38 protein-coding genes and 1 tRNA gene are annotated in these 45,874 nt (G+C 72.2%); 18 read left to right on the plus strand and 21 right to left on the minus strand.

What is annotated here, in order from left to right; translation table 11 throughout:
- Positions 1 to 284: 284 nt before the first annotated feature.
- Positions 285 to 701: an SsgA family sporulation/cell division regulator gene (locus FAF44_RS22785; RefSeq protein WP_020547189.1), complete on the minus strand. Its 417-nt coding sequence runs from the start codon at positions 699 to 701 to the stop codon at positions 285 to 287.
- 465 nt (positions 702 to 1,166) lie between these two features.
- On the opposite strand from FAF44_RS22785, the gene FAF44_RS22790 reads away from it, so the two are divergent.
- A tRNA-Val gene (locus FAF44_RS22790) sits at positions 1,167 to 1,238 on the plus strand.
- A 135-nt stretch (positions 1,239 to 1,373) separates the two neighbouring features.
- On the opposite strand, the gene FAF44_RS22795 is transcribed toward FAF44_RS22790, so the two are convergent.
- Positions 1,374 to 1,799: a DUF6221 family protein gene (locus tag FAF44_RS22795; RefSeq protein WP_237105257.1), complete on the minus strand. Its 426-nt coding sequence runs from the start codon at positions 1,797 to 1,799 to the stop codon at positions 1,374 to 1,376.
- A gap of 309 nt (positions 1,800 to 2,108) precedes the next feature.
- On the opposite strand from FAF44_RS22795, the gene FAF44_RS22800 reads away from it, so the two are divergent.
- The 3 genes from FAF44_RS22800 to FAF44_RS22810 all read left to right on the plus strand — a co-directional run bounded on the left by FAF44_RS22800 (position 2,109) and on the right by FAF44_RS22810 (position 6,107).
- On the plus strand, positions 2,109 to 3,584 hold the full coding sequence (locus tag FAF44_RS22800; protein ID WP_237105258.1) for a glycoside hydrolase family 6 protein: 1,476 nt from the start codon (positions 2,109 to 2,111) through the stop codon (positions 3,582 to 3,584).
- On the plus strand, positions 3,581 to 4,933 hold the full coding sequence (locus tag FAF44_RS22805; RefSeq protein WP_237105259.1) for a hypothetical protein: 1,353 nt from the start codon (positions 3,581 to 3,583) through the stop codon (positions 4,931 to 4,933). The genes FAF44_RS22800 and FAF44_RS22805 overlap by 4 nt, the downstream gene beginning before the upstream one ends.
- 139 nt (positions 4,934 to 5,072) lie before the next feature.
- Positions 5,073 to 6,107, plus strand: coding sequence for a serine protease (locus FAF44_RS22810; RefSeq protein WP_237105260.1), 1,035 nt, complete (start codon positions 5,073 to 5,075; stop codon positions 6,105 to 6,107).
- A 25-nt stretch (positions 6,108 to 6,132) separates the two neighbouring features.
- Here the strand turns inward: FAF44_RS22810 and FAF44_RS22815 are convergent, their stop codons facing one another.
- The gene (locus FAF44_RS22815) at positions 6,133 to 6,888 is read right to left on the minus strand and encodes a DUF4352 domain-containing protein (protein ID WP_237105261.1); all 756 of its coding nucleotides are present in this window, start codon (positions 6,886 to 6,888) and stop codon (positions 6,133 to 6,135) included.
- A gap of 115 nt (positions 6,889 to 7,003) precedes the next feature.
- Between FAF44_RS22815 and FAF44_RS22820 the strand changes: the two genes are divergently transcribed.
- Together FAF44_RS22820 and FAF44_RS22825 are read left to right on the plus strand one after the other, a co-directional pair.
- Complete coding sequence (locus FAF44_RS22820; protein WP_237105262.1) at positions 7,004 to 7,750, plus strand: SDR family NAD(P)-dependent oxidoreductase; 747 nt, start codon at positions 7,004 to 7,006, stop codon at positions 7,748 to 7,750.
- A 105-nt stretch (positions 7,751 to 7,855) separates the two neighbouring features.
- Positions 7,856 to 8,731, plus strand: a complete 876-nt coding sequence (locus FAF44_RS22825; RefSeq protein ID WP_237105263.1) for a hypothetical protein — start codon at positions 7,856 to 7,858, stop codon at positions 8,729 to 8,731.
- A 14-nt stretch (positions 8,732 to 8,745) separates the two neighbouring features.
- Here the strand turns inward: FAF44_RS22825 and FAF44_RS22830 are convergent, their stop codons facing one another.
- The 4 genes from FAF44_RS22830 to FAF44_RS22845 all read right to left on the minus strand — a co-directional run bounded on the left by FAF44_RS22830 (position 8,746) and on the right by FAF44_RS22845 (position 15,880).
- Positions 8,746 to 10,545, minus strand: coding sequence for a glycoside hydrolase family 15 protein (locus tag FAF44_RS22830; RefSeq protein ID WP_237105264.1), 1,800 nt, complete (start codon positions 10,543 to 10,545; stop codon positions 8,746 to 8,748).
- Between the two features lie 81 nt (positions 10,546 to 10,626).
- Complete coding sequence (locus FAF44_RS22835) at positions 10,627 to 13,863, minus strand: AAA family ATPase (RefSeq protein WP_237105265.1); 3,237 nt, start codon at positions 13,861 to 13,863, stop codon at positions 10,627 to 10,629.
- Positions 13,863 to 15,146, minus strand: a complete 1,284-nt coding sequence (locus FAF44_RS22840; RefSeq protein ID WP_237105266.1) for an oxygenase MpaB family protein — start codon at positions 15,144 to 15,146, stop codon at positions 13,863 to 13,865. The genes FAF44_RS22835 and FAF44_RS22840 overlap by 1 nt, the downstream gene beginning before the upstream one ends.
- A 23-nt stretch (positions 15,147 to 15,169) precedes the next feature.
- Positions 15,170 to 15,880: a Crp/Fnr family transcriptional regulator gene (locus FAF44_RS22845; protein ID WP_237105267.1), complete on the minus strand. Its 711-nt coding sequence runs from the start codon at positions 15,878 to 15,880 to the stop codon at positions 15,170 to 15,172.
- Positions 15,881 to 16,059: 179 nt separating this feature from the next.
- Here FAF44_RS22845 and FAF44_RS22850 point away from each other — a divergent pair, with 179 nt between their 5' ends.
- Complete coding sequence (locus tag FAF44_RS22850) at positions 16,060 to 16,632, plus strand: RNA polymerase sigma factor (RefSeq protein WP_237105268.1); 573 nt, start codon at positions 16,060 to 16,062, stop codon at positions 16,630 to 16,632.
- Positions 16,633 to 16,640: 8 nt separating this feature from the next.
- On the opposite strand, the gene FAF44_RS22855 is transcribed toward FAF44_RS22850, so the two are convergent.
- From FAF44_RS22855 to FAF44_RS22880, 6 genes are all read right to left on the minus strand, one after another.
- Positions 16,641 to 17,882, minus strand: a complete 1,242-nt coding sequence (locus FAF44_RS22855) for a hypothetical protein (protein ID WP_237105269.1) — start codon at positions 17,880 to 17,882, stop codon at positions 16,641 to 16,643.
- Between the two features lie 216 nt (positions 17,883 to 18,098).
- Positions 18,099 to 18,518: a hypothetical protein gene (locus FAF44_RS22860; RefSeq protein ID WP_237105270.1), complete on the minus strand. Its 420-nt coding sequence runs from the start codon at positions 18,516 to 18,518 to the stop codon at positions 18,099 to 18,101.
- 103 nt (positions 18,519 to 18,621) lie between these two features.
- A complete protein-coding gene (locus FAF44_RS22865; protein WP_237105271.1) occupies positions 18,622 to 20,598 on the minus strand; it encodes a beta-galactosidase in 1,977 nt (658 codons plus the stop codon).
- 23 nt (positions 20,599 to 20,621) lie between these two features.
- Positions 20,622 to 21,464 carry a carbohydrate ABC transporter permease gene (locus tag FAF44_RS22870; RefSeq protein ID WP_237105272.1) on the minus strand — a complete coding sequence of 281 codons (843 nt, stop codon included), beginning with the start codon at positions 21,462 to 21,464 and terminating at the stop codon, positions 20,622 to 20,624.
- Positions 21,461 to 22,420 carry a carbohydrate ABC transporter permease gene (locus tag FAF44_RS22875; RefSeq protein ID WP_237105273.1) on the minus strand — a complete coding sequence of 320 codons (960 nt, stop codon included), beginning with the start codon at positions 22,418 to 22,420 and terminating at the stop codon, positions 21,461 to 21,463. The genes FAF44_RS22870 and FAF44_RS22875 overlap by 4 nt, the downstream gene beginning before the upstream one ends.
- 1 nt (position 22,421) lies before the next feature.
- Positions 22,422 to 23,651 (minus strand): ABC transporter substrate-binding protein, encoded by a 1,230-nt coding sequence (locus tag FAF44_RS22880; RefSeq protein ID WP_237105274.1) that lies wholly within the window; start codon positions 23,649 to 23,651, stop codon positions 22,422 to 22,424.
- Positions 23,652 to 23,814: 163 nt separating this feature from the next.
- On the opposite strand from FAF44_RS22880, the gene FAF44_RS22885 reads away from it, so the two are divergent.
- Positions 23,815 to 25,005 (plus strand): ROK family protein, encoded by a 1,191-nt coding sequence (locus FAF44_RS22885; RefSeq protein ID WP_237105275.1) that lies wholly within the window; start codon positions 23,815 to 23,817, stop codon positions 25,003 to 25,005.
- Between the two features lie 94 nt (positions 25,006 to 25,099).
- Complete coding sequence (locus tag FAF44_RS54895; RefSeq protein ID WP_308193362.1) at positions 25,100 to 27,235, plus strand: discoidin domain-containing protein; 2,136 nt, start codon at positions 25,100 to 25,102, stop codon at positions 27,233 to 27,235.
- Here FAF44_RS54895 and FAF44_RS22895 read toward each other — a convergent pair.
- A complete protein-coding gene (locus FAF44_RS22895; RefSeq protein WP_237105276.1) occupies positions 27,222 to 28,388 on the minus strand; it encodes an alpha-hydroxy acid oxidase in 1,167 nt (388 codons plus the stop codon). The genes FAF44_RS54895 and FAF44_RS22895 overlap by 14 nt on opposite strands.
- Before the next feature lie 180 nt (positions 28,389 to 28,568).
- On the opposite strand from FAF44_RS22895, the gene FAF44_RS22900 reads away from it, so the two are divergent.
- Positions 28,569 to 29,396: a metal-dependent phosphohydrolase gene (locus FAF44_RS22900; protein WP_237105307.1), complete on the plus strand. Its 828-nt coding sequence runs from the start codon at positions 28,569 to 28,571 to the stop codon at positions 29,394 to 29,396.
- Here the strand turns inward: FAF44_RS22900 and FAF44_RS22905 are convergent.
- The 3 genes from FAF44_RS22905 to FAF44_RS22915 all read right to left on the minus strand — a co-directional run bounded on the left by FAF44_RS22905 (position 29,328) and on the right by FAF44_RS22915 (position 31,624).
- Positions 29,328 to 29,600, minus strand: coding sequence for a DUF4031 domain-containing protein (locus FAF44_RS22905; protein ID WP_237105277.1), 273 nt, complete (start codon positions 29,598 to 29,600; stop codon positions 29,328 to 29,330). The two genes, FAF44_RS22900 and FAF44_RS22905, sit on opposite strands and share 69 nt — an antisense overlap.
- 83 nt (positions 29,601 to 29,683) lie before the next feature.
- Positions 29,684 to 30,421 (minus strand): HAD family phosphatase, encoded by a 738-nt coding sequence (locus tag FAF44_RS22910; RefSeq protein ID WP_237105278.1) that lies wholly within the window; start codon positions 30,419 to 30,421, stop codon positions 29,684 to 29,686.
- A gap of 18 nt (positions 30,422 to 30,439) precedes the next feature.
- Positions 30,440 to 31,624, minus strand: a complete 1,185-nt coding sequence (locus FAF44_RS22915) for a cytochrome P450 (RefSeq protein WP_237105279.1) — start codon at positions 31,622 to 31,624, stop codon at positions 30,440 to 30,442.
- Between the two features lie 706 nt (positions 31,625 to 32,330).
- Here FAF44_RS22915 and FAF44_RS22920 point away from each other — a divergent pair.
- The 3 genes from FAF44_RS22920 (at position 32,331) to FAF44_RS22930 (ending at position 35,318) form a co-directional block, all read left to right on the plus strand.
- Entirely contained in the window at positions 32,331 to 33,566 is a 1,236-nt protein-coding gene (locus FAF44_RS22920) for a hypothetical protein (RefSeq protein WP_237105280.1), read from the plus strand.
- Positions 33,567 to 33,568: 2 nt separating this feature from the next.
- A complete protein-coding gene (locus FAF44_RS22925) occupies positions 33,569 to 34,357 on the plus strand; it encodes a DUF2786 domain-containing protein (RefSeq protein ID WP_237105281.1) in 789 nt (262 codons plus the stop codon).
- 196 nt (positions 34,358 to 34,553) lie between these two features.
- Positions 34,554 to 35,318: an SDR family NAD(P)-dependent oxidoreductase gene (locus FAF44_RS22930; protein ID WP_237105282.1), complete on the plus strand. Its 765-nt coding sequence runs from the start codon at positions 34,554 to 34,556 to the stop codon at positions 35,316 to 35,318.
- Positions 35,319 to 35,325: 7 nt separating this feature from the next.
- Here FAF44_RS22930 and pgm read toward each other — a convergent pair whose 3' ends face one another.
- Positions 35,326 to 36,960: a phosphoglucomutase (alpha-D-glucose-1,6-bisphosphate-dependent) gene (gene pgm / locus FAF44_RS22935; protein ID WP_237105283.1), complete on the minus strand. Its 1,635-nt coding sequence runs from the start codon at positions 36,958 to 36,960 to the stop codon at positions 35,326 to 35,328.
- A 98-nt stretch (positions 36,961 to 37,058) separates the two neighbouring features.
- Between pgm and FAF44_RS22940 the strand changes: the two genes are divergently transcribed.
- Genes FAF44_RS22940 through thrS form a run of 3 tightly spaced genes read left to right on the plus strand, consistent with a single transcriptional unit; the run spans position 37,059 to position 40,624 of the window.
- A complete protein-coding gene (locus tag FAF44_RS22940) occupies positions 37,059 to 37,958 on the plus strand; it encodes a TIGR03564 family F420-dependent LLM class oxidoreductase (RefSeq protein WP_237105284.1) in 900 nt (299 codons plus the stop codon).
- Positions 37,959 to 37,988: 30 nt separating this feature from the next.
- Positions 37,989 to 38,594 carry a glycoside hydrolase family 25 protein gene (locus FAF44_RS22945; RefSeq protein WP_237105285.1) on the plus strand — a complete coding sequence of 202 codons (606 nt, stop codon included), beginning with the start codon at positions 37,989 to 37,991 and terminating at the stop codon, positions 38,592 to 38,594.
- 38 nt (positions 38,595 to 38,632) lie between these two features.
- Positions 38,633 to 40,624 (plus strand): threonine--tRNA ligase, encoded by a 1,992-nt coding sequence (thrS, locus tag FAF44_RS22950; protein WP_237105308.1) that lies wholly within the window; start codon positions 38,633 to 38,635, stop codon positions 40,622 to 40,624.
- Positions 40,625 to 40,694: 70 nt separating this feature from the next.
- Here thrS and FAF44_RS22955 read toward each other — a convergent pair whose 3' ends face one another.
- On the minus strand, positions 40,695 to 41,417 hold the full coding sequence (locus tag FAF44_RS22955; protein ID WP_237105286.1) for a PIG-L deacetylase family protein: 723 nt from the start codon (positions 41,415 to 41,417) through the stop codon (positions 40,695 to 40,697).
- Between the two features lie 70 nt (positions 41,418 to 41,487).
- Between FAF44_RS22955 and FAF44_RS22960 the strand changes: the two genes are divergently transcribed.
- The gene (locus FAF44_RS22960; protein ID WP_237105287.1) at positions 41,488 to 42,018 is read left to right on the plus strand and encodes an HIT domain-containing protein; all 531 of its coding nucleotides are present in this window, start codon (positions 41,488 to 41,490) and stop codon (positions 42,016 to 42,018) included.
- Here FAF44_RS22960 and FAF44_RS22965 read toward each other — a convergent pair.
- Both FAF44_RS22965 and FAF44_RS22970 read right to left on the minus strand, forming a co-directional pair.
- Entirely contained in the window at positions 41,974 to 44,064 is a 2,091-nt protein-coding gene (locus FAF44_RS22965) for a hypothetical protein (RefSeq protein WP_237105288.1), read from the minus strand. The genes FAF44_RS22960 and FAF44_RS22965 overlap by 45 nt on opposite strands.
- Positions 44,065 to 44,237: 173 nt before the next feature.
- The gene (locus FAF44_RS22970; RefSeq protein ID WP_237105289.1) at positions 44,238 to 45,140 is read right to left on the minus strand and encodes a branched-chain amino acid transaminase; all 903 of its coding nucleotides are present in this window, start codon (positions 45,138 to 45,140) and stop codon (positions 44,238 to 44,240) included.
- Positions 45,141 to 45,230: 90 nt separating this feature from the next.
- Between FAF44_RS22970 and FAF44_RS22975 the strand changes: the two genes are divergently transcribed.
- Positions 45,231 to 45,874: aminotransferase class I/II-fold pyridoxal phosphate-dependent enzyme (locus FAF44_RS22975; protein WP_237105290.1), on the plus strand; the 644-nt coding region annotated here is incomplete at its 3' end.

Genomic DNA, 45,874 nt, shown 5'->3' on the forward strand with positions numbered 1-45,874 from the left:
GGGGAGGAACTGGCCGGGGGCCGGGACCAGCGCATGCGGCTGATGGCCAAGGACGTCTACTCGGGGCAGAGCATCGAGATCGCCAGGATGCGCGACGTCATCAAGTCACTGCGGGCCTGAGCGCCCGCGGCGGTTCAGGGGCGGTTCAGGGGCGGTTCGGCGGCGGTTCAGCGGAGCGTGAAATGCCTGGGGGAGGCTCCGCGGACGGAACCTCCCCCAGGCATGATCACGTCCGGCCCCTTCACTTTCAAGATCGCCGGACGGCTGGTGCTCGTGCTACGGGCTCAGGACGGCCAGAGCATGTTGGTCAGCTCGGCGTCGAGGTCCATGAAGTCGGTCTCCCGTCCGGCGGGGACCTTCTCGTAGGTCCGGTGGAGGAACTCGGTGAGGGGGGCCAGCGGCACTTCGAACAGCGCCTGCCCGAACGGGGAGGTGAGACTGATGTGCAGAGTGCGCTCGCCGTCGGCGCGTGCGGGCCAGACCTGCACGTCACCGTCGCCGACACGCCTCACGATGCCCACGGTCAGCAACTCGCGGGCGAAGATCCACTCGACCGGCTCGTCGTTCCCTACGTGGAAGGCCATGCGGATGGCGTATGGATCGTCGGCTGTGTAACTCAGTCCGGCGAGCAGGGGGACGGTAGTACGGTCGGGGACCACTAGCCGAAGGCCAAGCTCGGCAGAGACGGTGGTGCTGTTCATCGTCAGCCAAACCTTTTCGTCGTAGGTCCCCTCTTCGGGGCTTTCACTGCTCTGACGGACTTCGCCCTGAGCTATGACGCGGAACGAAGAAACCTGTAGGAAAGATTCCGCTCCCAAGGCCTTCTGTAACGCACATCACAGCGGGACATTTAGGCATCTACCAGGCTAAACGGCATCAATCGGGTCGTATTTACAAGGGTTTTGCGTGCTGTGGAGCCTGCCCCGGACGCGTCGTCCATGAACGTTTCTCTGGAAGATCGTGTCCGATGTCTTCCGGGACAGGACGATGGTATGCCACCCACCCGCCGTGCCGATGGGCAACCGCCGCGTTTCACCCGAATCCCTCTGACTGGTCACCCTCTGAGAGGCGCGCGGACGCGAGGCCGCCGTCGATCAACCGGTTCGCTGTAGCAGTCGGAGTGCGGTATGGTTTTCCACGTCGGCAGCACGACGGGCCGACGGGGCGGGCGATTAGCTCAGCGGGAGAGCGCTTCGTTCACACCGAAGAGGTCACTGGTTCGATCCCAGTATCGCCCACCGCAGGTGGAGGCCGTTTCCCTGAGGGGAAACGGCCTCTTTTGCTGTTCGGTATCTCTGATCGTTTGGAATGCCGCTAATGATCGTCGGCCTGCTCCGCCGATCATCCCCATCCGGCGAATCAGTTGGGGAGGTTCACGGCTTCCATGCCTGTTTGAAGCCTTTGTGATCGCTCCACCGCTGGGCCATCTCCCACGCCGTCCCGCGGGCGAACCCGACCAGAGGCGGGACACCGGACGACATCTCCTCCTCGCACCGCGCGAGCGTCGCGCGCCGGGCCCGTACGTCGCGGAGCGTGCGGGCGGGGTCGTGGCGTGCGATGTGCTCGGCGTCGGCCATGGACTGCGAGTGGCCGGCGTCGCCGGTGATGCACACGGCCCCGGCGAAGAATGACGGGCCTCCGTAGCCGACGAACTCCTGGCCGTTGGTCATGGTGACGAAGTCCTCCCCGTCGTACCACTCCTTGCTGGGGTCGTAGGACCATGGCCCCGGCGTGGCCGCGGTCGCGCTCGCCTCCTCTTCGTCGAGCCGGGAGCGCACGAACGCGAGCAGTTCATCCATCGGCCGTCTCCTCCCCGACTTCGGCGATCTTCACGTTCGGCTGTCCCGGCGACAAGCCACTCCATGAACGTTTCCGCGTCCTCGGCCCGAGGAAACTCGGCCCACTCGCCGGAACCATTGCGATCATAGGTGACCTCGTGCGGCTGATCCCCGCCCCGGTCAAGGGAGCGGGCTACGCGTGCCTGGACCTTGACGGCCTGTCGCCCGCTGCGAGGCCGGAGTTGGCGGTGGGAGTGTGGTGACATTTCTTGACCTTGTCAGGACGAGTCAGCAATGATCATCGCCGAACCCGCCGAAAGGTGATCAAAAGTGCGACTCTTAAGCACGAAGGCAGCACGGGCCGTGGCCCTGGCCGCCGTCCTGGCCGCCGCGCCCCTCAGCCTCACCCCACCCGCCACCGCGAGCACGACCACCGCGAGCACGACGACCGCCGCGAGCGCCGTCGCCGCAGCGCAGCTCATCGCGAACGGCACCTTCACCGGCTCCACCGCCCCCTGGGCAACCATCGGCCAGACCGCGCTGTCGGCCGAGTCCGACCGCATGCGGGCCGAGGTGACGGCGGTGGTGGCCAACCCGTGGGACGCCATGGTGGCCGCCCCCACCACGGCCGCCCTGATCCCGGGCAGGAGCTACACCCTCTCCTTCGACGCCTACTCCACCGTCGCCTTCACGGCCAGGACCACGGTCCAGTACGCGGCCACCCCGAGCGGCAACCAGTCGCTGGCCGCCGACGTGCCGCTGACCACGGCGAGCAGGCGTCACAGCATCCCGTTCACGGCCGCGGCGGCCTCCGACACGGCGGCCGAGGTGACCTTCCAGCTCGGCGGGTCCGGCGCCCGGCCGGTGGTCCGGTTCGACAACGTCTCGCTGATGGAGACGCAGGCGACCCGCCCGTCCGACCTGTACGTGTCCCCGCTGTCGAACCCCGCCCGGTGGGCCGCGCAGCACTCCGGCACCACCACCGGGCAGGCCATCATGTCGGGCATCGGCAGCAAGCCGATCTTCGAGTGGTTCGGCGGCTGGTTCGGCGACCTGACGCTGGCCGTGGACGCGTACGTCGGCGCCGCCCAGGCCCAGGACCGGCTGCCGATGCTGGTGGCGTACAACATCCCCAACCGTGACGCGTGCGCGGGCCACTCGGGCGGGGGCGCGGGTGACGCGGCCGGGTACCACGCCTGGATCACCGAGTTCGCGCGGGCGATCGGCAACCGGCACGCCGTCGTCGTGCTGGAGCCGGACGGCGTCGCCGCCGCCGGGTGCGTGACGCAGATCGGCAAGGACCCGGAGGATCAGTACCGGATGCTGCTGGACGCCACGCAGGTGCTGCGCGCGCAGGCGCCGAACGCGTGGGTCTACCTCGACGCGGGCAACGCCACCTGGATCCCGGCCGCTCAGATGGCGCCGCTGCTGGTGAAGTCGGGCGTCGCCGGCACGCGCGGCTTCTCGGTGAACGTCTCCAACTACCTCACCACCGCTGACAGCGAGACGTACGCGGCGGCGGTCAAGGGCCTGCTGCAGGGCTCGGTGGGCGCGAAGACGTACGTGATCGACACGAGCCGGAACGGCAACGGCCCCTACACGGACGACACACCCGGCGACAACTGGTGCAACCCGCCCGGACGCAAGCTCGGGACCCCGCCGCAGCGGCAGACGACCGGGGCCGAGTACCTGTTCTGGGTCAAGGTGCCGGGTGACTCCGACGGGCCGTGCGGGATCGCCGGCTCGACCCCGGCGGGCGAGTTCAGCCCCGACCTGGCCATGGCCCTGATCAACGGAAACCCGTGAGGACGCGTGGGTGGTACGCGGCGGGGGTCTGCGCGCTCGTCCTCGTGGTCTCGGGCCTGATCGCCGCCCCGGCCGCCGCCGCGGCCCCCGTCACCTACTACGTCGACAGCGCCGGCGGCCAGGACGCGAACGCGGGCACCTCCGAGACGTCCGCCTGGCGCACGCTGGCCAGGGCGAACGCGGCGACCCTGACCCCCGGCTCCAGGCTGCTGCTGCGCAGGGGCGGCACGTGGGCGGAGCGGCTGGTGGTGGACGAGTCCGGCACACAGGACGCCCCCATCGTCGTGGACGCCTACGGCACCGGGGCCATGCCGGTGCTCAAGGGCAGCGACGAGGAGTCCTGCGTGCTGCTGTCCGGCGACCACATCGACGTCCTCAACCTGCACGTCGGCGTGGAGGGCGCGGAGCGCTGCGAATGGTCCGGGTTCACGGTGGAGGGCAGCCACAACTTCCTGCACCGCAACTACATCACCGGCGCGTCGGCCGGGGTGTACATCGGCGAGCAGGCCGGATACACCTCGGTCAACAGCAACGACTTCGTGAACAACAACGTCATGAGCGTGAACACGGACGCGTCGGAGATGGGCGAGGAGTACGCCAACGACGATTCGGGCGCCTTCGCCATCCTGGTCCACGGCGACGACTCCGAGATCTCGTGGAACGACATCAGGGGCTCGATCGCGCCGAGCTTCGACTACGTGTGGGACGGCGCGGCCGTCGAGATCTTCCGGGGCTCGCGCAACTGGGTGCACCACAACATCTCGGTCGACAACGACACCTTCACCGAACTCGGCACCGAGACCCTGCCGACGGGCGAGTCCAAGGATCCGGACGGCACCGCGGACAACGTGTTCGAGTACAACGCGGTCTACGGTGAGCGCGCCAGGTCGGCGCTGGTCACCAGGGGGCCGTACCGCGAGACGCCCGACAGGCAGATCGAGCCGAACGGTCCCGTGCTGCGCACGGTCTTCCGCAACAACTCGGTCTACCTGCCCAACGAGGACGCCGAGGGCGTCGTCTGCGACGCCACCTGCACCGACGAGCACCTGACCATGACCCAGAACGCCATCCATGCCAGGAAGAAGAGCGCCTACGGGCCGGGCGTGACGGCGGCGCACAACTCCTACAACGTGCTGGACGGAGACCAGTACCAGATGGGCGACGACGGCACCGGCAACGTCTTCGACGACCCGCGCTTCGACCCGGCCGCCCCGCTCCTGCTGCTCGCCGGCAGCAGGGCGATCGGCCTGGGCCGGCAGGCGTACGGCGAGATCGCGCTGAACGGCGTCGCCGTCGGCGCGGACGGCGGCATCGAGGCCGGCGCCTACGAGTACGTGGCCACCCGATGACCCGCCGCTGACCGGCGCGGGCCCATGGCCGGCGAGGCCGGGCACGTCCCCCGGCCTCGCCGGCCGATTCCCATCTTTCCCGGCGCTCCGCCCCGACATATGATCTTGGCCGGTTCACGACTGAACGGGGAGATCGAGCATGAGACGCACCCTGATCGCATTAGGCGTCGGCCTCGGGCTGGCGGGGTCCACCGCCGTCGCGGCGCCGGCCCAGGCCGCCCCGCCGGTGGCCGCCGTCACGCTGAGCACCACGGCCCAGGCGGTGGAGACCGCGCGGTTCTGGCTGGCCGACGGGGGCGCCAACCTCGCCGCCGCGACACCGTACACCGTGCGGACGGCCGCCTCGGCGCAGCGGACGTCCACCACGCCCGAGCCGGACGGCACGCCGGGCCAGGTCGTGCCGCTGAGCCCCGCCACGGAGGGGGAGGCGCCCACGACCTCGGGCAAGGTGTTCTTCGTCGCCGCCGACGGCCTGCCCCACTGGTGCACCGGCAGCGCCGTCCACAACCAGTACCGCAACCTCGTCGCCACCGCCGGTCACTGCGTGTTCGACCTCGCGGGCGAGACCACCGCGCACTCCCGGATCGCCTTCGTGCCCGGCTACTCCGGCGGCGTGGCCCCCAAGGGCCTGTACGCCGGCAAGCAGGCCACCGCGCACCAGGACCTCACCCTGTTCCGCGACCACGACCGTGACTTCGCGTTCGTGAACGTCTTCAGCGGCGTCGTCGCCGATCCTGCGGGCGTGCTGAGCGACCTCGGGCGGCTGGCTGACAACGTGGGCGCGCAGGGCTTCGGCTGGAACCAGCCGCCGGCCCCCGCGTTCGACGTCTTCGGCTACCCGGCCGGCTCCCACCCCGACGGGAGTTCGCCCTACACGGGCCAGAGCCTCGAACGGTCCACGGGCGCGGCGACCGGCGTGGCCGTCTCCGACCCGGTGGCCGAGCGGCTCGTCGGCGTCGGCTCGCCGTTCACGGGTGCGGGCTCGCTCGGCTCGGCCTGGATGTCCGGCTACGACGAAGGTCTCGGGCTCGGCTACCTCACCGGCGTCACGATGAGCGTCTCCGACACCGACGGCGACGAGCGCTACGACACCGGGCTCTCCCCGTACTTCGACCGGGAGGCGGCCCTGATCTTCAAGGCCGCCTCCGTCGTCTGGACGGGCCGCCTCACCTGATCGGCCGCACGCCGCGGGCCGGAGGTCAGGAGAGCGTCCACTCGCCCGTCTGGCCGGCCGGCCCGCCGCTCGGCCCGAACCGGAAGGTGACGGGCTGGGCCGGCTCCGGGAGCTCGAACACGATCACGCCCGTGCGCGAGTCCCCGGCGGCGACGGTCACGCTGCCGCCGAAGCCCTGGCCCTCGCCGACGTCGGCCAGGGCGCTGCGGTACTGCCTGCCTGCGCCGTCGATGAGCACGGCGCCGGCGGCCGGGGCGTCGCCGTAGGCGGTCTGGCCCGTGTTGGCGAGCGTGATCTCCACGGCGACGAGCTTGTTCCCGGCCTGCGGACGGACGAGTTCGGAGGCGGGGGTGGCCGGGTTGACCAGGCGGTTCACGGTCGCGTTCACGCGGAGGGCGGGGTCGGCGCCCTGGAGTGGGAGCGTCCCGCCGACGGCGGCCCGCGCCTGGGCCGGCGGGCCCACGGCATCGTCCGCCGCCGGTGGCTGGGCCGCCGGGTCGCCGGTTCCCGGGCTCGCCAGCGGGTCGCGGGAGGGCATGACCATGTTCGGCGCGTCCGCCTCGACGGCCGGTGTGCTCCGGCCGGTGTCCGTCAGGACCATCACCACGGCGGCGCCGGCGCCCAGGAGCAGCAGCGGGACGCCGACCGCGAGCAGCACGACCAGCGCCACGGCGTCACGCGGCGACCCCGGCGGCTCCTGAGGCGGGACACGGGGAACCTGCGGCGGCCGGTACGGCGGCGGCGGTCCGTACGGGCCTGACGGCAGGGGCGGATATCCCATGGCGCGACTCCTGACAGGGGACGGGAATGTCAGGACGTTCCACACCCGCGGCCGGTTGTCCGCCGGCGGGGACCGGGATGACGACGTGGTCGGTTGATCCCCTAATGTGCGGTAAATGAGTGGACGTGGAGTTCTTGTCACAGGGGCGTCGAGAGGGATCGGGCGGGCCGTCACGGCGGCCTTCGCCGCGCAGGGGGACCGGGTCGCGATCCACCATCGCGACTCCGCCGAGGCGGCCGGGTCCCTGCTCGGCGAGTTGCCGGGGGAGGGGCACGCCGTCGTCCAGGCCGACCTGGCCGACCCCGAGGGCGTCAGGAGCATGGTGGACGCGGCGGCGGCGGAGCTGGGCGGGCGGATCGACGTGGTCGTGAACAACGCGGGCGTGTTCTTCCACCACCCCGTCGCCGAGACGTCGTACGAGGAGTGGCAGGACGCCTGGCGGCGCACGCTGGAGGTGAACCTGTTCGGCGCGGCCAACGTCGTGTGGTGCGCGCTGCGGCACATGTCCGCCGGCGGCCGGATCGTCAACGTCTCCTCGCGCGGCGCGTTCCGCGGCGAGCCCGACGCCCCCGCCTACGGCGCGAGCAAGGCGGGCATGAACGCCCTGGGCCAGTCGCTCGCGATCGCGCTGGCCCCGCGTGGCATCGGGGTGGCGGGCGTGGCCCCCGGCTTCGTCGAGACCGACATGACGAACGAGCACCTCAAGGCCCCGCGCGGTGACGCGATCCGCGCGCAGAGCCCGTTCGGCAGGGTGGCGCGCCCGGAGGAGATCGCCGCGGCGGTCGTCTACCTGGCCTCGCCGGACGCCGAGTGGGCCAGCGGAGCCGTGCTCGACCTGAACGGGGCCTCGTACCTGCGCTGACGCCGGAGCCCGAGCCGACAGATCCGAAATTTCATGATCTTCCCGAAATTGAAGGCTATTGTCGGCTTTCAGGGTGCTTCGGATACTCGCTCAGAGGGGGACGGCGTGGGCAAGGGCTGCTGGTACACGCTGGCGTCGGCCTCGATCGGCGCGTCCGTCCTGGTGGCCTGCGGCGTGCTGTACCTGCTGGCCGGGCCCGTCGCCGCGTTGTCCGCCCCGGTGCTCGGCCTGGTCGGGCTCTGCGCGTTCGTCGTGGCCCACGACGCGGTGCGCCGCCGGTCGGAGCGCGCCGACGAGGAGCGGCGGCTCGCCCGGGAACGCGACCACGTCAGGCGCACGGTCGACTTCGTCGCCGACCCCGGCCTGACCGGCGAGGAACGCCTGGTGATCATCGACTCGTTCGTGCCGCGCCTGCGGGTGTCCCGGGCCGGCTACCGCGACCGGGTGGTCCTCGTCTCCGAGCTGTCGCCGCCCGGACGCGCTCTCCTGGAACGCGCCAGAACCGCCGTCATGACCGTCCACGCCTCGCGGGCCATGCGCGGCCGCCTGCTGGACGGCCTGGCCAACGAGGTGCTGTTACCCCGGCAGATCTGGGAGATCGCGATGCTGCTGCGGGTCCATACGCACCTGGGCAAGGAGCAGGAGCGGGCCGTGCGCGGCGTCGTCACCCCCGAGCTGAAGGCCGTGCTGGAGCCGCAGCAGGAGGCGCTGCGCCGCTCCGTCGCGTCCGTGACGGCCAGGATCGAGCGGTTGGAGCGTTACGCCCATCGCGTCCAGGAGGCCGACGCCGCCCTGCGGGCCCGCGAGGCGCTGGACGCCAACGACAAGTACCGGGCCCTGCTCGCGCACACCGACGACGCCGAGGGGATGCACGCACTGGAGACCCACGGCGCGGCCCTGGAGGAGACGCTGTCCAGAAGCGTCCGCGTGGCCATCGAAGCAGGTCAGACCCTGGATCTGGCCCCGGAGCGGCCCGTCTGACGGGAGCCGTCACGTCAGCCGCCCCGCGCGGCCCAGTCGTGCAGCGCGTCCGTGGTGCCGGAGGAGTCGAGGTTGAGCGCCGCCTCGATCAGCGCCAGGTGGGTGCCCGCCTGCGGATAGTTGCCCAGCATGCTCCCGTCGTCCGTGGCCGTCTGCTCGGCGAACAGGCCCAGCGGCCGCGCCCGCGCGCACAACGTCTCGAACCGGTCGCGGGCCTCGGCCGTCCGCCCGGCCAGCACCAGCGCCGAGACCATCTCGAACGAGCACATCAGGAACGCGCCCTCCGGCCCCGCCACCCCGTCGTGCGTGCTCTCGGGGTCGTAGCGGTGCAGCAGCGCCCCGCCCTCGCCCAGCCGCGACTGCACGTGGTCGAGGGTGCCCAGAACCCGCGGGTCCCGCCCGTCGAGGAAACCCGTCAGCGGCAGCCGCAGCAGCGACGCGTCCGCGCCGGTCGAGCCGTAGCTCTGCACGAAGGAGCCGGCCTCCGCCGAGTAGCCGCGCGCCAGCAGGTCCGCGCGCACCGCCGCCCGCTCGGCCCGCCACTCCTCCAGCGGCAGCCCGTCCTCCCCGGTCAGCTCCGCCAGCCGCAGCGCGCGGTCGAAGCACACCCAGGCGTACAGCTTGGAGTGCGTCCAGGCCCGGGGCGCGCCGCGCGTCTCCCAGACGCCGGCGTCGGGCTCGCGCCACCGCTCGCGCACCAGCCGGACGAGCCGCCAGAGCCGGGACGTCTGGCGCGGCGTCAGCTCACCGGTGACCTCGTGGTAGGCCAGCGCCGCGTCCAGGACGTGGCCGTAGGTGTCGAGCCGGCGCAGGGCGGCGGCGCCGTTGCCGACGCGGACGGGCCGGGAGCCGGCGTACCCCTCCAGGTGGTCGAGCGGGTGCTCCTCGCCGGCGGGCCGGCCGTCGACGGCCGCCAGCGGCGGCACCTCCTCCTCGCCGCTGCCGCACTGCCGCAGCAGGAACCGCAGGTACCCGCCCGCCTCCTCGCGGTGCCCCAGCCGCAGCAGCGCCAGCACGGCCAGGCCGGCGTCGCGGTGCCAGACGTAACGGTAGTCCCAGTTGCGCGGCCCGCCCGGCCACTCCGGCAGCGACGTGGTGGGCGCCGCGAGCAGGCCGCCGCCCTCGTCGTACAGCAGGCCACGCAGCACGATCGCGCTGTGGCGCACCTCCTTGGCCCCCACGCCCGCGTACCCCGAGCGGGCCGACCACGACCGCCAGGACCGCACCGTGTCCTCCAGCAGCCGTCCGGGCTCGCCGCCCGGCCCGGCGCCGGTGTAGTCGAGCATGAGCGCCAGCGACTCGCCCTCACGCAGGACGGTGCGCGACTCGGGCTCCCGCACCCCGGCCAGGATCAGCCCGGAGTCCTCCTCCAGCACCCCGTCACGGAGCGTCCAGCGGGCCTCGCGCGCCCCGTAACCGGGCCTGGCCAGCATCCGCGACCTGACCACCGCCCGGCCGCGCTCGCACCTGGCCCACCGCACCAGCAGCCGCACGGGGGCCAGGCCGTCGCCCGTGGGCGTCGGCGACATGGCGAGGAAGTCGTGCACGACCACCGCACCCGCGGCGTTCTCCCAGCGCGTGCGCAGCACGAGCGTCTCGTCGAGGTAGCCGCGCCCGGCCACGGACGCGTCCTCGACGTGCAGCTCCCACGCCCCGCCGCGCCGCCGGTCGAGGATCCGGGCGAACAGGCTCGGACCGTCGAAGCGCGGCACGCACATCCACTCCACCGCGCCGTCGGGAGCGACCAGCGCCGCCGTGTGGCAGTCGGACAGGAACGCGTACGATCCGATCGGCGGGTAGCCGCTCACTCTCACCCGAACGGGCTGCCCGGCCTCTGACCTGCTTAAACAGTCTCAAACAGCCTTGAACGGCCTTGCACAGCCCGCCTGCCGCCGTCAGGCGCTCCGGTCGAGCCGCCGTTCGAGCAGCAGCGCGCCGCGCCCGGCCAGCAGCGGGCGGCACCACTCGCGCAGGTCGGCCGGTTTGGGCCCGCCCACGCCGCCCGCGCCCAGCAGGTCCGACCAGTCGAGGAGCGACTCGGCCAGCATGAGCGGCACCCCGCGCCGCTCGTGCACCTCCGCTGCGGCCTCGAAGTGCTCGGCGGCCCGGCCCCGGTCGCCCATCGCCAGGCACAGGTGGGCCAGGTAGTGGTGCCCGCAGTGGTGGGCCACCGCGCCGTGCCCGAACGTCTCCCCGCCGGAGGCCAGCGAGTCGTGCAGTCGCCCGGCCAGCTCCGCGCGTCCGAGCCGGGCGGCGGCCACGGCCAGGTTGTCGAGGGCGGGCCGGTGCGCCATGTTGCGCGGCGGCGTGGCGCCCGCGTAGCCGAGGATGCGGTCGAGCAGCGGCCCGGCCTGCTCGTCGCCGAGCTCGCACAGGTACCGCAGCACCGCGTGCACCGGGTCCACGCGCGGGTGCCGGGCGGCGCGGCGCAGCCGGTCGCCCAGCTCCCACAGCCGGCCCTGCAGCCGCCGGATCTCGGCGATCTGCTCGGAGTAGATGGCCACGGCCTCCAGGCGGCGGCCGATCTCCGAGCCCAGCCGCAGCGCCGACTCCGCCGCCGCCTCGGCCTGCGCCAGGTCGCCCTGCATGAGGGTCAGGCCCGCCTTGGAGTAGCCGATCAGCCAGGTGAGGTGCGGCTGCGCGAGCCGGTGGGCCAGTTCGTCGGCCTGGTCGAGCAGCAGGGCGGCCTTGGCGGTGTCGCCGCTGTCGAGCACCGGGGGAGTGCGCTGCATGCACGCGTGGAACAGCACCAGGTCGTCGCCCGTCCGGCGGGCCGCCTCCAGCATCTCGTCGCCGTCGCGGTGGCGCTGGTGCAGCGGGTCGGCCGGGATGATGGTCAGGCTGCGCATCCCCAGCACGCCGGCCAGCGTGCGCGGGTCGCCGGACTTGCGGGCCAGCGCCACGGCCTCGTCGCTCAGCGCGAAGCGCCGCTCGCCGTCGGAGGCCCAGATCAGCTCCGAGGCGAGCTGCGCGGCCAGCAGCGCCCTGGTGCTGACGTCGGTCGAGTCGACCACCTTGCGGGCCTCGGTCAGCAGCGCGATGCGCTCGCGGTCGGGCGTCGCCGAGATGGCCGAACCCGGGTCGCCGCCGAGCGCCGCGGTGACGACCAGGTCGTGCCGCTCGCACTCCCTGGCCAGGTCGGCGGCGTCGAGCAGGGTGCGCCTGGCCTCGGGATGCCCGGCCAGCCACATCGCCCGGCCACACTCGACGAGCAGCTCGGCCCGGCGCTCCGGCGTGGTGCCGGGGGAGTCGTGCAGCAGGCCGAGCACCCGCTGGTACCAGGTGACCGCCTCGCGGTGCGCCAGCCCGGCCAGCGCGTGCTGGGCCGCCCGTACGGCCGCGTCGGCCGCCGCGCTCACCCGTTCGGCGTCGCGGTCGTGCTCGGCGGCGGCCAGCAGGTGGGTGGCCACCACGTACGGCCGCGCCCGCATGGCCGCCGGGTCGGTCTCGCGCAGCGCGTCGGCCACCCGCCCGTGCAGCAGCGCGGCCCGCGGCGGGGAGAGCGTGGCGTAGAGGGCGTCCCTGGTCAGCTCGTGGGAGAACCGGCAGGACCCGTTGTCCAGCATGGTCACCAGGCCGGTGCCCATCGCCTCCTCCACCGCGGCCACGAACCTGGCCTCGTCGAGGTCGAGCCCGCGGCGCAGCTCGGCCGAGGCCATGCGCTCGCCGACGGCCAGCAGCGTGACCAGGTCTCTGGCGTCGGGGTGGAGCTGGGCCAGCCGGGCCATGACCATCCGGGTGACCGAGTCGGGTACGGCCAGCGCATCGAGCTCCTTGCCCGCGGCCAGCTCTCTGATCACCTCGCTGACCAGGAACGCGTTGCCGCCCGTGATGCGGTGCAGCCGCTCGGGGTCGCCGCTGGCGCGCGACTGCGTCAGCGCGGAGGAGACCTCGTCCGGCCCGAACGACGGCACCTGCACGACCCGGGCGGTCACGGTGAGCTTGTGCAGCTCCGGCAGCGCGTGGGAGCCGGCGGACTCGACCGGCACGGGCCGCGACGTGGCCAGCACCAGCATCGGCAGCGCGTCGGCGTCCCACATGAGGGCGCTGAGCATCTGCAGCGACTCCAGGGTGGCCCACTGCAGGTCGTCGATGATCAGCAGCACCGGCCGTACGGTGGCCAGCCGCTCGATCAGCGTGCGGGCCGCGGCCATCAGGTGGTAGCGCTCGGAGACGGGCTCGGTGGCGGGCGGCACCGCCAGCGACAGCGGCGGCGTGGCCAGCGACGGCGCCAGCCGGACGAGCTGGCCGCACTGCTGGTCCACCCCCGCCCGCAGCAGCAGCGCGGGCGAGGTGCGGGCCAGCCGCTCCACCGCGCCGGCGATCGGCTCGTACGCCTTGCGCGCCGGATCCGTGCACCGCCCCGCCAGCACCGTGAACTGCCGTTTGAGCGCCCGCCGGGCCACCTCGGAGGCCAGCCGGGTCTTGCCCGCGCCCGGCTCGCCCTCCAGGATCACCAGCCCGCTGCCGAACTCGGCCGCCGCCAGCTCCCCGTCGAGGGCCCGCAGTTCCTCCCCCCTGCCGACGAAGGGCAGCATGCCGCCGTCGTCCAGCCACGACGCCAGCCCGCCGCCGAGGTGGTGGTCGGCGCTCTGCCAGTGCAGCTCGTAGGTGTGCAGCGGCTCGCGCAGCCCCTTGCCCGGCAGCCGTCCGAGATCCTTGAACTCGTGCCGGCTGCGCCCCTGAGCCAGCCGCCGGACCAGGTCGGTGCAGAGCACCTGCCCGCCCTCGGCCACCGCGACCAGGCGGGCCGCCTCCACGGTCGGCAGGCCGCTCACGTCGTCCTGACCCCAGCACACGTCGCCCGCGGCGAGCGCCGCCCTGACGGAGATCTTCTCCAGCGCGCGCTCGTTCTCGTCGGCCACCGCCTGCTGCACCGCGATGATCGCGTCGAGCCCGGCCGTCGCGGAGTCGAACACGGCCATCAGCCCGTCGCCGAGGCTCTTGGTGAAGGAGGAGCCGCTGGCCGTCACCACCGAGCGCAGCAGCTCGTACAGGCGGCGGAAGACGACGTTGGCCCGCTCCTCGCCGAGCCGGATCCGCAGCGCGGTCGAGCTGACCACGTCGGTGAACAGGATCGTCGACGTGGTCAGCGTGCCCGGCTCACGCCTGGGCTCATGCGCGGCGGTCACTAGCGCGGGCCTTTCCGCCCCTGCGCGGGCACTCGAAGCGTGTTGCGGACGGTGCGGCGGATCCGGCGGGCCCGCACGGCCGGGCTCGACTGCTTGATCCGCCAGGCGCGGGCCAGCTCGTCGGGGATCCTGAACGCCGCCTGCCCGTCGGAGTGGCGGTCGATCAGGGCGACCACGATGTGCCGGCCCGCCTTGTGTACCAGCCAGCGAATCACACCGTCCACCGGCGCGGCCAGCCACTTTCGCCGATGGGCGTTGCGGGCCGCCGCGAACAGGGCCGTGAACCACCAGGCCGGCTTGGGCACGCCGAGCAGTTCGGGCACCTTGTCGGCGTTGTACCTGGCGTCGCGGAAGACCCAGTGCACCAGGCTGCGCGGCAGTTTGCGCCAGCCCAGGTACATGAAGGACTCCATCTCCTCCAGCAGCCGTGCCATCAGCCGGCGGCCCTCGTCGCTGGACTCGTACAGGCGGCCCAGCCGTTCGCTGACCGGCTCGACGTCGGCCAGCGTGAGGGCGCCGTCGCGGCAGGCGTCCACGCCCATGAGGTGGCCGAAGACGCTCCAGGTGTAGAGGTGGGCGGTGCGCTGCTCGTCGGTGAGCACCACGCCCATGGTCTCCAGCGCCTCCCACGTGACGACCGAGAAGTCGAAGATCGTGGCCAGCAGCAGCTCCTGGTTGACCGGCGGGCCGTACCGGTCGGTGTCCCAGTGCTCGGCGTAGCGCTCGTTGACCAGGGCCCGTACGAACGAGTGCAGGATCCGCAGGCCGATCGCCGTGGTGTGGCCGGGCCCGCCGGGCTGGAGGCTGTCGGTGGCCTTCAGCCCCATCACGTCCACCAGCATCTGCCCGGTCTCCGCCACCCGGCGGGTGAGGCTGTGCGTGGCCAGGTTGGAGACGCCGGCCAGCACCTTGGCGCTGGACACCTCGACGTACGCCATCGGCAGGCACTTGCAGAACAGCGCCGCCGCCTGGTAGAGCCCATAGTCGGCGAACACGGCCTGCCCGCGCGCCAGCAGCTCCCGGTCGTCGCCCCACGCGGGCAGTTCCTTGGCGAAGTCGATCGCGTCGAAGATCTCGGAGGCCGGCGGCTCGCCCGAGGGCGCCCTGGCCTCCCGCTTGGCCGCACCGAGCTCCGCGATCACGGCCTTGACCAGCTCCAGCGCGCCCGTCCCCGGGGGCTGCGCCTGGACGTACTCGGCCACCACCTTGTCGATCTCCGGGTCCGCCTGCTGCCTGAGCCTGCGGAACCTCTCCTGTGGCCAGCGCTCCTCATGATCGTTCATCTACCCCGTACTCCCCGTTCCGGTCAGAGGCCGCCCCGTTTCCGCAGGGCGGCGACATTCAGCAGCGTGATGGTCCGCCCTTGGACGGAGATGAGATTCCTCGACACCAGCGACTGCAGCGCCCGGTTGACCGCCGGCCGCGACGCGCCGATCAGCGCGGCGAGGTCGGACTGGGTCAGGCCGGGCAGGTCCACCACGTCGTCGGCCTGGCCGTGCTTGTCGGCCAGCTCCAGCAGCAGCTTCGCCAGGCGTCCCCCGAGGTCGAGGAAGGCCAGGTCGGCGGCCTGCCCGGTGAGCCTGCGCACCATGTGGCCGAGCAGGCGCAGGAACTCGTCGGCCAGGGCCGGGTGCTCGCGCATCAGCTCCAGCAGCCGCGCCCTGGGCAGCGCGAACACCCAGGCGGGCCGCACGGTCACGATCGAGGCCGAGCGCGGCGAGCCGTCCAGCAGCGCCATCTCGCCGAACGTGTCGCCCCGGCTCAGCATGTTGAGCACGATCTCGTCGCCGTGCTCGGTGGTGAAGACCACCTTCACCAGCCCGTCCAGCAGGACGTACAGGGACTCTCCCGGGTCGCCCTGATGGAAGATGATCTGCCCGGAACGGTATCTGCGGGCCACCCCCGCCCGCGCCGTGCTCCGGATGCCGTTCTCCCCCAGCACCTGGAACAACGTGATCTCCGCCAGCACGGCGGCAACCGCTTCGACGTCGTGCGGAAGCCCGCTGCGCCCGTTCATGCAAGAACTCTAGGCCGCATCGCGCGGGCGGACAGCACACGCTCGGGGATCCCCGGAATGTGACGAGGAACACACGCCCGCTGTCTCCTTCGGAACAGAGTTTTCCGATCATCCGGCGCACGGTGAGGTAGCCGGCCGGAATAGGCCCCCCGAGTACCCGGTCCGGCGGGGAGAACGACATGCACGTGGACACCATCGAACGTCTCGACACCGCCGCCCTGGTGGCCGCCGCGCAAGACGGCGACGCCTGGGCGTGGGAGCGGCTGGTCGAGGAGTTCAGCCCGATGCTCAAGGCGCGCATCCGCCGCTTCAGGCTCAGCCACGAGGACGCCCAGGACGTGCTCCAGACGACCTGGATGCTCGCCTGGCAGAACCTCGGCAGCGTCGAGGACGGCCAGCGCATGCCCGGCTGGCTGGCCACGATCGCCTTCCGCGAGTGCCTCAAGCTCTCCAAACGCACGAAGGAGATCTGCACCCCGGATCTCGACTCGCTCGGCAGCACGGACGACGTGGACAGGGAACTGGCCAGGATCTGGCTGGCCGGCACGCTCGAAGAGCTGGTCGAGGAACTGCCGGCAGCGCAGAGGGTGCTTTTCAGAGCGCTCACGGAAACCTCCGAGCCCCACTACGTGGACGTGGCGCGCAGGCTGGGCAGACCGGTCGGAAGCATCGGCCCCACCCGGGCCCGCTGTTTCGCGAGACTCCGCGGGCTCCTCCAGGCCCGCGAGATCACGCGCGACTTCCTGGACTGATGGGCTACTCACTGATCAAGCGGGATCGCCTCCAGGAACGGTTCGAAGTCGAAGTGCGCCATCTCGTGCGCGTCCGGGTCCGTCTCCGACGGGTAGGCGTAGAACTTCCGGCCGCGTAGCGCCGCCATGCCCCCGACGGCCTCGGGGACGAGCCCGCGCCGCATCTCCTCGGCCAGCCCCTCGGCGATCTCCTGCTCGAAGGGCACCCGGTAGAGGGCGTCCACCCGCTGGTAGACGCGGAAGTAGCTGACGATGAAGCGCATGCGGTCGGGATAGGACACCCAGTCGGTGACCCCGGCCGTGGACGCCTCCTGGTCCTCGGTGATGAACTCCTCGGCGAGCTTGCGCACCTTCTCGTTGTGGATGGGGGCCCACGCCTCGGCCAGGTCCACGCCCGCCGGCGCGGTCAGCGGCTTGCCGACCTTGATGTCGCTGAGCGGCGTGCGCACCGCGAACAGGTGGCGGGTGTAGAGCGAGGACCACAGGCCCTCCAGCTTGCGGGTCAGCCAGGGCTGGTCGGCGTGCGCGGCCGCGTACAGGCGGAACCTGGGGAACGGCGTGCGGGTGACCAGGGAGCGCAGCGACCGCCACGACACCCGGGTCAGCCAGCGGACCGGCCGGTAGAGCACCAGTTCGAGCGCCGCCTGCGCGCGGGCCTGCTCGTAGGCCGACAGCGCGATGTTGGCGCCGAGCATCAGCTCCGCCCGCTCCTCCGGGTCCTCGGTCGCGGCCGCCTCCACCATGAACCGCGCGGCGTCCTTGAGGTAGCGCGGGTCGGCCGGCGACAGCAGATCGGTCAGGAACTCGGGCGGCTTCGGCGTCAGGTCGGACTCGGGGCTGACCTTGAGGAAGCGGTCGGGCGTGTCGTTCCACAGGTTGACCGCGACGCTGGCCGTCTCCAGGAAGATGGCCCGGTTGGCGAGCGCCAGGCCGAGCTGGTAGCTGGGCCCGAGCAAGGTGAGCAGGGCGGCCCTGAACAGGCGTTTGAAGCGCTGCGGCACCCCCAGGCGGCGGCCGAAGTCCTCGATGAACGGCGAGTCGGGGCCGAGGTCGAGGCTTTCGCCGATCGCCTTGGAGGTCCAGGTGGCGTAGCAGTACCAGTTGTTCGCCTCCCGGCCCAGGCGCACCGCGAGGTCCGCGGCCACGCGGTGGTAGCTGTAGGCGATGACCATGGCTTCGAGTGCCGCGCTCCGGTCCTTGTAGGCGGCGATGCGCAGCACGTCGTCCGCGGTCATCGGAGTGTCTGACATGCAGTCTCCCGTTTACTGGTCTCCCGTCGCCTGGCGGAGGGCTCCTTGGTTCAGAGCGCCGCCTGCGGCGTCAGATACAGTGCGGCGGCCTGTCTGTCTCCCCGTGGCCGCCGTCGGCAGGAGCCTAGAATGTGTCGCTTGCGGAAGGCTTGCAACCTTCCGTGCGTACGCGCCGGGCGGGTCCGCCCCCGGTGGTCGCGGCCAGGGGCGGACCCGTCAGTCGCGCACCGTGATCCTGCTGATCACCACGAATCCGCCGAGCGCCCCCGCGGTGCCCGCGGCCGTTCTGGTGGTGAGGTTGACCACGAGGTCATAGAGGCCGGCCGTGAGCTGGCCGCGCATCGGGATCGAGGCCGTGTACCGGCCCGAGCCCGGGGTGAAGGTCATCTCCACAGGTGGTGACGGATGCCTGGTCTCGCCACCCCCCACCAGACCGGCGATGATCTCTAACTGCCAGCGTCCCGCCAGCCAGTCGATGAGCTCGCCGGTCACCTCCCAGCTCACGTCCACCGTCCAGCCTTCATCGCGGTGCACGACGTTCGTGGGCTGGGCACCGGGATCGACCACCTGGCCGTGAAGAATGCCGGCCAACTGCTCGGCCGGCACCTTCATGACCTGGAACTCTCCGGATGCCATGGCGATCTCCTCTCAGCGGGGCGAGTCCCCGTGCGAAGGAGCAGAGCGACGACACCCGCGGTGAAATACCCGCGCCTCCTCTCGACGGCCATCGCGATTTCGTCTAGACAAGTCGCCCGTCGATCCGGACGAGATCACCGGGCCCGGAGGCGCCCGAGCGCACGCCGTCCAGGCGCACCCCGGCCTCCACCGCGCAGTCCAGATAGGTGTTGAGCCCGCGCACCACGACATCGCCGACCTGCCCGTCGGCCAGGCGCAGCACCCCGCCGCCGCCCTGGGCGGCGACCACCTCGACCATCCCGTACGGGGTCCGCAACGTGATCGGCCCCTCGTTGCCGGCCTGGACGAGCACCACCAGGTAGTGCACATCCCGGGTGGGATGGCTGCGCAGGAACGCGTCGGCGTCCCCGTGCACGACCAGGCCCTCGTCCATGTCCGGCGGGGGAGCGGACGGGGTGAGCGGCGCGCACGGCCTCATCCGCTCGTCGAGCTCCGGCACGGGGCCGTCCACCAGCACCAGCCCGCCCGCCTCGGCGTAGGCGGCCAGCAGGTCCCGCACCTCGCGGTGCAGGAACGGCCCGCCGGGCACCGTGACCGTCCGGTAGGCGGCCAGCTCCTGCGCCGTCACGCTCTCCAGGTCGACGATCCCGTAGTCCAGGCCCCTGGTCCGCATGCGCTCGTGGAAGGCCCGCAGCGGTCGTCCGCACCCGGGCGCGTCCTCGTCCTGTCCGGACAGCGCGGCGATCCCGGCGTAGGGCAGGTACAGGCCGAACGCGTCCCGCCGCACCGGCGCGCACTCCAGGAACTCGGCCCCGTGGACGGCGAAGAACCGGGCCAGCGCCCGCACCAGCGGCGCCTTGGCGGTGGGGGCGCCGCCGGCGTCCACCGGCGGGCAGTCCGGGTACGGCCCGCTCCGGGCGGCGTCCAGCTCGGGCGTCCAGCCGGAGGTGGCCACCCCGGTGTAGACGTTGAACCCGGTCGCCCCGGCGGCCAGCGCCAGCAGCGACTGGTGGAAGCTGGTGGCCCCGTCGATGTAGGCGGGGTCGTACAGCTCGGAGAAGCCCCAGTTCTCCTCCAGGTTCGGCCCCGGCGCGCGCTTGGCCGCGATCACGTAGCGGGCGTGCGCGTCGCGGTCGGCCGACACGACGCCCATCCAGTTGGTGAACCCGTAGGAGATCTCGCCCCACAGCTCCGGCCGGACCCTGGCCAGCCAGTCGTCCAGCTCGGGGACGGTCGGCGGGTTGAGGTTGACCAGGACCGGCAGGCCGGAGCCGACGGCCTGCGTCCAGACGCGGTAGACCTCGGCCAGGTACTCGGCGTGGAAGCGCCCCCAGTCGGCGCGCGCGAGCGGGCCGTCGGCGGCCGTCGGGGGCCACAGGTCCGCCCATCCGGCGTGGGCGGTGCCGTGGCTCTCGTTGTACGCCGCCGGCGTCCTGTACCAGGCGCGCAGCCGGTCCCGGTAGAACGCCACCCCGGACGCGCTGTAGTCGTAGGCCGTCAGCGGCAGGGAGCCGCTGGTGTAGACGCCCTCGTTCGCGATCTGCAGCGCGATCACGGCCGGCGCCCCGTCCAGCACCTCCTTGCCCACCGCCGACAGCCACTCGCCGGCCCTGGCCAGGAACGCGGGGCCGAGCGGCGCGGGCAGCGGCCGGCCCGCGGGCACGGCGGCGTCCGCCCAGCGCGCGGGCTCGCCGCGGGCGTCGAGCAGCGGCTCGAACGCGGGGTCGGCGTCGGGGCACACCCAGTCGGGCAGCCCGCCGTAGTTCACCTCGGCGTGGATGAACGGGCCCGGCTTGGCGATCACCCGCAGCCCCAGCTCGTGGCAGAGCGCGAGGAAGCCGGTGACGTCCCTGGACGGATGGCTCCGGCCGGTGAAGTCGGGCGCCGTGCCCGCCTGCGGCTGGTGGTGCCGCCACGGCAGGTAGCAGGTGATCACCTCGATCCCGAGCTCGTCCCGTACGGCGCGCAACCGGTCGGCCCACCCGGCCGGGTCGTCGCGGTAGTACGGATAGTCGGCGGTGACGAGCACCCGCGGCACGCCGTCGACGACGGCGACCCCGTCGCGGATCTCGATGGCCACAGTCTGTTCCTCCTGTTTGATGGCTAACCCTTCAGACCGGTGAAGGCGATGCCCTGCAGGATGCGGCGCTGGAAGACCAGCAGCACCGCGATCACGGGCAGGACGGCGAGCGTGGCGCCCGCCATGATGTAGTACGCGCGCCCGCCGTCCGGGCTGGCGACGAGCTGCTGCAGCGCCAGCGGCAGCGTGTACAGCTCGGGGTCGTTGGTGACCAGCAGCGGCCACACCAGGTCGTTCCAGTGGAACAGGAAGCTGGTGATGGTCACGACGGCGAGCACGGGCTTCGACAGCGGCAGCACGACGCGCCAGAAGATCCGCATCCGGCCCGCGCCGTCGATCAGCGCGGCCTCCTCCAGCTCGGCGGGCAGCGACAGGAAGAACTGCCGCAGCAGGAAGATGTCGAGCACGGAGGCGATGTTCGGGACGATCAGCCCCCACCCGGAGTCGAACATGCCCAGCGACTGGGTGACGTGGATGCGCGGCACCAGCAGCGTGATCGCGGGCACCATCATGCCGCCCAGCATGATCACGAACAGCTTGTCGCGGCCGGGGAACGGGATCCGCGCGAACGCGTACGCGGCCAGCGCGTCGATCAGCAGCTTGGCCGGCACCAGCACGGCGCACACCCACACGCTGTTGACGAAGGCGCTCCCGAGCCCGCCGACGCCGAGCACGTATTCGTAGTTGCCGAGGGTGGCCGCCCACTCGCCGGTCTTCTTGTCCAGCGGCAGCAGGGTGGGCACCTTGTTGTAGATGTCCTGCCCGTGCTTGACCGAGGTGGCCAGCATCCACAGGAACGGCACCACCGACACGGCCGCCAGCAGCACCAGCGCGACGTACACCGACGCCTTGCGCGCCCTCGTCATGCCGCCTCCTGCCTGACGAACCGGAACTGCAGCGCGGTGACGATCATGATGAAGACCAGCAGGATGAACGACATCGCGCAGGCCGCGCCCATCGCGTCGTAGCGGAAGGCGAACAGGTACAGGTGCAGCACGTACGTCAGCCCCGACTGCTCGGGCCCGCCGGTGACGCTGCGCCCGTTCCCCGAGAAGATCACGTACACCAGGCCGAACACCTGCAGCGCCGCGATCACGCCCGTCACCAGCAGGTAGAACGTGGTCGGCCGGAGCATCGGGAAGGTCACCCGCCAGAACCGCTGCCACGGACCGGCGCCGTCGATGACCGCCGCCTCCTGGATCGTGGCCGGGACGCCCTTCAGCCCCGCCAGGTAGATGATCATCGAGATGCCGCACTGCCAGGCCGCGATGAACGCCAGCGCCGGGATGACCAGCTCGGGGGTGTTGAGCCAGTTCTGGCCGGGGATGCCGACCAGGCCGAGCAGCGTGTTGATCAGGCCGTACTGCGGGTCGTAGAGCCAGCGCCAGATCGCGCCCACCGCCGCCTCCGCCGTGACGACCGGCAGGAACAGCAGCAGCCGGAACAGGTTCGCCCCGCGCCGGACCGCGTTCAGCAGCAGCGCCTGCACCAGCGCGGAGACCAGGGTCAGCGGCACGGCGATGAGCGTGTACTGCAGGGTGACGCTGACCGACTTCCAGAAGTGCGGGTACTTGACGTCGTCGAAGAGCAGGTCGGCGTAATTGGCCAGGCCCACCCAGTTCGCCTCGGCGCGCAGGTTCCAGTCGGTGAAGCTGTAGTAGAGCGCCGACAGCGCCGGGTACAGCAGGAAGACGAGGAAGTAGGCCAGCGCCGGGGCGATCAGCAGCCAGCCGGTCAGGTGGTCACGGCGGCGCGGCCCCGGGCGGCGCCGGGCGCGCCGGCCGGGCCCCGCCGCCACCCGTTCGAGCACGGGAGCCGTCACCTCAGCCGTTCCAGCCGAGCAGGGAGCGGGTCTTGCCGGCCGCGTCCGTCAGCGCCTGCTGGGCGGTGGCCTTGCCGGTGAGCGCCGACTCGATCGCCGGGGCGATGATCTCGTCGTTGACCTGGATCCACTGCGGCACCGCCGGCCGCGCGTGCGCCACCTTGAGCTGTTCGAGGAAGGCGGCCTGCTCGGGCCCGCCCGCGACCACCTGCGCCTTGAGGTGGACGGGGAACCCGCCGAAGGCGTCGGCGACGGCCCCGTTGTTGGCCGCGTCCGACAGGAAGGCCAGCCACTTCCACGCCAGGTCCTGGTTCTTGCCGGTGGCGAAGACGACGGAGTCCTCGCCGCCGATGTTGCCCGCCGGCTCGCTCTTGTACGGCAGCGGCGCCACGCCGAAGTCCAGATCGGGGAACTGCTCGCGGATGGTCGGCACGTCCCACGGGCCGGAGATCGTCATGGCCGCCAGACCGTTCTCGAAGGGCTTGTCCGAGTCGGTGATCTTGCGAGGCGACGACTGGAGCAGGTCCACCCACAGTTGCAGCGCCTCCACGGCCGGCGGCTGGTCGAACAGCACCTTCTTGCCGGCGTCGTCCACCAGTTGGCCGCCGGCGCCGTGCACGACGCCGGGGAACATCCAGGCGCCGTACCCGTCGCCCTTGGGCACGTTCATGCCGGCCACGTTCGCGTCGGCGGCGTGCACCCGGGCGGCGGCCTGCTGCAGCTCGTCCCAGGTCTTCGGCGGGGTGGGCACCAGCTTGCGGTTGTAGAACAGGGCGACCGTCGTCTGGTCCTGGGGCAGGCCGTACAGCTTGCCGCCGGCGCGGTTGGTGTCGAGGGCGCCCTTGTAGTAGTCGGCCTCGTCGATCAGCCCGGCGGGCACCTCCTTGATCGTGCCGTCGAGGGCGTACTTGGAGACCAGCGGCTGGTCGAGGATGCCCGCGTCGGGCGCGCTCTTGCTGGCCACGGCGCTGCCGAGCTTGGTGTTGTAGTCGTCCTTGGGGATCTTGACGAGTTTCACCGTCACGCCGGGGTTGGCCTTCTCGAAGTCCTGGCGGACCTTCTCCATCACCTGGCCGGCCTGTGGGGTGCGGTCCTGGTACATCCAGAACGTCAGCTCCTTGGAGCCGCCGCCCTGCCCATCACCCTGCCCGCCGCCCTGCCCGCCGCCACATGCGGCCAGCCCGCTCACGAGCACGGCCACGGCGGCGCCTCGCACAAGTCCTCGGCTCATTGTCGTCTCCTCATCGGGGGGATGGCCAGACCATAATCTAAGCCTCGAAGAAAGTCAGGAAACGCTTTGGTAACACCCGGCCGCGCCGTGACGTTCGAGCCGTGAACTAACATGGCGGCGAACTCAGGAAGGGCCGGGTTCGAACGGAACGGGGACGACGACGATGAGCACGTCAGGGCGCAAGACCGTACGAGACCTCCGCCGGGGGAACCGGGCGATGCTGCTGCGCGCGCTCTACTTCGGCGGCCCCGCCAGCCGCAACGAGCTGTCCGCCGCGACCGGCCTGAGCGCGGCCACGGTCAGCACGATGACCGGCGACCTGCTGGCCGACAACGTGATCGTCGAGGCGGGCCACGTCGACTCCGACGGCGGCCGGCCCCGCGTGCTGCTCAAGGTCAACCCCGCCTACGGGTACGCCGTCGGCGTGGACGTCGGCGAGACCCAGGTCAGGGTCGAGCTGTTCGACCTGGGGATGAACGTGCGGGCCAGGGCCCATTACGCGGTCCGCTCGGCCAAGCACGATCCCGAACTGGTCGCCCGCCACATCCTGACCGGCGTGGACGCGGTCATCGCCGAGGGCGAGGTGCCGGCGCGGCAGGTGCTCGGCGTGGGCGTCGGCGTGCCCGGCATCGTCGAGCCCGGCGCCGACGCCCTGGTGCGGGCCAAGACCTTCGGCTGGGAGGCGGTGCCGCTCGGCGCGCTGCTGCGGGCCGGCACGTCGCTGCCGCTGTTCGTGGACAACGGGGCCAAGACGATGGGGCAGGCCGAGCTCTGGTTCGGCTCCGGCAGGGGCACCACCGACGCGATCATCATCCTCGTGGGGTCGGGCGTGGGCGGCGCGATCGTGACCGACGGGCGCGTCTACCGGGGCGCCGGCATGGCGGCGGGCGAGGTCGGCCACCTGAAGGTGGTCGCCGGCGGGCGGGCCTGCCGGTGCGGGGCGCGCGGCTGCCTGGAGGCGTACCTGGGGGCCGAGGCCATCCTCGACCGGGCCGGGGTCGTGGCCGACTCCGCCGACGAGGAGGCGGCGCTGGCCAGGCTGCTGGAGGAGGGCTCGCCGGTGCTCGGCGAGACCGTCCACCTGTTGGGTGTGGGGCTGTCGTCGCTGGTGCACCTGTTCAACCCCGAGCGCATCGTGATCGGGGGATGGGCGGGGCTGCTGCTGGGCGGTCGGCTGCTCGACGGGATCCGCGCGGCCACCGCCGCGAACACGCTGGCCCAGCCGTTCCAGCCGGAGTCGGTGGTGCTCGGGCGGCTCGGCCCGGACGCGGTGGCGCTGGGGGCGGCGACGCTCGTGGTCGAGCCGTTCTTCGGCGACGCCGCGTACCCGGCGTCGGTGCCGACTATTGCATAAGTGTTGAACTAAGCATTGACACAAGTGCGGACCACAGGCACGCTCTGCTCGATAGAGCGCTCTCTCACCACCCCCCTTCGTGAGGAGTCAGACAGTGCACCCCCGCCGAAGTCCCGCTCTGATCGTCGCGGCCCTCGCCGCCCTGCTCCTGTCCTGCCTGGTCAGCGCGCCCGCCCAGGCCGCCGCGTGCGGCACGGGCAACGTCGCGCTCAACCGGCCCGCCACGGCCTCCTCGTCCGAGAACGCCGGCACCTCCGCCTCGGCCGCCGTGGACGGCGACGCCGGCACCCGCTGGTCCAGCGCGTTCAGCGACCCGCAATGGCTCCAGGTGGACCTGGGCTCGGCCCAGTCGATCTGCCAGGTGGTGCTCCAGTGGGAGACCGCCTACGCCACCGCCTTCCGCCTCCAGGTCTCCGACAACGCCTCCACCTGGACCGACATCCACTCCACCAGCACAGGAACCGGTGGCACCCAGACCCTCGACGTCACCGGCACCGGCCGCTACCTGCGCCTGTACGGCACCGCCAGGGCCACGGGCTGGGGCTACTCGCTGTGGGAGCTGAGCGTGCGCACGACCACCACCACCCCGCCCGGCGGCGGCGACCTCGGCCCCAACGTGCACGTCTTCGACCCGTCCATGTCGTCGTCGAGCATCCAGTCCACGCTGAACTCGGTCTTCTCCCAGATGGAGTCCAACCAGTTCGGCACCCAGCGGCACGCCCTGCTGTTCAAGCCCGGCAGCTACAACGTCAACGCCGACATCGGCTTCTACACCTCGATCATGGGCCTCGGCCGCAACCCCGACGACGTCACGATCAACGGCCAGGTCAAGGTGGACGCCGGCTGGTTCGGCGGCAACGCCACGCAGAACTTCTGGCGCTCGGCCGAGAACCTGTCCATCACCCCGCCCGGCGGCACCAACCAGTGGGCGGTCTCGCAGGCGGCGCCGTTCCGCCGGATGCACGTCAGGGGCAACCTCAACCTCGCGCCCACCGGGTACGGCTGGGCCAGCGGCGGCTACATCGCCGACAGCAGGATCGACGGCACCGTGCAGCCGTACTCGCAGCAGCAGTGGTTCACCCGCGACAGCAGCATCGGCGGCTGGCTCAACGGCGTGTGGAACATGGTCTTCTCCGGCGTCGAGGGCGCGCCCGCCCAGTCTTTCCCCGAGCCGCCGTACACGACGATCGCCAACAGCCCGGTGACCAGGGAGAAGCCCTTCCTGTACGTGGACTCCGCCGGGGCCTACCAGGTGTTCGTGCCCGCGCTGCGGCAGAACACGCGCGGCGCGAGCTGGCCCGGCACCGGCACCTCCGTCCCGCTCACCCAGTTCTACGTGGCCAAGCCCTCCGACACCGCCGCCACCATCAACGCCGCCCTCGCCTCCGGCCTGAACCTGCTCTTCACGCCCGGCATCTACCACGTCGGCCAGACCATCAACGTGACCAGGGCGAACACCGTCGTGCTCGGCCTCGGCTACGCCACGATCATCCCCGACAACGGCGTCGTGCCGATGCGCGTCGCCGACGTGGACGGCATCCGGGTCGCCGGGCTGCTCTTCGACGCCGGCAGCGTGAACTCGCCCATCCTCATGGAGGTCGGCCCGTCCGGCTCCGGCGCCTCGCACGCCGCCAACCCCATCTCGATCCAGGACGTGTTCTTCCGCATCGGCGGCGCCCACGCCGGCAAGGCCACCACCAGCCTCGTCGTCAACAGCGACCACACGATCATCGACCACATCTGGGCCTGGCGCGGCGACCACGGCGCCGGCATCGGCTGGACCGTCAACACCGCCGACACCGGCCTGATCGTCAACGGCGACGACGTCACCGCGTACGGGTTGTTCGTCGAGCACTACCAGAAGTACCAGGTCATCTGGAACGGGCAACGCGGCAAGACGATCTTCTTCCAGAACGAGATGCCGTACGACCCGCCCAACCAGGCCGCCTGGATGAACGGCTCCACCCGCGGCTACGCCGCCTACAAGGTGGCCGACTCCGTCACCTCGCACGAGGCGTGGGGGCTGGGCGCGTACTGCTACTTCAACGTCGATCCGAGCATCGTGGCCGAGCGCGGCTTCGAGACGCCCGTCAACCCGAACGTGCGCTTCCACGACCTGCTCACCGTCTCGCTCGGCGGCAACGGCACGATCAACCACGTCGTCAACAACACGGGAGCCCCGGCCCAGGGCACGGCCACCGTCCCGGTGAAGGTCGTCAGCTTCCCCTGAGCCGGACGGCGCCGGGGCCGAGTTCCTCGACGCCGCCGACCCCCAGCAGCCGCAGGGTCCGTACGAGCTCGGCGTGCAGCAGGTCCAGCACCCGCGTCACGCCGGGCTCGCCCCCGGCCATCAACCCGTACAGGTAGGCGCGGCCGACGAAGCACGCCCGCGCGCCCAGCCCGACCGCGGCGGCGACGTCGGCCCCGCCGCGCACACCCCCGTCGAGGAACACCTCGGTACGCTTGCCGACGGCCTCCACCACCCGGGGCAGCAGCTCCAAGGGGGTGGGGGCGCGGTCGAGCTGGCGCCCGCCGTGGTTGGAGACCACCAGCCCGTCGACGCCCACGGCGGCCAGCTCCCTGGCGTCGTCGACCCGCTGCACGCCCTTGACCAGCAGCTTCCCCGGCCACGCCGACCTGATCCACTCCAGGTCGGTGATCGTCACCGAGGGGTCGAACAGCAGGTTCGTCAGCCCCGCCAGATCGTCGGGCGCGCCCTCCGCGGTGGCGAACCTGAGCGGCTCGCCGGTCAGGAAGTCGAACCACCACGCCGGATGCCGGGCCGCCTCCAGCACCCCGCGCCAGCGCAGCGAGGGCGGGACCGTCAGCCCGTGCCGGACGTCGCGCAGCCGCGCCCCGGCGACCGGCACGTCCACGGTCACCACCAGCACGTCCATGCCCGCGTCCGAGGCCAGGGAGAGGGTCTCCAGGTTGCGGGCGCGGTCGCGGACCACGTAGAGCTGGAACCAGTTCCACCCGCCGGGCGCGGCGGCGGCCACGTCACCGGCCGTCGTGGTGCCCATCGTGGACAGCGTGTAGGGGATCGCCGCCCGCTCGGCCGCCCGCGCCACCGCGCGCTCGCCCCCGCGGTGCATCATCCGCGTGAAACCGGTCGGCCCGAGCACCACCGGCATCGCGATCCGCCGCCCGAGGATCTCGACCGACGTGCGCGCCTCGGAGACGTCGCGCAGCACGTGCGGGGCGAACTCCACCCGCCCGAACGCCGCCACCGACCTGGCCATCGACCGCTCGTCCTCGGCCGCGCCGTCCACGTAGTCGAACACCATCCGCGGGGCGCGCTTCCTGGCCAGCAGCCGCAGGTCGGCGACGTCGGCCGCCGCCGCGAGCCGGGCCGCCGCCGACCAGCGGGGGCGGCCGGGCATGACCGCCCGCAGCTCCCGCCGGCGGGGCAGGCGCCGCGGCTCCTCGCTCGCGTTCGTCCCGATGGTGAGGACGGTAGCACCGCGCGGGCCGCGTACGGTGGAATCGTGATCGACGATCGGACGGCGGGTGTCTCACCGGCGGGCGAGTGGGCGGCTCCCGGCGACGGCTCGCCCGGCGGCCTGGCGCGCGACTGGGCGGCGCTGGCCGGCGCGTCGCCCGCCGCGCTCGCGCTCGGGGCGGAGCTGATCGCCCGCTGGTCGGAGCCGCACCGCCGCTACCACACCCGTGCCCACCTCGCCGCTGTCCTGACCGCCATCGACCGGCTCACCAGCCCGGCCGGCGAACTGGGCGGCGAACCGAGCGGCGGACCGGCCGAAGAACCGCGCGGCGGACCGGCTGAAGGACCGGGCGGCGGACCGGCTGAAGGACCGGGCGGCGAACCGGGCGGCGGGCCGGCCGGAGAAATGGGCGGCGGGTCGGCCGGAGGTCTGGGCGGGGTGATGGGTGCGGCCGGTGACCCGGTGGTGGTGCGGCTGGCGGCCTGGTTCCACGACGCGATCTACGACGGCCGCGCCGGCTGGGACGAGGAGCGCAGCGCCCACCTCGCCCTCGCGCGCCTGCCCGGCTGCGGGGTGCCGGCCGGCCGGGTGACGGAGGTGGCCAGGCTCGTCCGCCTCACCGCCGCCCACGACACGCTCGGGCCCGGCGACCGGAACGGCGCGGTGTTGTGCGACGCCGACCTCGCCGTCCTGGCGAGCCCCGGCTACGGGGACTACACGCGCGCGATCCGCCAGGAGTACGCGCACGTCCCCGACGCCGACTTCGCCGCGGGCCGCTCGGCGGTCCTGCGCCGCCTGCTCGCCACGCCGTCCCTCTACCGCACGTCCAGGGCCCGCGGCCTGTGGGAGGAGCGCGCCAGGGCCAACATGACGCAGGAGCTAGCGCGGCTGCGAGCGCTTGCGGCGGCGCAGCCCGCCCGCGATGAGCCGCCGCAGCAGCTCTCGTGAGCTGACCGCCTCGGCCCCCAGCGAGATCGCCCGCGCGTGCACGGTCTCCGGCACGTCGTAATGATCCCGGTCGAACGCCCGGCGCGGCGCCCCCAGCCGCGCCGCGAAGTCGTGCAGCTCGTCGAGGGAGCTGTCGCTGACCAGGTGCGACCACATCAGGCCGCGCGGCCCCGGCCAGTCGGGCGGATCGATGAGCACGGTCATCGGCGGCTCGCGAGGGGAAGGCCCCGCCAGGAAAGGCGAGGGGTGGACGTCACACGCGGAATCTAGCACCCGGGCCGGCGTGGTCAGGACGTCAGCGGCGCGACCCTGCCGCGCACCTCCAGCTCGCCCAGATCGCGCACCACGGCATGCGCCCCCTCGCCGCCTTCCTCGCCGTCCACCACGACCACCAGGCCGAACCCGCCCCTGAGCCCCGCCTCGATCCCGGGCAGCGCGGACACCACCACGGCGGCCCCGGCGGCGGGCAGATCGAGCCGGCGCACGGCCTCCAGGAACAGCGCGGGGTCGGGCGTGCCCGGCAGGTTCAGCAGCGCCGCGTCGTTGCCGTCGACCACCAGGTCGAACAGGTGCGTCAGGCCGGCCGAGCCGATCAGCCGGCAGCCGTGCAGACCGGCGGAGACGGCCGCCGTACGGGCTCCCCGGCGGCGCAGCTCGTGCAGCAGGGCGACCGTGGCGGGGAAGGCGGCCACCCCGTACTTGTCCACCTGCTCCATGAAGAGGCGCTCCTTGGCCAGGCCGAGCCCGTGCACGGTGGGCGCGCCGGGCTCGTCGTCGGGTTCGCCCTCCGGCACGGTGATGCCGCGTGCGGCCAGGAAGGTGCGGATGCCGTCGAGCCGCGGGCGCCCGTCCACGTGGCGCAGGTAGTCGTCGCGGATGTCGAACGGCGCCGAGCGGCCGCGCAGGAACGCGTCGAAGACGTGTTTCCAGGCGGCCGCGTGCCCCCGGGCGGTGTCGGTGACCACGCCGTCGGTCTCGAACACGACGGCGCTGATCACGGTCAGGTCGATGACGGGCTCGTCCACACAGCGAACGTAACCGCTCTACCAGGCGACGGGTAGTTCTTTGACCCCGTACACGATGGCGAGTTCCCGGAACGACACCTCGCCGGCGACGTGCAGGCCGGGGAAGCGGCGCAGCAGCGCGGGGAAGGCGATGCGCATCTCCATCTGTGCCAGCGGCGCGCCGATGCAGCGGTGGATGCCGTGGCCGAAGGCCAGGTGGGAGCCCGGGGTCTCCCGGCCGGGCCGTACCTCGTCGATGTTCTCACCGAGGGCGGGGTCGCGGTTGGCGCCGGTCAGCGAGCACAGCACCATCTCGCCCTTCTTGATGCTCACGCCGTGCAGGTCGAGGTCCTCGCGGGCGAAGCGGGGGAAGGCGACCTGGACGACCGTCATGTACCGCAGAAGTTCCTCGACCACGTCCACGACGTAGCCGTCCACCTCGCGCACCTTGGCGGCCTGGTCGGGGTTGCGCAGCAGCCACAGGCTGCCGAGCGCGAGCATGCTGGTGCTGGTGTCGTGCCCGCCGGTCAGCAGGCCGTCGGCCATGCTGGCGAGCGTGCGGTCGTCGAGGTCGTCGCCGTGCTCGCGCAGCAACTGCCCGAGCAGGCCGTCGCCCGGGTTCTGCCGCTCCCGCGCGACCAGGTCCGTCAGGTACGCCATCGCGTCGTTGATGGCCTGCAGCGACGCCTCGGGCCCGGCGCTGAGGTCGAAGCGGTCCTTGCTGAACTTCACGAAGTCGGCGCGCTCCTCGTACGGGACGCCGAGCAGCTCGCACACGACCAGGGACGGGATCGGCAGCGCGAACTCCTCCACGAGGTCCACCGGCAGGTCGCCGGCCGCGCCCTTGGCCTCGATCCGGTCGAGGTGCTCGGCCACCATGGCCTCGATCCGCGGCTCCAGCCTGCGCAGGCGGCGCATGGTGAACTCGGGCGTGAGGTACTTGCGCAGCCGCGTGTGCTCGGGAGGGTCGCGGAAGCCGAGGCCGCCCGGGTCCTCCTGGTTGGAGCCGAGCCCGATCACGCCCGCGAAGTCGTTGCTGAAGCGCTCGTGGTCGCCGAGCACCGCGCGCACGTCCTCCCAGCGGGTGACGAGGTAAACGGTCTGGCCGCCCGGGATCTCCATCGGGAAGACCCGGTGCTCGGCCCGGATGCGCCCGAGCTCGCCCACGGGGTCGAACCCGTCACGCATGAACTGGACGAGTGGGAACTCTTCTGTCTCTGACATCGATATCCGTCCTGCTGGGGATACATCACGCCATGTTGGGATAAATCCCTGCATAGATGGTCCCATTCGGAGAAGTGAATGGTGCCCTCCGAAAGGACGAATTTACATCTCACCCTCGCCGCCCTCGCGCGAGGCCGGGAGTTGCGCATCGCCCGGCCGAAGCCCCTGGTGGGGGCTGGTCGCGGCCGCGGGCGAGAAGGGGCGGCACGAAAGGCGCCGGCGGGGCTCGGACTCGCGCGGCTTTCGCGCCCGGCCCTGGCCGCTTCGCGGTTCCCGCGCCCGGTCCTGACCGCTGCGCAGATCGTCGGGGAGCCGGTGCGGTCCGCCGGGCGGGCGCGGCGCAGGAAAGGGCGCGTCGCCTGCGTGATCGCTTGCTCACCGTCTCCCTCCCCGGGCCTGCACGGCTCCCATTGTGCGCCGGGCCATGGGTCGCGACCAGCCCGGATCGAGGCTGTCACCGCGGCGGCAGGCGCCCGCCGGGCACGCCGCTTTCCGGGGCCCGCTCCGGGTCCGCTCCGGGGTTCGCACCGGCTGTGACGGCGGGAGGGTTGGGTCGTGTCCGATACACGCTCCGTCAAGTCCTCTGAACTGCAGTGAAAGGTGGGCAAAATGGGGCAGCAGACTGCGTTTGGCGTACAAGATGGCGACATTCTGCGATGATCTCGTCGCATAGAGCCGGAGTTTGAGCCCTCACGGATAGTGACTGATGCCGACATTCGAGGAAATCGCAGCCTTCATCACCGAGAAGCCGCTCGCCACCGCCGTCATCGCGCTGCTGAGCCTGCTCGGCCTCGCGCTCCTGGCCGTGGTGCTGAGGATCACCTGGCGCGCCGTGTCCTGGCTGTTCTCCAGGTACGTCGCCCTGCGTCCCATCGAGGACGTGCTGACCATCGTGGCAGCCTCCATCGCCACCGGCGTCTCCGCCCAGGGCATGTGGCGCTTCTCCGGGGACGTACTGGGCCTCGACGGGCCGCTGCGGTTACTGCTGTTCGCGTTCATCGAGGTCGCGATCATCACGAGCGCCGTGCGGGCCCGCCGCAACATGCGCGAGAACTTCTCCGCGGGCATCGACGGCATCGCCGTGTGGGCGCTCACCTGCCTGACCGCCGTCCTGTCCAGCATGGACGCCCGCAGCCTGCCCGAAGCCCTCTTCCGGCTCGCCGCCCCGCTGGTGGCGGCCTGGCTGTGGGAGCGCGGCATGGCCATCGAACGTCACCGCATCCGCGGCACCGGCCGCATCAACTGGCGGCTCACCCCCGAACGCCTGCTCGTCCGGCTGGGGCTGGCCGAGGTCAGTGACCGCACCGCCAGCGAGGTCGACGCCCACCGCAGGCTGACCAGGGTCGCGCTGGCCGCCAAGAAGGCCAAGGCGCTGCGTGAGGCCGGCGCCCCCGACCGCAAGATGCGCGCCGCGCTGGCCAGGCTCGACAAGGCCATGGACCAAGCCGTCGAGCACACCGGCCTGGCCGTGGACCCGGCCCGCCAGGAGGCGCTGCTCGCCCAGATCGCCGCCCTGTACAACACCACCGCGCTCATCGACGCCGACCCCCGCGTGCCCTGGGAGCCCGAGGCCGACCACCACCCCGTCCCCGCCCGGCCCGCGCTGCCCGCCGTCCTGGCCGAACTGGTCGACGACGACGACATCGAGGTGCTCGACACCACGCCGCAGGTGCTCAGCACGGCGGAGCGGGCGGCGCGCATGCGGGCCGCCCGCGAGTTCTGGGACCTCCAGATCTCCAAGGGGATCGTGCCGCGCACCGTGGACATCGCGCAGGAGATCGGGATCTCGCTGGCCGCGGCCCGCGAGTACCGCGCGCTGTGGAAGCTGGAGCCGCAGGCGCACGCGCTCATCGAGGCGCTGTACCAGCAGCACGGCATCGTGGACACCGGCGCGTTCCCGGCGATCGACGACGACGGGCGGGTGCTCACCGGCAAGCCGTAGGCTTGGTCCCGGTCACCGGCCCGTGCTCCTCCCACCCCGCCGCGTCCCGTCCGGCCGCGGCGGCGGCGCGGGCGCGGGCACGGGAACGAACCGAGGGGGAGCAGGTGCGGGAGCGGACGCTCGAACGCGTCAGGAAGCTGCTGGCCAAGGCCGAGCGCACCGACAACGAGCACGAGCGCGCCACGTTCATGGCCGCCGCGTCGGCGCTGATGGCCAGGCACGGCATCGACTCACTGCCGCCCGCCGGCGTCCGTCAGGTCCCCGGCGACCGCGTCGTCACCCTGCCCGCCCCCTGGGCCAGGGAGAAGGCCCGGCTGGTCAGCCTGGTGGCGCAGGCCGTACGGTGCCGGCCGCTGCTGATCGGCGGGGGCGACGGCGGGCAGCGGGTGCACGTGTTCGGGTTCGCGGCCGATCTGGACCGGGCCGACCTGCTGGCCACCTCGCTGCTGCTGCAGATGGCCTCGGGCCTGGCCAGGGTGCGGCCGCCGCGCGACGTCACGGCCGTGCGGGCCTACCGCAGGTCCTGGCTGCTGGGGTTCACCGACGAGGTGTACCGGCTGCTGCGCGCGGCCGAGTCCCGCGCGGCCGGGTCGGCGGGCACCGGCTCCGAACTCGTCCTGGCCGACCGCAGGGCCGAGGTGGAACGGGCGGTGGCCGCCTGCTACCCCGACATCCGCATGAGCGTGCCCACCACCAGCGGCACCGGCTACCGCGACGGCATGGCCGCCGGCCGCCGGGCCGACCTCGGACGTACGGGGATGGCCACGGCGACCGGCCGCGAACTCACCTGACGGCCCCGGGATCCGTTTGACGGCGGGCCGCTCGGGCAGGGGCGCGCACGGAACGCGGTTCTCCCCAGCGCGACAGGTCACCGTCAACGCATCCGCACGTGCCCGAGCCGACCCCACGGCCCGGGTGCGCACGTCTCGCGCGTGAGCGAGGACGCCGGCGTCCCCGCCCTTCGACCCCGGCGCGCGAGGAGTGCACATGGACATGAACGGCACGGTCGCCGTGATCACCGGCGGCGGCACCGGCATCGGCGCCGCCGTCGCCGAGAGCCTGGCGAGGAAGGGCGCGGCGGCCGTCGTCGTCAACTACTCGCGCTCGGCCGACGAGGCGCGCGACACGGTCGCCCGGCTGGAGAGCCTGGGCTGCGCGGCGAAGGCCGTGGCCGCCGACGTGTCGGACGACGCCGCCGTGCGCCGGCTGGCCGCCCGCGTACACGCCGAGCACGGCCGGGTGGACGCCCTGGTGTGCAACGCGGGCACGACGCGATGGGTGCCGTTCCCCGACTTGGAGGGGCTCACCGACGAGGTGTGGCGGCAGGTCATGGGCGTCAACCTGATGGGCGCCTTCCACTGCGCCCGCGCCTTCGCCCCGGCCCTGCGCGAGACGCGCGGCGCGATCGTGAACGTGGCCTCCGTCGCCGGCCTGCTGGCCACGGGCTCCTCCATCGCGTACGGCGTCAGCAAGGCCGCCCTGCTCCAGCTCACCCGCGACCTGGCCGTGGCGCTCGGCCCCGAGATCCGGGTGAACGCGGTCGCCCCCGGCATGGTGGCCACCCGCTGGCACATCGGCAGGGTGGGGGAGCAGGTGTTCTCCGAGATGGCCGCCAAGGAGGAGCTGAAGGCGCCGCTGCGCCGCACCGCCCGGCCCGATCACATCGCCCAGCTCGTCACGGCGCTGCTGGAGTCGGACCTGGTGACGGGCGAGGTGCTGGTGGGGGACGGCGGGCGGCACCTGCAGTACTGAGCCGCGCTCAGCCCGCCAGCGCGTCGGACACGAGCGAGCGCGCTTCCTCCTGCACCTTGGCCAGGTGGTCGGGGCCCTTGAAGGACTCGGCGTAGATCTTGTACACGTCCTCGGTGCCGGACGGCCGGGCCGCGAACCAGGCGCTGTCCGTCGAGACCTTCACCCCGCCCAGCTCGGCGCCGTTGCCGGGGGCCGTCGTGCGCACCGACGTGATCGGCTCGCCCGCCAGCGAGCCGGCCGTCACCTGCTCGGCCGACAGCCTGCCGAGCACGGCCTTCTCCTCGCGCGTCGCGGGCGCGTCCACCCGCGCGTAGGCGGGCTCGCCGAACCGCTCGACCAGCTCGCGGTAGCGCTCGCTCGGCGAGGAGCCGGTGACGGCCAGGATCTCCGAGGCGAGCAGGGCCAGGATGAGGCCGTCCTTGTCGGTGGTCCAGACCGAGCCGTCGCGGCGCAGGAAGGACGCCCCCGCGCTCTCCTCGCCGCCGAACCCGAGCGAGCCGTCCAGCAGCCCCGGCACGAACCACTTGAAGCCCACCGGCACCTCGTACAGCCGCCGCCCCAGCGACTCGGCCACGCGGTCGATGATGCCGCTGCTCACCATGGTCTTGCCCACCCCGGCCGTGGCCGGCCAGCCGTCGCGGTGGGTGTACAGGTAGTCGATCGCGACCGCCAGGTAGTGGTTGGGGTTCAGCAGCCCGCCGTCGGGGGTGACGACGCCGTGCCGGTCGGCGTCGGCGTCGTTGCCGGTGGCGATGTCGTACGAGCCGCGGCCGGCGATCAGCGAGGCCATCGCGTACGGCGACGAGCAGTCCATCCGGATCTTGCCGTCCCAGTCGAGCGTCATGAACCGCCACGTCGGGTCCACCAGCGGGTTGACCACGGTCAGCTCCAGCCGGTGCCGTTCGGCGATCTCCCCCCAGTACGCCACGCTCGCCCCGCCCAGCGGGTCGGCCCCGATCCGCACCCCGGCCGCCCTGATCGCGTCGAGGTCCACCACCGAGGGCAGGTCGTCCACGTACGAGCCGAGGAAGTCGTAACGCACCGCCCGGCCCAGCGCCGTCGTGTACGGCACCCGGCGCACGCTCGCGAGCCCCTCGTGGAGCAGCCGGTTGGCGCGGTCCTGGATCCACCCGGTGGCGTCGGTGTCGGCGGGACCGCCGTGCGGCGGGTTGTACTTGAACCCGCCGTCGCCCGGCGGGTTGTGCGACGGCGTGACGACGACGCCGTCGGCCAGGTGGCTCGTGCGGCCCCGGTTGTGCCGCAGGACGGCGTGGGAGACGGCGGGCGTGGGGGTGTAGCCGTCGTGCAGGTCGATCAGGACCTCGACGTCGTTGGCCGCGAGCACCTCCAGCGCCGACACCCGCGCGGGCTCCGACAGCGCGTGCGTGTCGACGCCCAGGAACAACGGCCCGTCGGTGCCCTGCATCCGGCGGTACTCGGCGATGGCCTGGCTCGTGGCCAGGATGTGCTCCTCGTTGAACGCCGAGCGCAGCGACGAGCCCCGGTGCCCCGACGTGCCGAACGCCACCCGCTGGGCCGCCTGATCGGCGTCGGGGCGCAGCGCGTAGTAGGACGTCACCAGCCTGGCGACGTCGACCAGGTCGGAAGGCAGGGCGGGCTGTCCCGCGCGTTCGTGCGTCATGCACGTCACTTTACAAATCGGCCCCGGCCGGGCGGATGATCGCCCGGCGGCGTGGGGAGATAGATTCGCGTCAGACACCAGAACGGAGTTCTATTCCTATGCGCTACGGCTACTACCTCGCGGAGCCCGGCGGCCCGGACCCGATCGGCTCCCTGCGCGACCAGATCGCCCAGGCCGTGGAGGATGGCTTCACCTCTGCCTGGATCTCCAACATCTTCAGCCTCGACGCCATCACCGCGCTGACCGCGGCCGGCGTGCAGGCGCCGCCGATCGAACTCGGCACCGCCGTCGTGCCCACCTACCCGCGCCACCCGGGCGTGCTCGCCCAGCAGGCCATGACCGCCAACGCCGCGCTCGGCGGGCGGTTCACGCTGGGCGTCGGCCTGTCGCACCAGTTCGTCATCGAGAACATGTTCGGCTACAGCTTCGAGCGGCCCGGCCGGCACATGAAGGAGTACCTCGACATCCTGCTCCCGGCCTCGCGCGGCGAGCAGGTCAGGTACGAGGGCGAGACGCTCAAGGCCGACCTGCGCCTGACCGGGCCGGGCGCGGGCTTCCCCGTGCTGGTGGCCGCGCTCGGGCCGCGCATGCTCAAGCTGGCCGGCACCGTGGCCGACGGCACCGTGCTGTGGATGACGGGGCCGAAGACGGTCGCCGAGCACATCGCGCCCGTCATCAACGCCGCCGCGGCCGAGGCGGGCCGCGAGCCGCCCAGGATCGTCTGCGCGCTGCCCATCAGCGTCACCGACGACAGCGCCGCCACCTTCGAGCGCGCCAACCAGATCTTCGCGATGTACGGCCAGCTCCCCTCCTACCGTGCGATGCTCGACCGGGAGGGCGCGGCTACGCCGGCCGACGTGGCGATCATCGGCGACGAGGACACCGTGCTGGCCAGGATCGAGGCGCTGAAGCAGGCGGGGGTGACCGACTTCGTCGGCTCGGTGTTCGCCAACCGGGAGCGCACCCGGGCGCTGCTGATCGGCGCGGCGAAGGGTTGAGCGGCGTACGCCTCCCTAGAATGCGGCAAGGTGAAGCGCGTGCTACTGGGCATCGATGTGTCGAACTGGCAGGGCACCGTCGCCTGGGCCGACCACGCCGAGGCGGGGGTCTCCTTCGCCTTCGCCAAGGCCACGGAGGGCGGCGACTACACCGACAAGTGGTTCGGCCGTAACTGGAACGGCATGCGCGAGAGCTGGCTCGTCTGCGGCGCCTACCACTTCGCCAGACCCAAGGGCGACCCCATCGAGCAGGCCCGGCACTTCCTGGGCGTGATCAGGTCGGCGGGCGGGCTGCGCCGCGGCGACCTGATCGCGCTCGACCTGGAGACCAACGACGGCCTGCGCCCCGAGCAGGTCGCCAGGTACGCCCGCCGGTTCTGCCACCACGTCGAGCGGCACGCCGGCGTGCGGCCGTTCATCTACACCTTCCAGGCGTTCGCGCGCGGCGGGCACTGCGCGGGGCTGGCGGAGTACCCGCTCTGGCTCGCCAGCCCGCACAGCCCGCGCGGCGCCCCGCCGGTGCCCGGCCCCTGGCGTGACTGGACCATCCACCAGTACGCCAACAGCCCGATCGACCGCAACGTCTTCCACGGCAGCCGACACGAGCTGACAAAGCTGGGGTTTCACCCGCGATAGCATCGGTGCCTACCGTCGAACCAGCCTCGGTGCCGGGCATCGAGCGCGATCTTCAAGGAGTCACCGTGTCAGCCGAGCTACGCATCACCCTCGCCGGAGCCGAGCGTGTGGTCGCGGCCGGCACGACGGCCGGTGCGGCGCTCGAGGCCGACGGCCGCACCGTCGTGGCCGCCCGGGTCAACGGCGAGCCCCGCGACCTGGCCCACCCGCTGGCCGACGGCGACGCGGTCGAGCCGATCGAGGTCTCCAGCGAGACGGGCCGCTCGATCGTGCGCCACTCCACCGCGCACGTCATGGCGCAGGCCGTGCAGGAGCTGTTCCCCGAGGCCAAGCTGGGCATCGGGCCGCCCGTCGACAACGGCTTCTACTACGACTTCGACGTCCCGCAGGCCTTCCACCCCGACGACCTCAAGCGCATCGAGAAGCGCATGCGCGAGATCGTCAAGCAGGGGCAGCTCTTCTCCCGCCGGCCCGTCGGCGACGACGAGGCGCGCGCGGAGCTGGCGGCGGAGCCGTACAAGCTGGAGCTGATCGGGCTCAAGGGCGGCGCCGCCGACGAGGAGTCGGTCGAGGTGGGGGCCGGGCAGCTCACCATCTACGACAACCTCGACCCCAAGAGCGGCGAGCTGTGCTGGAAGGACCTGTGCCGGGGGCCGCACGTGCCCAGCACCCGGTCCATCCCGGCGTTCAAGCTCATGCGCTCCGGCGGCGCGTACTGGCGTGGCAGCGAGAAGAACCCGCAGCTCCAGCGCATCTACGGCACCGCCTGGGAGTCCCGCGACAAGCAGGACGAATACCTCAAGCTGCTCGAAGAGGCCGAGAAGCGCGACCACCGCAAGCTGGGCGTGGAGCTCGACCTGTTCAGCTTCCCGCCGGAACTGGGCAGCGGTCTGCCGATCTTCCATCCCAAGGGCGGGATCATCCGCAAGGAGATGGAAGACTACATGCGGGCCCGGCAGGCCGAGGCCGGCTACGAGTTCGTCAACACCCCGCACATCACCAAGAGCTCGCTCTTCGAGACCTCCGGCCACCTGCCCTGGTACGCCGACGACATGTTCCCGGCCTTCGAGCTGGAGGGCGTCGAGTACCGCGTCAAGCCGATGAACTGCCCGATGCACAACCTGATCTTCAGGGCGCGCGGGCGCTCCTACCGCGAGCTGCCGCTGCGGCTGTGCGAGTTCGGCTCGGTCTACCGCTACGAGAAGTCCGGCGTGGTGCACGGGCTCACCCGCGTGCGCGGCATGACGCAGGACGACGCGCACATCTACACCACCCGCGAGCAGATGGCCGACGAGATCAAGTCGCTGCTGCGGTTCGTGCTCAGCGTGCTGCGCGACTTCGGCCTGTCCGACTTCTACCTCGAGCTGTCCACCCGCGACGAGTCGGAGAAGTTCATCGGCGACCCCGCCGAGTGGGAGGAGGCGACCGAGGCGCTGCGCCAGGTGGCCACCGAGTCCGGCCTGACGCTCAAGGACGACCCGGGCGGCGCGGCCTTCTACGGGCCCAAGATCTCGGTGCAGGCCAAGGACGCCATCGGGCGCACCTGGCAACTGTCCACCATCCAGCTCGACCTCAACCAGCCCAAGCGTTTCGGCCTGGAGTACCAGGCGGCCGACGGCTCGCGGCAGACCCCGGTGATGATCCACCGGGCGCTGTTCGGCTCCGTCGAGCGGTTCCTGGGCGTGCTCACCGAGCACTACGCGGGCGCCTTCCCGCCCTGGCTGGCTCCGGTGCAGGTGGTGGGCATCCCGATCGCCGAGGCCCACGTGTCCTACCTGCACGACGTCGCCAAGCGGCTGCGGGCCGCCGGGGTCCGGGTCGAGGTCGACACGGCCGACGACCGGATGCAGAAGAAGATCCGCAACGCGCAGAAGGCCAAGGTGCCGTTCATGCTGCTGGCCGGCGACGACGACATCGCCAACGGCGCGGTGTCCTTCCGTTACCGCAGCGGCGAGCAGAAGAACGGCGTCCCGGTGGAGGAGGCCATCGCCGAGATCGTCGGCGCCGTGGAGCGTCGCGTCCAGGTCTGAGCATCGGACTGCGCAGGTCGTGCCGTCCGGCGCGGCCCGCGAAACCCCTCGACGGCGCGGCTGCCCGTCGTCAGCGTGGATACAGGCGGAACGTCACCGCCGGGCGGCCGGCGAAGCGCCCGGCCTGCTCCCTCGTGTAGCCCTCGATCAGGTCGCGGGCGTAGGTCTCGGGGTCGGTGTCGGTGAGGGCCTCGATGTAGGCGCGGTGCTCCAGGAGCGAGCGCACGCCCCGCTCCAGGCCGGTGGTGACGTCCACGGCGTGGGTGGGGGCGTCGGTGCCCATGACGGCGATCCAGCGCACGCCGTTCCACGGCTCCGCCGCAATTTCGGGAAATATCCATCTATTTCCCGCGTCACCGACGGCATCCATCACCGCCCTGCCCACCGCGCGGTGGTCGGGCGTGTTCCAGTACGTGCCTCCCCAGGTCTCGTCGAAGTTCAGCGTGATCACCAGCTCGGGACGGTGCCTGCGGACGGCGGCGGCCAGGTCGCGCCGCAGCGCGACGCCGTACTCGATCACCCCGTCGGCGTGGTCGAGGAACTCCACCTGCGTCACCCCGGCGACCGCCGCGCTGGCCCGCTCCTCGCGCTCGCGCAGCGGGCCGGCCTTCGCGGGTTCCAGCGTGTCGATGCCCGCCTCGCCCCTGGTGACCATCAGGTACGTCACGTCGCGTCCGCCGTCGGTCCACACGGCGACGGCGGAGGCGCAGCCGTACTCGAGGTCGTCGGGGTGGGCCACGATGGCCAGGGCGCGCCGCCAGTCGTCCGGCATGGGCTGGAGCTGATCCGTCATGCCTCTCATCCTGACAGGTCGCCTGCGGCGGGAGGGCGCCCCGTTCGTGCGGGGTCCTATGCTGCTAGTTATGCACGATCAGGCAGGGGCAGGGGCCCCCGACAACTTCCAGCGTCTGTGGACCCCGCATCGTATGGCCTACATCAAGGGCGAGAACAAGCCGACCGGCACGGGCCCTGACGACGGCTGCCCGTTCGACGCCATCCCGAAGATGAGCGACGAGGACGGCCTGATCGTGAAGCGGGGCGAGGTGGTCTACGCCGTGCTCAACCTCTACCCGTACAACTCGGGCCATCTGATGGTGGTGCCCTACCGGCACGTCTCCGACTACGACGAACTCGACGCGGCCGAGGTGGCCGAACTGGGGGAGTTCACCCAGAAGTCGCTGCGGGCGCTGCGCAAGGCCAGCGGCGCGCAGGGCTTCAACGTCGGCATGAACCTCGGCCACGTCGCCGGCGCCGGCATCGCCGCCCACCTGCACCAGCACGTGGTGCCCCGGTGGGGCGGCGACACCAACTTCATGCCGGTCGTCGCCCAGACCAAGGTGTTGCCGCAGCTACTTCGGGACACCCGCCAGTTGCTCGCCGACGCCTGGGACTGACCCGCCCTCCGCGCGCAGCGCGCTGATGCCGGTCGCCAGCAGCAGCGGCACGGCCAGCGCCAGGGCCATCGACAACACGGCCGCGCCCGAGTCGTTGACCAGCATCCCGACCACGCCGCTGACGAGCGTGCCGATCAGCCCGGCGCGCAGCGCGGGGGAGTGCGCGAACGCCGCCGGCACGACCCCGGCCGACGCCTGCTCGGGACGCATGATCGCGTACACGAGGAAGGCCACGGCGGCGATCACGATGGGCATCAGATTGGGGCTGAGCAGGGTGGACAGCATGGCCTGCAGCTTGCGCCAGATGACCTCGACCGCCTCGCCGGTCAGCACCTGCCCCACGAACCGGCCCAGGTGCGACTGCTCCTCGGGGGGCCGCAGGTAGTTGATCCAGGCGAAGCCCATCACGATCACACCGCCGGCCACGCAGAACGCGGCCAGCTTCATCAGCGAGATGCGCCGGCCCGACAGGATCAGCGCGGTCACCGCGATGCCCGGCACGAACGCGATCACGCCGCCGAAGTCGCTGCCCATCCCCGACCCGCCGAGCACCATGGCGAACGCCCCCAGCACCACGATCGCGGCCACCCCGACCCGGCCCGGCCACCGATGCGCGATCACCGTGGTGGCCAGCAGCGTGCCGGTGGCCAGCAGTGCGAACGGGATGTTGCCCAGGCCGAAGTAGCGGGCGCCCTGCTCGGCGCTGTAGCCCATGAAGCTGTTGAGCTGGAGCGTGGTGCCGGTCAGCAGGTCGCCGACGAGCGTGAGCGCCGTGACCGCGGCGACCACGGCCAGCGGGCCGAGCGGCCGGCGCCGCCACGGCCCGGCCAGCGCCAGCGCGGTCAGCGCGGCCCACCAGGCGGCCATGCCGCCGAACAGCTCCAGGTGGTCGCGCCAGGGCAGCAGGTTGACCAGGAACGAGGTGACGGGCAGGGCCGCCAGGGCGACGGCGGCGCGGCGTACCCAGGGCAGCACCTTGCGGCGGCGCAGCAGCAGGAAGGCCAGTACGTAGAACAGGACCTGGAGCACCGCCAGGCCGGTGAAGTAGGCGCCCTTGGCCGAGCGCATGGTCTGGGCGGTGGCGTCGGCCTGTTCGAGCCGTTCGATGGTGGCGCCCTGCGCGCCCACCCGCAGCGGCACGCCCACGACGGTGCTCGGCACCGGCACGTCGAGTCTGGCCAGCACGGTGGCGGTCAGGTCGGTGAGGATCGAGATGTCCTCGCGGCGCGTGGACGGCGTGCCGAGCAGCCGCCCCTGCGCGCCGGGCTCACGCAGCGCGGCCACCCGCAGGTGGGGCACGGAGCCGTGGTCGGACAGGCCCGCCAGCAGCACCGTGGTGTCGGCGGGCAGCACCGACAGCAGCGCGCCCGCCTCGGCGTCGGCCAGCCGTAGTGCCTCGCGGCGCTCGGCCGGGCTGAGCTTGTCGGGCACCTTGGGCAGCTTGTCCGGCTCGCCCGCCAGGTAGGGCTGGACGAGGTCGTCGACGTCCATCGCGATCACCGGGCACTTCTGCAGGTCGGCGGCGGCGACCTGGCTCGGCGAGTCGCGGTAGTGGGCCACCGCGCCCTGCCGGTCGGCCAGCCCCAGCGCCGCGCCGGGCCCGATCGCGATCGAGCACTTCCCGGCGGCCTTCAGCGACTCGCCCAGGGTGCCGGCGGTGCGCTGGTCGGCCACGTCGAGGAGGTAGTGGTAGCCGGGGATGACCGCGCCCTCGCCCCGCGGCTCGGGCTTGGGCGGCGCTCCGCAGGCGTAGCCCACGGCCGCCCTGGTGCCGGACGACACGCTCAGCCACCCGTCGTAGGGGCAGGTCACGTTGCCCACCGTGCGGACCGACAGCGAGCCGATCGCGCCGGCCTCGGCCAGCGACCACAGGTGGGGGGTGTCGGACGGGGTCAGGTCGTTCCAGTGCAGACCGGACACCCCGATGAGCGCCACCCGCGCGGCGGCGCCCTCGTCCGCCTGCGCCCTGGCGAGCCCGGCGAACAGACCTTGACCGACAATCACCTGACCGACCAGCACGGCCAGCACGACCAGAGCGCGCCTCACCCCGATGACCTCCCGTGATCGAAGATTTCCGTGGCACGGCTGAGCTAGGTAGTGCTAGGTCGTGTTCCGGCGCCACCAGACGCGACTACCTTCTCATGCGCCGGGCGTGCGGGAGGACGTCTTCGGCCCGCGGGGCGACGATCACGCGGGCCGGTCGCGCCGCCGCCCAGGTCTCAGGCGGCGACCGGGGTCAGCCAGTGGCGGAAGCGCTCGTCGCGGCCGTGCACCACGGCGTCGTACGCGTCGGTCAGCCTGGCGGTCACGGGGCCGGGCCCGTCGCCGAGTTCGCGTCCGTCCACCGAGGACACGGGCACGATGCCGGCCGCGGTGCCGCACAGGAACACCTCGTCGGCGGCGTACAGGTCGGAGCGCATCAGCTCCCGTCTGGCCGCGCGCAGCCCGAGGCCGTCGGCCAGCCGTTCGACGGTGTCCTGGGTGAGCCCCTCCAGGGCGCCCGCGCTGGAGGGGGGTGTGGCCAGCAGCCCGTCACGGACGACGAAGAGGTTCGCGCCGGTGCACTCGCTGACGTATCCGGCGGCGTTGAGCAGCACGGCCTCGTCGTAACCGGCGTCCAGGGCCTCCTGCTTGGCCAGGACGGAGTTGAGGTAGGGGCCGGTGGCCTTGGCGGAGGTGGGCACCACCAGGTGGTCGTTGCGCCGCCACGAACTGGTCATCAGCCGCACGCCCGCGCCGAGCAGCGCGCCCCACTCCCAGGTGGCGACGGACACGGTGGTCGGGCAGCCGCGCGCCGCGATGCCCATCTCGCCGTAGCCCCGGTGCGCGAGGTGGCGGATGTAGCAGGACGGGTGGCCGTTGGCGGCCACGGTGCCCAGCGTGGCCGTCCGCAGCTCGTCCACCGTGTACGGCATCGCCAGCCCGATGATCCTGGCGCTGAGCAGGAGCCGCCGCAGGTGCTCGTCGAGCCGGAACACGGCGGGCCCGTCCGGCGTCTCGAAGGCCCTGGTGCCCTCCAGGACGGCGGTGCCGTAGTGCAGGGCGTGCGACAGCACGTGCACCCGGGCCTCGCCCCACGGCACGAGGTCCCCGTCCATCCAGATGAACTTGGCCTCCCGCACGGGCCACTCCTCTCTCCAGTGGCCCGACTCACTCACGAATTTATGGGCCAATTTCACAGTGAGTGGCACAGTATCGGGATAATGATGGTCATGGGAAGGGAAGACGCCCTCGTCACACTCGTCCGCGACCGGCTCCGGCTGCACCAGGGCCCGCCCAGCCGCCGTCTGGCGGGCGCGCTCGCCGATCTCACCCAGACCGGTCTCATCGGCCCCGGCACCCGCCTGCCGTCCGAACGCGACCTGGCCCAGGCGGTCGGGGTCAGCAGGGGCACGGTGACGGCGGCGTTCAACACGCTGTGCGAGGAGGGCCTGTGCGAGCGGCGGCACGGGAGCGGCACGTACGTGCTCGGCGTCCCCTCGTTCGGCGGGCTCCTTCAGGCGGGGGCGGTGCGCGCGGACCTGTCCACCTCCGTGGTGCCCGACCCCGCCCACCTGGTCCTGCCCCCGCTCGACCCGGCCGACCTGCTGCGCGCGCCCAGCGGCCACGGCTACGACGCGATGGGCGATCCCCGGCTGAGAGCGCTGCTGGCCGCGGGGCCGGGCGTGGACGGCGAGGTGCTCGTCACGGCGGGGGCCCAGCAGGGCATCGACCTGGCCGCCCGGGTGCTGCTGCGGCCCGGTGACCGCGTCCTGGTGGGCGACCCGGCCTACGGGGGCGCGCTGAGCGTGTTCCGGCGGGCGGGGGCGCACGTGGTGGCCGTCGATCTCACCGCGCCGGTCGGGTTGTCCACGCT

The organism is Nonomuraea sp. MG754425, from assembly GCF_021699195.1.
In the GTDB taxonomy this organism is placed as follows: domain Bacteria; phylum Actinomycetota; class Actinomycetes; order Streptosporangiales; family Streptosporangiaceae; genus Nonomuraea.

Bases quoted from the DNA above. Each gene is read 5' to 3' on its own strand.
- FAF44_RS22880 (WP_237105274.1), bottom strand. From the start codon at position 23,651: ATGAGCCGAGGACTTGTGCGAGGCGCCGCCGTGGCCGTGCTCGTGAGC.
- FAF44_RS22930 (WP_237105282.1), top strand. From the start codon at position 34,554: ATGGACATGAACGGCACGGTCGCCGTGATCACCGGCGGCGGCACCGGC.
- FAF44_RS22810 (WP_237105260.1), top strand. From the start codon at position 5,073: ATGAGACGCACCCTGATCGCATTAGGCGTCGGCCTCGGGCTGGCGGGG.
- FAF44_RS22795 (WP_237105257.1), bottom strand. From the start codon at position 1,799: ATGGATGAACTGCTCGCGTTCGTGCGCTCCCGGCTCGACGAAGAGGAG.
- FAF44_RS22855 (WP_237105269.1), bottom strand. From the start codon at position 17,882: ATGTCAGACACTCCGATGACCGCGGACGACGTGCTGCGCATCGCCGCC.
- FAF44_RS22815 (WP_237105261.1), bottom strand. From the start codon at position 6,888: ATGGGATATCCGCCCCTGCCGTCAGGCCCGTACGGACCGCCGCCGCCG.
- FAF44_RS22895 (WP_237105276.1), bottom strand. From the start codon at position 28,388: ATGCCCGGCCGCCCCCGCTGGTCGGCGGCGGCCCGGCTCGCGGCGGCG.
- FAF44_RS22955 (WP_237105286.1), bottom strand. From the start codon at position 41,417: ATGACGGATCAGCTCCAGCCCATGCCGGACGACTGGCGGCGCGCCCTG.
- FAF44_RS22820 (WP_237105262.1), top strand. From the start codon at position 7,004: ATGAGTGGACGTGGAGTTCTTGTCACAGGGGCGTCGAGAGGGATCGGG.
- FAF44_RS22870 (WP_237105272.1), bottom strand. From the start codon at position 21,464: ATGACGAGGGCGCGCAAGGCGTCGGTGTACGTCGCGCTGGTGCTGCTG.
- FAF44_RS22840 (WP_237105266.1), bottom strand. From the start codon at position 15,146: ATGAACGATCATGAGGAGCGCTGGCCACAGGAGAGGTTCCGCAGGCTC.
- FAF44_RS22920 (WP_237105280.1), top strand. From the start codon at position 32,331: ATGCCGACATTCGAGGAAATCGCAGCCTTCATCACCGAGAAGCCGCTC.
- FAF44_RS22850 (WP_237105268.1), top strand. From the start codon at position 16,060: ATGCACGTGGACACCATCGAACGTCTCGACACCGCCGCCCTGGTGGCC.
- FAF44_RS22885 (WP_237105275.1), top strand. From the start codon at position 23,815: ATGAGCACGTCAGGGCGCAAGACCGTACGAGACCTCCGCCGGGGGAAC.
- FAF44_RS22860 (WP_237105270.1), bottom strand. From the start codon at position 18,518: ATGGCATCCGGAGAGTTCCAGGTCATGAAGGTGCCGGCCGAGCAGTTG.
- FAF44_RS22960 (WP_237105287.1), top strand. From the start codon at position 41,488: ATGCACGATCAGGCAGGGGCAGGGGCCCCCGACAACTTCCAGCGTCTG.
- FAF44_RS22915 (WP_237105279.1), bottom strand. From the start codon at position 31,624: ATGTCAGAGACAGAAGAGTTCCCACTCGTCCAGTTCATGCGTGACGGG.
- pgm (WP_237105283.1), bottom strand. From the start codon at position 36,960: ATGACGCACGAACGCGCGGGACAGCCCGCCCTGCCTTCCGACCTGGTC.
- FAF44_RS22905 (WP_237105277.1), bottom strand. From the start codon at position 29,600: ATGACCGTGCTCATCGATCCGCCCGACTGGCCGGGGCCGCGCGGCCTG.
- FAF44_RS22845 (WP_237105267.1), bottom strand. From the start codon at position 15,880: ATGAACGGGCGCAGCGGGCTTCCGCACGACGTCGAAGCGGTTGCCGCC.
- FAF44_RS22940 (WP_237105284.1), top strand. From the start codon at position 37,059: ATGCGCTACGGCTACTACCTCGCGGAGCCCGGCGGCCCGGACCCGATC.
- FAF44_RS22785 (WP_020547189.1), bottom strand. From the start codon at position 701: ATGAACAGCACCACCGTCTCTGCCGAGCTTGGCCTTCGGCTAGTGGTC.